Consider the following 55,982-nt stretch of genomic DNA (forward strand, 5'->3'; position numbering starts at 1 on the left):
TTCCAATTAAACGATGTAAAATAAGTAACTGATATGCATTACATAATAAAAGTGGTATCACCATTAAATACAACCAATCTGTGTCATTAATACGAAGCGCTGGTACCCACTCAAGAATTGTTACAACAACCATAAAGAACAAAGCGGGCACAAATGCCTTTCTATTCGTTTCTTTACTTTTTATGTAAGCAACAATCGCCCCAAACAAAAATAATACACCTGCAACAAGTATGTTATTCCCTAACGAAACTTCCCCATTTGCAATCAATACGGATCTTAAATACACGAAATCAAATAAAACGAATGCAATAAAGAAGAGCTGGACTGCATTCCATAAAGAAGGTGACCTGAACATCCCCAGTCCAAAACGATGGATTGTTAAATAGGCAAAGAACCCCATTTGACTTATAACACTAAAAATAAATCCTACACCCATCAACCAGAAGGAAACTGCTAAAATCTCCTTTCCGTCGAAATTTTGAAAAAATTTAGCGTACTTGTCCCACTCCAAAACAAACCCAATAATGACCGTGCTAATCCCACCTAGAAACAACGTCGTAAAAAACAGGCGTACCCACTTGCGGCTATTCACAACACATCCCCCATTATCCTTATATTTCTAATTAAATTGTATCAATGACAATTTCAAAAAGCTAGCCATGTTCATGTATAAATTCCTTAAAGATATTTATATTAAAAAGAGAGAACTGTGTTGAAAGGAGTTCCAACTTATGAAACGGATGCTGCTCGTTTTGACTTCTTCTTTTCTATTTCTTGTACTTGTAGCATGTGCACAAGGAAAAGAAGCAAAGTCCGAACTTGATTATGATCAAACGAAGAAAATGATTGTTGATATTTTAAAAACCGATCAAGGTAAGAAAGCCATTCAAGATGTGTTAACTGATGAAAAAATGAAACAAGCACTCATACTAGATGAAACAGTAGTAAAGAAAACGATTGAAGATGCAATGGTATCCGACAAAGGGCAACAATTCTGGGAAAAGCTCTTTAAAGACCCTGAGTTCTCATCGAAATTCGCTAAAAGTATGGGGAAAGAACAAACAACCTTAATGAAAACATTACTAAAAGACCCTGAATACCAAGCAGGCGTTATAGAAATTATGAAAAACCCTGAAGTAGAAAAAATAATGTTACAAACAATGAAGAGCAAAGAATACCGCCAATATTTACAACAAGTACTAACAGAAACTGCTGAAAGCCCACTCTTCCAAGCTAAGATGATTGATATTATTAGTAAAGGTGTACAAAAGGCCGAAAAAAGTGGATCTGATAAAAAAGAAGCAGGCGGTGAAGGTGGTTCCCAAGACGGTAAAAAGGAGCAACAGTAAAAATAATAATTATAATAATGAGTGGACAAGATATGTATCGTCCACTCATTATTATTTTATTTTTGCGCGACAGCTATTTTATCAATTACTGTCTCAGCTATCGTACGATAAATAAGACCCGTCGTATGTGTATCTTCATATACTGAAGGCGCAAAGTCATCTTTATTCCAATCAGGTTGTTGAAGCGGGATTCGGCCAAGTACTTCTGTTTGAAGTTCTGTAGCTAATTTATCTCCTCCACCTCTTCCAAACACATATTCTTTTTCACCAGTTGTTTTACTTTCAAAATACGCCATATTTTCAACAACACCAAGAATACTATGTTCTGTACGTAAAGCCATGGCTCCAGCACGCGCTGCCACAAATGCCGCTGTTGGATGTGGCGTTGTTACAATAATCTCTTTACAAGCTGGCAACATTGAGTGTAAGTCTAGCGCAACATCACCTGTACCCGGTGGTAAATCTAAAACTAAATAGTCTAAATCGCCCCACTCTACTTCTGTAAAGAAGTGATTTAACATTTTCCCAAGCATAGGGCCTCTCCAAATAACCGGTGCATTATCTTCTACAAAGAATCCCATTGAAATTACCTTTACACCTAGACGCTCCACCGGAATGATTCTATCTCCTCTTACAACAGGACGTTTTTCTATCCCCATCATATCCGGTACGCTAAAACCATAAATATCAGCATCAATGATACCAACCTTTTTACCTAGACGAGCTAAAGCAATAGCAAGGTTAACAGAAACTGTTGATTTTCCGACTCCACCTTTTCCACTCGCCACTGCTAAAAATGTTGTTTTTGAATTTGGTGACAATAAAGATTCAGTTTGCTCTTCTTCCTGTTCCGGTGCAAACTGAGCTAATTCCTCTTCTGTAAATTCTGCAAAGCGAAGCCCTACTGTTGCTGCTCCTAGTTCTTTTACTAATTTTACAATTCCAGATTGCAATTGCATTTGTTCCGCTGTACCGGTTTTTACAATTGCAATTTTAACACTTACATGTTCCTTCTCAGGCTTAACTGTTACCTCTTTAATTGCACCTGTTTCTTTTAACGTTTTATGTAAAAACGGATCTACAATCCCTTCTAACGCTTCCACTACTTGCTCTTTCGTTACCATAGTTAGCCCAGCCCCCTGTATGAAAAATAACGTAATGTTAATTAAATTTATCTCTCTTTATTTTTGAAATAAATGCGTTTACATTTCCAGTATAACATATTTTCGGAAAACTTCGTTAACGAGAGAAATTCAAAAAATCCTCCTTATTCTGGAGGATTCCCTTTTTCCGTGAAATAACGTAATATACCACGATATACTGCAGCCGCTACCTTTTGCTGATATTTCTCCGAATTTAACATATACCTTTCGTTTACATTCGATAAAAAGCCAGCTTCAATTAGAGCACCTGGTGTTTTCGCATACTTCAATAAATACACATGAGAAATTGTTTTAGCAGAACGATTCGTATTCTCTAAACTCGTTCTCAATTCAGCTTGTATAAATTTCGCAGCACGTTCATTTTCAACCGAAGAACGATAGTAGAACGTTTGTGCGCCTTTCGATCCACTACTAGTTAAAGCATTTAAATGAATACTCGCAAAAAAGTCTACATCAGGCTTATTAATAATCTCTACACGCTTTTTTAAATCCTCTGCTTTACGTCTACTATATGATTTTGTATCTTTCTGAGCTAAATCATAATCTCCCTCACGTGTTAAAATAACTAGTGCACCTTGTTCTTGTAAATAATCTTGTACCTTCTTTGTAATTTCAAGCGTAATATCTTTTTCTATAATATCTTTTCCACCAACAGCCCCTCCGTCTGGCCCACCATGCCCAGCATCTAATACAATCACTTTCCCTGATAAGGGTAAATTCCAAGCTCGCCACGATTTTGTAATTTGAAATTCTTGTTTGACTAAAAAAAACAAAACAACCGCAGCGAGTGCAAAAGAGATAATTCGAATTCTCTTCATACCTTTCCTCCTCCAGCTAGTCCCTCTAATTACTTATATGGGACAAGAGGAAAGTTTATGCTTGTCTTAATGAAGCTTTAATCGATATCTTCTTTCACCTTTTTCATATCCTTCCTGCCACCATAAGCCGATAAACTGCTGGCAAGATTCAAAAAGTAATTCCTCATCTTGTAACTTAATTTCCCGCATAGTCATGCTCGTTAAAAATTGGAATAGTGTTTCCGTTAATTGTTGCTCTTCTTCTAAGGCTCTATATTTCACATCAAAGAATGATTCACCATAATAACCAAACTTACTGTATCTCGCTCCTAATAAATACGATTCTATCCCTAATTCAATACAGTAATCTTCATACTGACGATGAAGTTCCTGCATCTGAAAGGCATCCCTAATATTTGAACGTAATGTTTTTAATGATAATTCTCGCAGCATCTTCCGTTCATATTTCAACTGCTTTTCTTTTTGTTTTTCTTGTAAGCTGACAATGACATTCATAGTACTTATAAACCTCCCTAATACGTATTAGTCTAAACTTCTAAAGAAGAAGCATACGCGAGAGAATAGCACTAAAATATTCCAAACTACAAAAATTACAAAAGAGGAATGAAACATAAAAAAACCCCAACCAAAATGGTTGGGGTTTGTAGTTCGCAAAAATTAACGTTTTGAGAACTGAGGTGCACGACGTGCGCCTTTAAGACCGTATTTTTTACGCTCTTTCATACGTGCGTCACGAGTTAATAGACCTGCACGTTTTAGTGTTAGACGGTATTCTGGATCAGCTTTTAATAAAGCGCGAGAAATACCGTGACGAATAGCACCAGCTTGACCAGTGTATCCACCACCATTTACGTTTACAAGTACATCGTAGTTACCTAAAGTTTCTGTTGCAACTAGAGGTTGTTTCACTACTTCACGTAATGCAGCAAATGGGATATAGTTTTCAAAATCACGACCGTTAATGATAACGCGTCCTTCGCCTGGAACTAGGCGTACGCGCGCTACTGAACTCTTACGACGTCCAGTGCCATAGTATTGAACCTGTGCCAAAGTAAGCCCTCCTTTAATTGATTATCCGCGAAGTTCGTAAACTTCTGGTTTTTGTGCTTGGTGTGGATGCTCTGCTCCAGCATACACGTTTAATTTCTTAGATACTTGACGTCCTAAACGTCCTTTTGGAAGCATCCCTTTAATTGCAAGCTCTAACATTTGTACAGGGTAGTTTGTACGCATTTCTAGAGCTGTTCTTTGTTTAAGTCCACCTGGGTGGTTAGTGTGACGGTAGTAAATTTTATCGTTTAATTTATTACCTGTTAAATGAATTTTTTCAGCGTTAATAATAATTACATGATCACCCGTGTCAACGTGTGGTGTAAATGTAGGTTTGTTTTTACCGCGTAAAATAGATGCTACTTCAGTAGATAGGCGACCTAAAGTTTGACCTTCAGCATCAACCACATACCATTTACGCTCAACTTCGTTAGCTTTTGCCATAAAAGTCGTACGCATGTGTTTCCCTCCTCGTTATCTTTTCCATAGAAAAAATCTATTGTTTATCTTAAACACGATTTCCTTCCGGGGCTAATCGTGGTTTTAGAAACAATACCATATGTTATGATATACTTTTGAGTTTCTAATGTCAAGCAAATGTTACACCAGGATTAGTTGTTATAGTTTACCTGCCATAAGTAAAGTCCATGACCTGGAGCCATCTTTCCAGCAAACTGACGATTTTGTTTCGCTAAAATCTCTGGAATGCTATCAGGATCAAGCTTTCCTTGCCCTACGCTAAGTAACGTACCAACAATAATTCTGACCATATTATATAAAAATCCATTACCTACAAAACGAAAAATTAATTCATCGCCTTGCTCAATTAACTCAATTTCATAAATCGTTCGCACCTTATCTTTTTTGTCAGTTTTTGCCGAACAAAAAGAAGTGAAATCATGCGTTCCAATAAAATAAGGAATCGCCTTTCTTATAGAGCTTATTTCGAGCGGATATGGATATTGATATACGTAATTTCTACGGAATACATCCGCAGTCTTTGATAATAATACACGATAACGATATTCTTTTCTCTCGACACCGTAACGCGCATGAAATTCTTCTGTTTTTTTCTCTACCTGTCTGATAACAATATCATCTGGCAACATTGTGTTTAATGCATTACTCCATTGCCACTCTTCAAGCGACAACGGTGTATCAAAGTGTATGACTTGTCCTTTAGCGTGAACGGTAGAATCCGTTCTGCCCGATGCCTGAACACGAACAAGCGCTCCTTTATGCAATTTCTGCAAAGCTTTCTCAATCTCTTGTTGAACAGTACGATGCTGCGGCTGAATTTGATAACCACAAAAATGCATGCCATCATATGCAACCGTACATTTTATTCTATCCATTTCTCTATTCTCCATTACGATCGCACCCATGCCAAAATACAAGCTAAACAAAGTAAGCTTATTATCGTTACTGTATCACTTGTTTTCCAGCGTAGTTGCCTAAATTTAGTACGTCCTTCACCATTTTGATACCCACGTGCTTCCATAGCAATTGCTAAGTCCTCAGCACGCTTAAAAGCACTGATAAATAGAGGAACGAGTAGTGAAATAATAGCTTTCATCCTATCTTTTATCGGTCCTCCTGCGAAATCAATACCGCGTGAAGATTGTGCCTTCATTATTTTACTCGTTTCATCCATTAATGTTGGAATAAAACGAAGAGAAATTGACATCATTAATGCGATTTCATGAACAGGAACTTTTATACGTTTCAACGGCTTTAATAACGTCTCCAAACCATCTGTAATCTCAATAGGTGTCGTCGTTAACGTTAATAATGTCGTCATTAAAATAATAACGAAGAATCGTATAGAAATGTATATCCCTTGCTCTAATCCTTTTTCATGTATCGAAAACCAACCAAGCTGGAATAGTACTTCCCCTTCTTTATTTGTAAAAATATGCAGGAAAAATGTAAAAAGAAAAATCCATAGAATTGGTTTTAAGCCCGAAAGTACATAACGAATCGGCACTTTTGCAAAAAATAAAGCAATGAGTGCATATAAAAATAAAAATCCATATGAAATCGCATTATTTGCTAAGAAAACAACAAATACATATAAAAAGACAATCAGCAGCTTCGTACGTGGATCAAGTTGATGAATAAGAGACTTCCCTGGAATATATCTTCCAATAATCAACTGCTGCATGATTCATGACCACCTTTTCGTAACACCTGCACAACTTCATGAGTAAGATCCTCTAAAGATAAGGTAGCCTTTGGGATTGAAATGCCAAACTTCTCTTCAATTGCACGTTTATACTTTAAAGACATAGGAAGATCCACGCCAATTTTCTCTAGTTCATCAGCATGTGAAAATACTTCCTCTGCACTTCCTTGCAAAAAGACCGTTCCTTTATGCATGACTACAATCTGCTCCGCATACTTAGCAGCATCCTCCATATTATGTGTTACTAGGATAACTGTAAGACCTTTTTCCTTATGCAGCTTATAAAACATCTCCATAAGTTCATTCTGCCCTTTTGGATCTAGTCCTGCTGTAGGTTCATCTAATACAAGCACTTCGGGTTCCATCGCCAATACACCCGCTATCGCAACACGCCTCATTTGCCCACCACTTAACTCAAACGGTGAACGTGTTAACAGTTCTGGCTCTAACCCTACAAGTTCAATTGCCTCTCTTGCCTTTTGCTTCGCTTCTTCTACAGATACCCCAAAATTAGTAGGGCCGAAACAAATATCCTTCTCCACAGTCTCTTCAAACAACTGATGTTCTGGGAATTGAAAGACAACCCCTACCTTTTTACGTAGTGGCTTTAGCTTTTTTTCTTTCTTTCCTGCCGAAATGAAATGTTCACCAATTTGAACTATGCCATTCGTCGGCTGCAATAAACCATTTAAATGTTGAATCATCGTCGACTTACCTGAACCAGTATGACCGATAATGGCATAATAGCCCCCACTTGGAAACGACACGTCTACATCATAAAGTGCGCGTCTTTCAAATGGAGTTTTATATTGATAACGATGTTCTACTTTTTGGAATGTAATCTCCAAAGTTCGTTCACCAAGCTTTCCATTGTAAGATGCGTATTTTGCAAGAGAATTTCATTTCTTTTTAATAATTCTGCTATTTTCACTGAAAATGGTACATCTAATCCAATTTCCTGGAGCATATGAGAGGACTTGAAGATTTGCTTTGGAGTCCCTTCCTCTAATATTTCTCCCTTGTTTAAAATAATGACACGATCTGATTGTGCCGCTTCTTCTAAATCGTGCGTAATTGATAACACGGTAATACCTTTTTGATTAACAAGTTGTCTAACCGTTTCTACTACTTCACGTCTCCCTTGAGGATCTAACATTGACGTTGCTTCATCTAATATCAAAATAGATGGCTGAAGTGCTAAAACGCCTGCTATTGCCACTCGCTGCTTTTGCCCACCAGATAACGAATGAGGTTCATCATTAAGAAAATCTTCCATACGGACAAGTTTGAGAGCCTGATTTAATCTTTCTACCATTTGCTCTCTTGGCATTCCGATATTCTCTAAGCCAAAAACAACGTCGTCTTGCACTGTCGTTCCAACAAATTGATTGTCTGGATTTTGAAATACCATCCCAATTTGTTTTCGAACATCCCATACCGTTTCCTCTGATAAAACCATTGTATCATTTACTGTAATAGTCCCTGTTTCCGGCAAAAACAAACCATTCAATAATTTTGCAAGTGTAGACTTCCCTGAACCGTTTTGTCCAATAACAGATACCCATTCTCCCTCATACAAGGCAAATGAAACATCTTTTAATGCATAAGTGGCTGCCCCAGGATATTGAAATGATATATTTTCTGTCCGAAGTTTCTCTTTTTTCAATACAAGGCACCCTTTCCTTCGCCAAGTTAGCCTATTTTTATATTTAAAAAAAAGGGCCATGACCAGTTTCTTGAAAAGAACTGTCCTGCCCTTTTAATTATCATTATACTAACTCGATAATTACCATTGGTGCTGCGTCTCCGCGACGTGGACCAATTTTTGCAATACGAGTGTATCCGCCTTGGCGCTCAGCATAGCGTGGAGCTACATCAGCGAATAATTTTTGAAGTGCATCTTGACCAGTCTCAGCGTTAGCTACTTCATTGCGAATGAAAGCTGCTGCTTGACGACGAGCGTGAAGATCTCCGCGTTTACCTAAAGTGATCATTTTTTCCACTACAGAACGAAGTTCTTTTGCACGAGTTTCTGTCGTTTGGATGCGCTCGTTGATAATTAAATCAGTAGCTAAATCACGTAACATAGCTTTACGTTGCGCACTTGTACGGCCTAATTTTCTGTATGCCATTCGTAGTTCCCTCCTTTGTTGATGGGTTTAAATCCTCAGTCGTCTTTACGTAAACCTAAACCTAATTCCTCAAGCTTATGTTTAACTTCTTCTAAGGATTTACGTCCTAAGTTACGAACTTTCATCATATCTTCTTCTGTTTTGTTCGCAAGCTCTTGTACAGTATTAATTCCTGCACGTTTTAGGCAATTATAAGAACGAACAGAAAGATCTAGTTCTTCGATAGTCATCTCAAGAACTTTCTCTTTTTGATCTTCTTCCTTCTCGACCATAATCTCAGCATTTTGTGCTTCATCAGTTAAACCAACAAAGATATTTAAATGCTCAGTTAAGATTTTGGCACCTAAAGAGATAGCTTCTTTTGGCCCGATGCTTCCATCCGTCCATACATCAAGCGTAAGCTTATCATAATTAGCCACTTGTCCGACACGTGTCTTTTCCACTTGGTAAGTCACACGTGATACTGGAGTATAAATAGAATCAATAGGAATTACTCCTATTGGTTGATCTTCGCTTTTATTTGCATCAGCTGGCGTATACCCACGGCCACGCTTTGCAGTTAAACGCATGCGGAAATGCGCATTTTTTGCTAACGTTGCAATGTGTAAATCTGGATTTAAGATTTCTACATCACTATCATGAGTAATATCAGCAGCTGTGACAATACCTTCGCCCTGCACATCAATTTCCAACGTCTTCTCTTCTTCAGAGTAGATTTTAAGAGCTAACTTTTTCAAGTTTAAGATGATCGTCGTAACGTCTTCTACTACGCCCTCAACTGTTGAAAATTCATGTAATACGCCATCGATTTGGATAGCAGTAACAGCGGCACCAGGGAGTGAGGATAAAAGAATACGACGTAAGGAGTTACCCAAAGTAGTACCATATCCACGCTCAAGCGGTTCAATTACGAATTTACCATATTTAGCATCTTCGTTAAGTTCAACCGTTTCGATTTTCGGCTTTTCGATTTCAATCATTAACTAAACCCTCCTTCAAAACGTCGAAACCCCGGTTAAACAAAGGGATACCCCCTGTCTAACCGAAAGTCCCCCTTAGGCAGTTCCCGATTGTGCACAACAAGCGATGTTTCTGTACGAAATTTCTCGATAATGCATCATATCCATTATAGACAAAAGGGAAAATTCTATACAGAAAAATTACACACGACGACGTTTTGGTGGACGACATCCATTATGAGGAACTGGAGTAACATCTCTAATTGCTGTTACTTCTAGACCTGCAGCTTGAAGAGCACGAATTGCAGCTTCACGACCAGCACCAGGACCTTTAACAGTAACCTCTAAAGTTTTTAAACCGTGCTCCATTGCAACTTTAGCAGCAGCTTCAGCAGCCATTTGCGCAGCGAATGGAGTAGACTTACGAGATCCACGGAAACCAAGTGCACCAGCACTAGACCAAGAAAGTGCGTTACCATGAGTATCTGTAAGTGTTACGATTGTGTTGTTGAAAGTAGAACGAATATGAGCTATACCAGCTTCAATATTCTTTTTCACACGTTTTTTACGAGTGTTTGTTTTACGTGCCATTGTTAGTTCAACCTCCTTTACTTATTATTTCTTTTTATTTGCTACTGTACGACGTGGACCTTTACGTGTACGAGCATTGTTTTTAGAGTTTTGACCACGAACTGGTAAACCACGACGGTGACGAAGACCACGGTAAGAACCGATCTCCATTAGACGTTTAATGTTAAGAGATACTTCACGACGAAGGTCTCCCTCAACTTTAATACGATCGATGATATCACGGATACGTCCTAGTTCGTCTTCCGTTAAATCACGAACTCGTGTTTCTGAAGAAATACCAGCTTCAGTTAGAATTTTTTCAGCAGTTGTGCGACCAATGCCGAATACGTAAGTTAAAGAAATAACAACGCGTTTGTCTCGAGGAATATCTACACCTGCGATACGTGCCATTCTGAATGCACCTCCTTCTGATTAACCTTGTTTTTGTTTATGTTTAGGGTTTTCACAAATAACCATTACTTTTCCACGTCTACGAATAACTTTACATTTTTCGCAGATTGGTTTAACTGACGGTCTTACTTTCATGTCTCGAACCTCCTTAAAGATTACGGAGTGCTATATTATTTAAAACGGTACGTAATACGACCACGATTTAAATCGTACGGAGATAATTCTACCGTAACTTTGTCTCCTGGTAAAATACGAATGAAGTTCATACGGATTTTACCAGAAACGTGAGCCAATACGACATGCCCATTCTCTAATTCTACTTTGAACATAGCATTTGGCAACGTTTCAAGAACGGTACCTTCGACTTCAATTACATCATCTTTAGCCATTCAATAGTTCTCCCTTCTTCAAATCAGTAACATTTTACACTGCTCTGAAATCCCGGAGAGCCAGCTACTTATAAAGTGGTAAGGATTTCGTATCCTGCTTCTGTAAGAGCAATCGTGTGCTCAAAGTGTGCACACCATTTACCATCTACCGTTACCACTGTCCAGTCATCAGATAGTGTTTTTACATATCGTCTTCCTTGATTCACCATCGGCTCGACACAGATGACCATTCCCGGCTTTAATCTAGGGCCTCTATTTGGTGGACCATAGTGCGGGATTTGAGGGTCCTCATGTAAGTCTTGCCCGATTCCGTGACCAACATACTCCCTAACGATCGAGAACCCATTCTCTTCAGCATGGGTTTGAACCGCATGTGAGATATTTGATAATCTTTCGCCTGGTTTTACTTGTTCTAGACCAAGATACAACGATTTTTCTGTGACATCAAGTAGCTTTTGAACAGATTCAGAAATGTTTCCAACTGGATACGTCCATGCAGAATCTCCATGGTACCCATTGTATTTCGCACCAATATCGATACTGATGATATCGCCCTCTTCGAGCTTGCGCTTCCCTGGAATTCCGTGTACAAGCTCTTCATTTACAGAAGCACATATGCTCCCCGGAAATCCGTTGTATCCTTTAAAAGATGGCGTAGCACCATATTTTTGAATCGTCTTTTCCGCTATTTGATCGAGCTCTTTCGTTGTAATTCCTGGAGTAATATGCTGTTTCAACTCTTGATGAGTTAAAGCAACGATCCTGCCAGCTTCTCGCATGATTTCTATCTCGCGAGGAGTTTTGCAGATGATCATTACGCTAAGCCTCCGATGAGAACATCGATATCAGCAAATACTTTATTGATATCTTGCTCACCATTAATGCTTTGTAAGTAACCAAGCTCCTCGTAGAAATCAAGCAAAGGTTTTGTTTGCTTAATATTTACATCTAAACGATTTGCCACAGTTTCTTCATTGTCATCAGAGCGTTGATATAATTCGCCACCACATTTATCGCACACATCAGCTTTTGCTGGTGGATTGAATTCTAAGTGGTAAGTCGCACCGCACTCTTTACAAATGCGACGGCCTGTAAGGCGTGTTAATAACAACCCTGAATCCACATTAATGTTTAAAACATAGTCGATTTTTTTACCAAGATCTTTCATAATCTCTTCAAGAGCTGATGCTTGTGCAACAGTTCGTGGGAAACCGTCTAGTAAGAAACCTCTTACGCAGTCTTCTTGACTTAAACGTTCACGAACGATTCCGATTGTAACTTCATCTGGAACAAGTGCACCTTTATCAATAAAAGATTTTGCTTGTAGACCCATTTCAGTTTCAGCCTTCATAGCTGCACGGAACATATCTCCTGTTGAAATGTGAGGGATGTTATACTTGGCAACAATCTGTTCGGCTTGTGTACCTTTACCAGCACCAGGAAGCCCCATTAAAATTAAGTTCATCCTTGTTCCCCCTCAGAGTACATGAGCATGTAGGGAAGACAATTCTTCCCACTTACTCATTGCTTGATAAACCCTTTGTAATGGCGTTTTACCAGTTGACTTTCTAGCTGCTTCATTGTTTCTAAAGCAACGCCGACAACGATTAACATACTCGTTCCACCAATCTGTGCAGATGGAGGAAGATTTCCCAATTTCGTAAAGATAACTGGTAAGATTGCAATCGCTGCTAGGAAAATTGATCCTACAAAGGTCAAACGATACAAGATTTTTGTTAGATATTGTTCCGTATTCTTACCCGGACGAATACCTGGAACATATCCACCTTGTTTGTTTAGATTCTCTGACATTTGCTCTGGATTAACCTGAACAAACGCATAGAAATATGTGAAGGCTACAATGAGCGCAACATATATGATCATTCCCACTGGGTGAGAATAGTTAAAGTTTGCAATGATCCACTGCGATACATCATGATTCGGGAAGAACTGTGCAATAGTTGGAGGCGTAATTAAGAATGAAACAGCAAAAATGACTGGAATAACACCCGCACTATTTACCTTAAGGGGTAAATGTGTGTTTTGTGCTCCAGCATGATTCCCATTCCCTCCTGTTACACGCTTCGCATATTGAATTGGGATCTTTCTAACAGCCTGTTGAATGAAAATAACACCAACAATAACCGCTAGCACAGCTAGTAAGATCAATGCAACTTTAACGATACTCATGAACAATTGATCTCCGATATTTTGAAACTGTTGTTGATACACTTGAGATATAACACTTGGGATCGCTGCGGCAATACCGCCAAAGATAAGGATGGAAATACCATTACCTACACCTTTAGCTGTAATCTGTTCACCTAACCACATTAAAAATGCAGTACCAGCAGTCAGTACCGTAGCAATGTATAAATAAGTGCTCCAACCAGGATTCAAAATTAATTGCCCACCTACCATACCGTTAAAACCAATTGACATACCAAACCCCTGAATAAACGCAAGAACAATTGTAAAGTAACGCGTGAATTGCGTTAGTTTACGACGGCCCATTTCACCTTGCTTCGACCATTCCGAAAATTTAGGAACAACATCCATCTGCAATAATTGCACGATGATGGATGCTGTAATATACGGCATGATTCCCATCGCGAAGATGGAGAAGTTTTTCAAGGCGCCACCGCCAAATGTATTTAGGATACCTAAGGCATTTAATTGATCTTGTGCTTTCAGTACGTCTCCATTTGTAAATGGCACTGGGATAAACGTGCCAATTCTGAATACGATTAACATCGCTAAAGTGAATAATATTTTACGTCTTATCTCAGCAACGCGCATAAAGTTGGAGATTGTACGAAACATTAGATCACCTCAACTGATCCGCCAGCTGCTTCAATTGCTTCTTTAGCACTTGAAGAGAACTTGTGCGCTTTAACAGTTAATTTTTTCTCTACTGCGCCGCTTGCAAGAATTTTAACACCGTCGTTTAACTTGCTGATAACGCCAGTTTCCAGCAATAATTCAGGTGTTACTTCTGTACCATCTTCAAAACGATTTAACGTTGATAAGTTTACAATAGTAAACTCTTTACGGTTAATGTTTGTGAAGCCGCGTTTTGGTAAACGACGGAATAATGGAGTTTGACCACCTTCGAAGCCAAGACGAACACCGCCACCAGAACGTGCGTTTTGTCCTTTATGACCTTTACCAGCAGTTTTACCGTTACCAGAACCGATACCACGACCGACACGGTTACGTACTTTACGAGAACCTTCTGCAGGTTTTAATTCATGAAGTTTCATTCCCAGGCACCTCCTTATATTAATGAGTTATCCTTAAGCTTCTGTTACAGTTATAAGGTGAGAAACTTTGTTGATCATACCAAGAATAGCAGGAGTTTCTTCCTTAACTACAGTTGAATTCAACTTTTTAAGACCTAAAGCTTCTACCGTCGCACGTTGATCTTGTGGACGACCAATTACACTACGAGTGAGGGTAATTTCTAACTTTTTCGCCATTTGTTTTCCCTCCTTAACCTAGTAGCTCTTCTACAGATTTACCGCGTAATTTTGCAACATCTTCAGCGCGCTTAAGTTCGCTTAATCCGTTCACAGTAGCGCGAATCATGTTGATTGGTGTGTTAGAACCAAGAGATTTCGAAAGAATATCTTGTACACCAGCTAATTCAAGTACCGCACGAACAGGTCCACCAGCAATAACACCAGTACCTTCAGCAGCAGGTTTTAAGAATACTTCACCAGCTCCAAAATGACCGTTGATTGTGTGTGGAATTGTTGTACCAACTAATGGTACAGCGATTAAGTTTTTCTTAGCGTCTTCGATAGCTTTGCGGATTGCGTCTGGTACCTCTTGTGCTTTACCAGTACCGAATCCAACATGACCGTTTTTATCGCCAACTACAACTAGTGCAGCAAAGCGGAAACGACGACCACCCTTAACAACTTTCGCGACACGATTTATCGTAACTACACGTTCTTCAAGTTCTAATTTACTTGGGTCAATGCGATGCATCAATTTTCCCTCCTTTGACCATTAAAATTGTAATCCAGCCTCACGAGCAGCCTCAGCTAGAGCTTTAACACGGCCATGGTATAAGTAACCACCGCGATCGAATACTACTTCTTTAACGCCTTTCTCTACAGCACGCTTAGCAACTGATTCTCCTACTTTCGTAGCAGCTTCAGTATTGCTAGTACCGTTAAGAGCAAGGTCTTTATCAAGAGTAGATGCACTTACTAACGTTACACCATTTACATCATCAATAACTTGAGCGTAAATATGTTGGTTAGAACGGAACACGTTTAAACGTGGACGTTCTGCAGTACCAGTAAGTTTAGCACGTACACGTGCATGTCTTTTCTTACGAGTCGCATTTTTATCAGCTTTAGTGATCATTCTTGTCACTCCTTTCTCTCACCTAACGGGTTTACTTAGCAGTTTTACCTTCTTTACGACGAACAACTTCGCCTTCGTAACGAATACCTTTACCTTTATAAGGCTCAGGAGCACGTACAGCACGGATGTTAGCAGCAAATTCGCCAACACGTTGCTTGTCGATACCTTTGATTACGATTTTAGTTGGTACAGGTACTTCAACTTCAAGACCTGCTTCCGGAGTCATTTCTACTGGATGAGAATAACCTACGCTTAATACAAGTTTATCTCCTTGTTTTTGAGCACGGTAACCAACACCGACTAATTCAAGTCCGCGTGCGAAACCTGTAGTTACACCTTCAACCATGTTTCCGATTAAAGCACGAGTTGTACCGTGTAATGCACGGTGTTCCTTCTGTTCAGATGGACGCTCAACTGTTAGTGTATTTTCTTCAATTTTGATAGACATATCAGCATTGAATTTACGAGTTAATTCACCTTTAGGGCCTTTTACTGCTACAGTATTGTCTTCTGCAATTGTAATAGTAACACCTGCAGGGATTTCAAGAATCTTTTTACCAATACGAGACATGTGGTCACACCTCCGTTCGTTTTAAATATATATTACCAAACGTATGCTACTACTTCTCCACCAGTTTGTAATTGACGAGCGTCTTTGTCTGTCATTACTCCCTTAGATGTAGAAACAAGAGCGATACCTAATCCGTTAAGTACACGTGGTACTTCATCAGCTTTAGCGTAAACGCGTAAGCCAGGTTTACTGATACGTTTTAATCCAGTGATTACACGTTCATTGTTTGCACCATATTTCAGGAAAATACGAAGGATACCTTGTTTGTTATCCTCGATGTATTCTACATCACGAATGAAACCTTCACGTTTTAAAAGTTCAGCGATCTCTTTTTTGATTTTAGAAGCAGGAACCTCTAATTTCTCATGACGTACCATGTTCGCATTACGGATGCGAGTAAGCATGTCTGCAATTGGATCTGTCATCACCATGTGTTTTACCTCCTTCCCATTTGTGGGTTTTACCAACTAGCTTTTTTAACACCAGGAATTTGACCTTTATATGCAAGTTCACGGAAACAAATACGGCAAAGCTTAAATTTGCGGTATACAGAATGCGGACGACCGCAGCGTTCGCAACGTGTATACTCTTGTACTTTAAACTTAGGAGTACGCTTTTGTTTCGCTATCATAGATTTTTTAGCCACGTTTTCGCCTCCTCTACTTAGCGTTGGTTTCCATTATTTTTGGAATGGCATACCGAATTGTGTTAAAAGTTCACGAGCTTCTTCATCAGTTTTCGCTGTAGTAACGATTACGATGTCCATACCGCGGACTTTGCTTACTTTATCATAATCGATCTCAGGGAAGATAAGTTGCTCTTTAACACCTAATGTGTAGTTCCCACGACCATCGAATGATTTCTTAGAAACACCACGGAAATCACGTACACGTGGTAAAGAAACTGATACTAATTTGTCGAAGAACTCATACATTTGCTCGCCGCGTAAAGTTACTTTCGCACCGATTGGCATACCTTCACGAAGACGGAAACCAGCGATTGATTTTTTAGCACGAGTTACAACAGGTTTTTGACCTGCGATTTGTGTTAATTCTTCTACTGCATTGTCTAAAGCTTTTGAGTTAGATACCGCGTCACCAACACCAGTGTTGATTACGATCTTTTCGATTTTCGGTACTTCCATCACAGATTTATAGTTAAACTTGCTCACTAGAGCAGGAGTAATTTCCTTTTGGAACTTCTCTTTAAGGCGATTCAATGAAGTGACCTCCTTTCTTAAGAAAATTATTTATCTAATAATTCACCAGATTTTTTTGCAATACGAACTTTTTTACCATCTTCTACTTTGAAGCCTACGCGAGTAGGTTCACCTGTTTTCGGATCTAAAACCATAACGTTAGAAACGTGAATAGGTGCTTCTTTAGTAATAATTCCACCTTGTGGATTTAATTGAGATGGCTTAGAGTGTTTTTTAACGATGTTAACACCCTCAACGATAACACGGTTTTGCTTTGGGAAAGCCACAAGGATAACGCCTTGTTTTCCTTTGTCTTTTCCAGTGATTACCTGTACTTTATCACCTTTTTTTACATGCATCTTAATTCTGCACCTCCTTAGCAAGGCAATACCTTAAATTATAGAACTTCTGGAGCTAAAGAAACGATCTTCATGAAGTTGCTATCACGTAATTCACGAGCTACTGGTCCGAAGATACGAGTACCACGTGGGCTCTTATCGTCTTTGATGATAACCGCTGCGTTTTCATCAAATTTGATATAAGAACCGTCCGGACGACGAGCTCCGCTCTTCGTACGTACCACTACTGCTTTAACAACGTCACCTTTTTTAACAACGCCACCTGGTGTTGCTTGTTTTACCGTAGCAACGATAATGTCACCAATGTTAGCATATTTACGACCAGAGCCGCCTAATACTTTAATTGTTAAAAGTTCACGTGCACCAGAGTTGTCAGCAACTTTCAAACGAGATTCTTGTTGGATCATGTTATGAAACCTCCCTTCGGACTAAAAATTCCGATTCGTCTATTTAGATAATAACCGCTTCTTCAACGATTTCAACTAAACGGAAACGCTTAGTAGCAGAAAGCGGGCGAGTTTCCATGATTTTAACGATATCGCCAAGTTTCGCTTGGTTTTGCTCATCATGGGCTTTGTACTTCTTAGAATACTTAACACGTTTTCCGTACAAGGAATGAGTTTTGTAAGTTTCAACTAAAACTGTAATCGTTTTGTCCATTTTGTCAGACACAACACGACCAGTATAAACTTTGCGTTGGTTACGTTCGCTCACTATGCAAACCTCCCCTCAATTTATCGATTAATTCCGATCTCTCTTTCACGAACTACAGTTTTCATACGAGCAATTGCTTTACGCACTTCACGAATGCGAGTTGGATTCTCTAATTGTCCTGTAGCAAGTTGGAAGCGAAGATTGAACAATTCTTCCTTTAAAGCTTTAACTTTTGTTTCGATTTCGGCAGTGGTTAATTCACGAATATCATTAGTTTTCATTAGATTCACCACCATTTTCTTCACGTTTTACGAATTTACATTTCACAGGTAACTTGTGAGCTGCAAGACGTAATGCTTCGCGTGCTACCTCTTCAGATACACCCGCGATTTCGAACATAATTTTCCCAGGTTTTACTACTGCTACCCAGCCTTCTGGTGCCCCTTTACCGGAACCCATACGTACTTCTAGAGGTTTTGCAGTGTAAGGTTTAGAAGGGAAAATTTTAATCCATACTTTACCGCCACGTTTCATGTAACGAGTCATTGCACGACGAGCAGCTTCGATTTGACGGTTTGTAATCCATGAAGCAGCTTGTGCTTGTAAACCGAATTCACCGAAAGCAATTTCAGTTCCACCTTTTGCACGACCACGCATTTTACCACGATGCTCTCTACGATATTTTACGCGTTTTGGCATTAACATATTATTTTCCTCCTTCCTCAGAAGCTTTCTTTTTTGTAGGAAGGACTTCTCCACGGTAGATCCATACTTTTACGCCTAATTTACCGTATGTTGTATCAGCTTCAACTGCTGCATAGTCAATATCAGCGCGAAGTGTATGAAGTGGAACAGTTCCTTCACTGTAAGATTCTGCACGAGCGATATCAGCTCCGCCAAGACGACCAGAAACCTGTGTTTTAATACCTTTAGCACCTGCACGCATAGCACGTTGAATAACTTGCTTTTGTGCACGACGGAATGATACACGGTTTTCTAATTGACGAGCGATGTTTTCGCCTACTAATTTAGCGTTAAGATCAGCTCTCTTAACTTCTAAAATGTTGATGTGTACACGCTTGCCTGTTAATTGGTTAAGAGCTTTACGAAGTGCTTCAACTTCAGTACCACCTTTACCAATTACCATACCAGGTTTTGCAGTGTGAATTGTAACATTTACACGATTTGCTGCACGTTCGATTTCTACTTTAGCAACAGCAGAATCTTTTAAGCGTACAGTAATGTACTCACGGATTTTGATGTCTTCATGTAGTAATGTAGCATAATCTTTCTCTGCGAACCAACGAGATTCCCAGTCACGGATAACGCCGACACGAAGACCAATTGGATTAACCTTTTGACCCATCGATTATCCCTCCTTCTTTTCTGATACCACAACTGTAATGTGGCTTGTGCGTTTGTTAATTTGGCTTGCACGACCCATTGCACGTGGACGGAAACGTTTCAACGTTGGACCTTCGTCAACGAAAACTTTTTCAACAACTAGGTTGTTAATATCCATCTCATAATTGTGCTCTGCATTTGCGATTGCAGATTTTAAAACTTTCTCTACAACTGGAGAAGCAGTTTTTGGTGTGTGGTTAAGGATAGCAATCGCTTCACCCACTTGCTTACCTCGGATTAAGTCTACTACTAAACGAACTTTACGAGGAGCAATACGAACTGTTCTCGCTACTGCTTTAGCTTGCATTGAAGTGCCTCCTCTCATTATCTTCTAGTTTTCTTATCGTCAGCAAGGTGACCTTTATACGTACGAGTTGGTGCGAATTCACCTAACTTATGGCCAACCATATCCTCAGTGATGTACACAGGTACGTGTTTACGACCATCATATACAGCGATTGTGTGTCCGATGAACTGAGGGAAGATTGTTGAACGGCGAGACCAAGTTTTAACAACTTGTTTTTGCTCAGATGCAACTAATTTTTCCATTTTGTTCATTAAGTGATCATCGACAAATGGTCCTTTTTTTAAGCTACGAGCCATTTTGGTGCCTCCCTTCGTGATTGGCGTACGGTTCTAGAAATGAACCGTACTACAATCCCATTATTTTTTACGACGACGAACGATGAATTTGTCAGACGCTTTGTTTTTCTTACGAGTCTTGAATCCAAGAGTTGGTTTACCCCATGGAGACATTGGAGACTTACGTCCGATTGGAGAACGTCCTTCACCACCACCGTGTGGGTGATCAACCGGGTTCATTACAGAACCACGAACTGTTGGGCGTTTACCTAACCAGCGAGAGCGACCTGCTTTACCGATTTTGATAAGTTCATGCTGTTCGTTACCTACTTGACCGATTGAAGCGCGACAAGCAGATAATACAAGACGTACTTCACCAGAAGTTAAACGTACAAGTACGTATTTACCTTCTTTACCAAGTACTTGAGCAGAAGTACCAGCAGAACGAACTAATTGTCCGCCACGACCAGGCTTAAGCTCGATATTATGAACAACAGTACCTACTGGAATGTTGATTAATGGTAATGCGTTACCGATTTTGATGTCAGCTTCTGGGCCAGACATAACTTCCATACCTACTTCTAAAGATTTAGGAGCAAGAATGTAACGTTTTTCACCGTCAACGTAGTTAATTAATGCGATATTCGCAGAGCGGTTTGGATCGTATTCGATCGTAGCAACGCGTCCTGGAATTCCATCTTTGTTACGCTTAAAGTCGATGATACGGTATTGACGCTTATGTCCGCCACCTTGATGACGTACAGTAATTTTACCTTGGTTATTACGACCAGCCTTCTTGCTTAAAGGAGCAAGTAATGACTTTTCTGGTCTGTCAGTCGTGATTTCAGCGAAATCATTCGTAGTCATATTACGACGACCGTTAGTAGTTGGATTATACTTTTTAATTCCCATCTCAATTTCCCTCCTTCTTTAGTAAGAATTAAACACCTTGGAAGATTTCGATTTCTTTGCTGTCAGCAGTTAGCTTAACGATTGCTTTACGACGACGGCTAGTAAAACCAGCGTGACGACCAACGCGTTTTGCTTTCGGCTTGTAGTTCATGATGTTCACTTTTTCTACTTTAACACCAAAGATCGCTTCAAGAGCATCTTTAACTTCTGTTTTATTAGATTTAACGTCCACATCGAACGTGTATTTTTTTTCAGCCATCATTTCCATAGAACGTTCAGTGATAACTGGGCGCTTAATGATATCACGAGGATCTCTCATTATGCAAGCACCTCCTCTACTTTTTCCACTGCCGCTTTTGTCATGATTAGCTTATCATGATGAAGCACGTCTAAAACGTTTACGCCATCAGCAGTGATTACTGTTACTCCAGGGATATTGCGAGCAGATAACTCTACAGATTCGTTTGCATCAGCAGTTACGATAAGAGCTTTCTTCTCAACAGTTAATCCTTTAAGTACTGCTAGCATGTCTTTTGTTTTTGGTGCATTTAACACTAGGTCTTCAAGAACTACAATGTTGTTCTCAACTACTTTAGTAGCTAATGCAGATTTGATTGCTAAACGACGAACCTTCTTAGGAAGTTTGTACGCATAGCTTCTTGGTGTAGGTCCGAATACCGTACCACCACCACGCCATTGAGGAGAGCGGATAGACCCTTGACGAGCACGTCCAGTTCCTTTTTGACGCCATGGTTTACGACCACCACCACGAACTTCAGAACGAGTTTTTACTTTGTGTGTACCTTGACGTAAAGATGCACGTTGCATCATTACAGCTTCGAAAAGTACAGCTTCATTTGGTTCGATACCGAAAATAGCTTCAGCTAATTCGATTTCACCAACCTGTGAACCAGTTTGGTTATATACAGTAACTTTTGGCATTGGAATTCCTCCTTCCTATTGTGAATTATTTGCTAACCTTCACAGCGCCTTGAACAACTACAAGAGATTTCTTAGCACCTGGAACGTTACCTTTTACTAGTAATAAGTTGCGCTCAGTGTCAACTTGAACGATTTCTAAGTTTTGGATAGTAACTTGGTCTCCACCCATACGTCCAGCAAGTTTTTTGCCTTTGAATACACGGTTCGGAGCAACTGGGCCCATTGAACCTGGACGGCGGTGATAGCGAGAACCATGAGACATAGGTCCGCGAGATTGTCCGTGGCGTTTGATAACACCTTGGAAACCTTTACCTTTAGAAATTCCTGTTACGTCAACGATTTCACCTGCAGCGAAAACTTCAACTTTTACCTCTTGACCAACCTCTAATCCGTCCACGTCTGCATCGCGGATTTCGCGAATGAAGCGCTTAGGAGTTGTAGATGCTTTAGCAGTGTGGCCTTGTTCAGGTTTGTTAGTTAACTTTTCACGTTTATCTTCAAATCCTAACTGGATTGCATTGTAGCCATCAGTTTCAGTTGTTTTCTTTTGAAGAACAACGTTTGGATTAGCAGCGATAACTGTTACTGGGATTAACTCACCGTTCTCAGCAAATACTTGAGTCATACCGATCTTTCTTCCTAAGATTCCTTTGGTCATGAGTTACACCTCCTACATTTTTAAGTTATATGAATTATAGTTTGATTTCGATATCTACACCAGACGGTAAGTCTAAACGCATTAATGAATCTACTGTTTGTGGAGTAGGACTCACGATATCGATTAAACGTTTGTGTGTGCGCATTTCGAATTGCTCACGAGAATCTTTGTACTTATGAACAGCACGAAGAATTGTGTAAATAGTCTTCTCAGTTGGTAATGGGATCGGACCAGAAACTGTTGCCCCAGAACGCTTAGCTGTTTCTACAATTTTCTCAGCTGATTGATCAAGAATACGGTGATCATAAGCTTTTAAACGGATACGAATTTTTTCTTTTGCCATTATTTTCCCTCCTTCGTTCGCCTATTTCTAAAATAGACCTTCTCCATGGAAATTTCCCCACACCATGCCATGGCAAAGCGGCCGGGTGTGTCAGCAACCTTCCACTTCATCGCAGTCAAAGACCAACATTGTCTATTATACAATGTTATTCGTCTAGATGCAAGCATCTTTTTGTTTGCATCTGCTTTTCTCTACTTTTGCTATTATACATGGCACTTTAAAGAATTTCAAGTTTTCATCTCACAGAATACATTTTACAGTTTCTGGATTTTAGTTTTATTGATTTTGTATTACTATAGAAGAAACTCGTCAAAACATAAAAAAATCATTTCATTCATTATATAAATACAAACAAAAAAACCAAGGGAAAATCCCTTGGTTTTTTTATATCAGTTAAGATTACTCAACGATAGTAGCAACTACACCGTAACCTACTGTACGTCCACCTTCACGAATAGAGAATTTAGTTCCCTCTTCGATAGCGATTGGAGCGATAAGTTCGATAGTCATTTCGATGTTGTCACCAGGCATTACCATTTCAGTACCTTCTGGTAATTGGATGATACCAGTTACGTCAGTTGTACGGAAGTAGAACTGAGGACGGTAGTTAGCGAAGAATGGAGTGTGACGTCCACCTTCTTCTTTAGATAATACGAAAACTTCAGCTTTGAATTTAGCGTGAGCTTTTACAGAGCCAGTTTTAGCAAGAACTTGTCCACGTTGGATGTCTTCACGAGCAACCCCACGAAGTAAAGCACCGATGTTGTCTCCAGCTTGAGCTTGGTCAAGAAGTTTACGGAACATCTCTACACCAGTTACAGTTGTAGAAGCATTTTCTTCAGCAAGACCGATGATTTCTACTACGTCACCAACTTTAACGATTCCGCGCTCTACACGACCAGTTGCAACTGTACCACGACCTGTGATAGAGAATACATCCTCGATAGGCATTAAGAATGGTTTGTCAGTTTCACGTTCTGGAGTTGGGATGTAAGCATCAACTTCAGTCATTAATTCAATGATTTTTGCTTCCCAATCAGCTTCTCCTTGAAGAGCTTTAAGAGCAGAACCTTTGATTACAGGAATATCGTCGCCTGGGAATCCGTATTCAGATAATAGGTCGCGAACTTCCATTTCTACTAATTCTAATAATTCTTCGTCGTCTACCATGTCGCATTTGTTTAAGAATACAACGATGTAAGGAACACCTACTTGACGAGAAAGAAGGATGTGCTCACGTGTTTGAGGCATTGGGCCATCAGCAGCAGATACTACTAAGATACCGCCGTCCATTTGAGCAGCACCAGTGATCATGTTTTTAACATAGTCAGCGTGACCTGGGCAGTCAACGTGTGCATAGTGACGAGTTTCAGTTTCGTACTCAACGTGTGCAGTTGAGATTGTGATTCCGCGCTCTCTTTCTTCTGGAGCAGCGTCGATTTGATCGTATCCGCGTGCTTCAGCACCACCAGCTTTTGCAAGAACTGTAGTGATCGCAGCAGTTAATGTAGTTTTACCATGGTCAACGTGGCCGATTGTACCGATGTTAACATGGGGTTTAGAACGTTCGAATTTAGCTTTAGCCATTCTAAATTCCTCCTTAGTTTATATAGGTTATTTTATATTTAGACTAGAAAGTGAAACTTACGTCCCACTTTCTAAGCTTACATAAGTAGTTATACTTGAACAATCGATAAAAATCAATTATTCACCTTTATTTTTTTTAATAATTTCTTCAGAAACAGACTTCGGTACTTCTTCATAATGATCAAATGTCATTGAGAATGTTCCGCGTCCTTGAGTGTTAGAACGTAATGCCGTTGCATAACCGAACATTTCAGAAAGTGGAACCATAGCGCGAACAACTTGTGCGTTACCGCGAGCTTCCATACCTTCTACACGTCCACGGCGAGATGTTACGTCGCCCATAATGTCACCCATGTACTCTTCAGGAATTACAACTTCAACTTTCATCATTGGCTCAAGAATTACTGGGCTACATTTAGAAACCGCAGCTTTAAGTGCCATAGATGCAGCGATTTTGAACGCCATCTCAGATGAATCGACATCATGGTAAGATCCGTCAACTAACGCAGCTTTGATGTCAACTAGTGGATAACCAGCTAGTACACCATTTTTAAGTGAGTCTTCAAGACCCGCACCAACAGCTGGGATGTATTCACGTGGAACTACACCGCCGACGATTTTGTTTTGGAATTCAAAACCTTTACCTTCTTCATTAGGTTCAAACTCAATCCAAACGTGACCGAATTGTCCACGACCACCAGATTGACGAGCGAACTTACCTTCAACTTTCGCAGCAGCGCGGAAAGTCTCACGGTATGCTACCTGAGGAGCACCAACGTTTGCTTCCACTTTGAATTCACGGCGCATACGGTCAACGATGATATCAAGGTGAAGTTCACCCATACCAGCGATGATTGTTTGGCCAGTTTCTTGGTCAGTGTGAGCACGGAATGTTGGATCTTCTTCAGAAAGCTTAGATAATGCTGTACCCATTTTATCTTGGTCAGCTTTAGATTTTGGTTCGATAGCTACAGAGATAACTGGCTCTGGGAATTCCATAGACTCAAGGATAACAAGACTCTTCTCATCACAAAGAGTATCACCAGTAGTAGTATCTTTTAAACCTACAGCAGCAGCGATATCACCAGCGTAAACTGTTGAAATCTCTTCACGGCTGTTAGCGTGCATTTGTAGGATACGACCTACACGCTCACGCTTACCTTTAGTTGAGTTTTTCACGTATGATCCAGAGTTTAACACACCAGAATACACACGGAAGAACGTTAACTTACCAACATAAGGGTCAGTCATGATTTTGAATGCTAAAGCTGCGAATGGTTCTTCATCGCTAGACTTACGTTCGATTTCTTCATCTGTATCCGGAAGAGTACCTTTAATAGCTGGTACGTCTAATGGAGATGGTAGGTAGTCGATAACTGCGTCTAACAGAATTTGAACACCTTTATTTTTGAATGCAGAACCACAGATTACTGGGAAGAATTCTACAGAAGTTGTAGCCTTACGGATACCAGCTTTAAGCTCTTCTACAGTGATTTCTTCACCTTCTAGGTACTTCATCATCATTTCTTCATCAAGCTCAGCTACCGCTTCAATAAGTTTTCCACGGTATTCTGCAGCTAATTCTTTATGCTCTTCAGGAATTTCAACACGCTCGATGTCTGTTCCTAAATCGTTACCGTACATGTAAGCACATTCTTCAACAAGGTCAATGATACCATTGAACTCATCTTCAGCACCGATTGGTAACTGAATTGGGTGTGCGTTTGCTTGTAAACGATCGTGGATTGTTCCTACAGAGTATAAGAAATCCGCACCAATCTTATCCATTTTGTTAACGAATACGATACGAGGTACACCGTAAGTAGTAGCCTGACGCCAAACAGTTTCTGTTTGTGGTTCTACACCAGATTGTGCATCAAGTACTGCTACCGCACCATCAAGTACGCGTAAAGAACGTTCTACTTCTACTGTAAAGTCTACGTGTCCTGGAGTGTCAATGATGTTTACACGGTGACCTTTCCATTGAGCTGTAGTTGCAGCAGAAGTAATTGTGATACCACGCTCTTGCTCTTGCTCCATCCAGTCCATCTGAGATGCACCTTCATGAGTTTCACCGATTTTATGAATACGTCCTGTATAATACAGAATACGCTCAGTTGCTGTTGTTTTACCAGCATCGATGTGAGCCATGATACCAATATTACGAGTGTTTTCTAAAGAGAACTCTCTTGTCATTTGGTGTCTTGCTCCTTCCATATATGGATTGGATTTTTTTATTTTAAGTAGCAAAAAAGCCACTTTATATTGTTACACATGTCAGTATGTCCAGTACCCTCATTATGTAAAACGAGCGCCCAACGAAAGGGAGAGGCATTCTCCCTCTCCACACTTCCATAAGCGACAAATAAAGCGGTTTATGCTTACATTTATTTTACGTTGAATCCTACCAACGGTAATGAGCAAATGCTTTGTTAGCTTCTGCCATTTTATGAGTGTCTTCACGTTTCTTAACAGATGCACCAGCATTGTTAGCTGCATCTAAGATTTCGTAAGCTAGACGCTCTTCCATAGTTTTTTCACCACGAAGACGAGCATAGTTTACTAACCAGCGAAGACCTAAAGTTGTACGGCGTTCTGGACGAACCTCAACTGGAACTTGGTAGTTAGCACCACCAACACGACGAGCGCGTACTTCAAGAACAGGCATGATGTTCTTTAGAGCTTGCTCGAATACTTCCATAGGGTCTTTATCTGAACGTTCACGAACGATATCGAAAGCGTTATAAAGAATTGTTTGAGATTTACCTTTTTTACCGTCAACCATCATTTTGTTGATAAGGCGTGTTACTAGCTTAGACTTATACATTGGATCTGGTAACACGTCACGTTTCGCAACAGGTCCTTTACGAGGCATATTGAGTTCCTCCTTTCATTATAAGTTTATTATTTTTTAGCAGGTTTTGGTCGCTTAGTACCATATTTAGAACGTCCTTGCATACGTTTGTCAACACCAGCTGTATCAAGCGCACCACGAACGATGTGGTAACGTACCCCTGGTAAATCCTTTACTCGACCACCGCGAATTAATACTACGCTATGCTCTTGTAGGTTATGACCGATACCTGGGATGTAAGCTGTAACCTCGATACCGTTTGTTAAACGTACACGAGCGTATTTACGTAACGCTGAGTTAGGTTTCTTTGGAGTCATTGTACCAACACGAGTACATACACCACGTTTTTGAGGTGCAGAGATATCAGTTGATTTTTTCTTTAAAGAGTTGAACCCTTTGTTTAACGCAGGTGATTTAGATTTCCATACTTTATCAGTACGACCATTTCTCACTAATTGGTTAATAGTAGGCATTTGATTATCCTCCCTTCGCATGTTTGTATGACCACATATCCAGGTGGTTCATTATTAGTTGAAAACAAAGTTTTTGCAAGGAAGAGCAAATGCTCTCTCCTCACAAAAACAGTTTTAACTTATTATTCCTATTGCTGAAGCTCCCACTTGAATCCCCGAAACTTTTCCAAGCTTACGAACTGATTCAACTTTGGTTATGGGTATGTTATGTTGCAAGGCGGTACGAATGATCATATGGGTTAACCGCATATCAGCATCTTCCGCAATAACAACTTCTTTAACTATACCATTTTTGATTGCCTCCAATGTGCGTTTATGACCAACGACTACATTTTCAGCATTTGACACTTTTTGATAAGACATATAAATATCCTCCAAAGCATCGTTCAGGAGCAACCTTGATTATAGTAACATTTTGACTCATACAATGTCAACTAGGATTAACTGTTTTTATACAAAATTTACGACGGAAAATTTTACTGTTCCACATAAACTTCATCGTTTTCTACATTCATGTCACCTTGTGTTGTTTTTACAAGATCCACTTTGCGATAACGATTCATACCTGTTCCAGCAGGAACAAGTTTACCGATAATAACATTTTCTTTCAATCCTAGAAGCTCATCGCGTTTACCCTTAATCGCTGCATCAGTTAAGACACGTGTCGTTTCTTGGAACGATGCTGCAGATAAGAATGAATCAGTTTCAAGTGAAGCTTTTGTAATACCAAGTAGAACAGGTCTAGCTGTTGCTGGTTGTTTACCTTTCAGTAGCACCTTCGCATTCGCATCAGTAAACTGATGGATATCTAGTAGTGTTCCTGGTAATACATCTGTTTCACCCGCATCACTTACACGAACTTTACGTAACATTTGACGTACCATTACTTCTACGTGTTTGTCACCAATTTCTACCCCTTGCATACGGTATACTTTTTGAACTTCACGTAGTAAGTATTCTTGAACCGCCGTAATGTCCGTTACTTTTAGTAATTCTTTCGGATCAATAGAACCTTCTGTTAACTCTTTACCGTGGCTAATTGGCTGTCCTAGAGTTACTTTCAGACGTGCACCGTAAGGAATAGCATACGTACGAGCTTCAACTTCACCCTGTACAACTACTTCTTGGCGATCTTTAACATCGTTAATCGCTGCGATAACACCATCGATTTCACTGATAACTGCCTGACCTTTCGGGTTACGAGCTTCGAAGATCTCTTGGATACGAGGTAAACCTTGAGTGATATCATCTCCGGCAACCCCACCTGTATGGAACGTACGCATCGTTAACTGTGTACCTGGCTCACCGATAGATTGAGCTGCGATAATACCTACCGCTTCTCCTACTTCTACGTCTGTACCAGTTGCTAAGTTTCGACCGTAACACTTCTTACATACACCGTGGCGAGTGTTACACGTGAACGCTGAACGAATGTTTACAGTTTCAACACCCGAATTTTCAACGATATGCGCGATATCTTCAGTAATTAGTTGGTTTTCACTAACTAATACTTCACCTGTTTCAGGATGTTTTACAGTTTTTCTTGCAAAACGTCCAACAAGACGATCATATAATGACTCAATTACTTCATTACCCTCTTTAATCGCACCAATTAATAGACCACGATCTGTTCCACAATCATCTTCACGGACAATTACATCTTGTGCAACGTCTACAAGACGACGTGTTAAGTAACCAGAATCGGCAGTTTTAAGTGCTGTATCGGCAAGACCTTTACGCGCACCATGCGTAGAAATGAAGTACTCAAGTACTGTTAAACCTTCACGGAAACTTGATTTAATTGGAAGTTCGATAATACGACCAGATGGATTGGCCATCAGACCACGCATACCAGCAAGCTGAGTAAAGTTCGATGCGTTACCACGGGCACCTGAATCACTCATCATGAAGATTGGGTTGCGTTTATTCAAGGATTTCATCAGTTTTCCTTGGATAACATCTTTTGCATTACTCCAAATAGAGATAACGCGATCGTAACGTTCTTCTTCCGTGATTAAACCGCGACGGAATTGTTTAATTACATTATCTACTTTTGCTTGTGCTTCATGGAGAATTTCATCTTTTTCGCCTAATACAAGAATGTCAGATACCCCAACTGTAATACCAGCTTTTGTAGAGTACTTAAATCCTAAGTTTTTCATGCGGTCAAGCATGCGAGATGTTTCCGTAATTTGGAAACGCTTGAATACTTCCGCAATGATGTTACCAAGGATCTTCTTGCTAAATGGCGCCACTTCTTCGCGACTAGCAATAATTTCTTTAATGTTCGCACCTTTTTCAACGAAATATTCCGCTGGTGTTTCTTTTTCAAGGTTTGAGTTTGTTGGTTCATTAATATAAGGGAACGACTCTGGTAAGATTTCGTTAAATATTAATTTACCAACTGTTGTTAATAGAAGCTTACTCTTTTGCTCTTCAGTAAACGTTACATTATTTACCGAACTTGCAGCAACTGCAACACGTGTGTGCAGATGTACATATCCATTTTGGTATGCAAGTATTGCTTCGTTTGCATCTTTGAAGACCATACCTTCACCGATTGCGCCTTCACGCTCAAGTGTTAAGTAGTAGTTACCTAATACCATATCCTGAGATGGAGTAACAACTGGTTTTCCGTCTTTTGGATTCAAGATGTTTTGTGCCGCTAACATAAGAATACGAGCTTCTGCTTGTGCCTCTGATGATAACGGTACGTGAACTGCCATTTGGTCACCGTCAAAGTCCGCGTTGTATGCAGTACATACAAGTGGGTGAAGACGAATTGCGCGACCTTCTACTAATGTAGGTTCAAACGCCTGGATACCAAGACGGTGAAGTGTTGGTGCGCGGTTTAGAAGTACTGGATGCTCTTTGATCACAGATTCTAAAACGTCCCAAACTTCAGGTTGTACACGCTCAATTTTACGTTTAGCACTCTTAATGTTGTGTGCTAAACCTTTTCCAACTAACTCTTTCATAACGAAAGGCTTAAACAATTCAAGCGCCATTTCTTTCGGTAATCCACATTGGTACATCTTTAAGTTCGGTCCTACAACGATTACAGAACGGCCAGAGTAGTCAACACGTTTACCTAATAAGTTTTGACGGAAACGTCCTTGTTTACCTTTAAGCATGTGAGATAGTGATTTTAATGGACGGTTACCTGGTCCAGTAACTGGACGGCCGCGGCGACCATTATCGATTAATGCGTCTACAGCTTCTTGTAACATACGTTTTTCGTTTTGAACGATGATGCTTGGTGCACCTAAGTCCAATAGACGTTTTAAACGATTATTACGGTTAATTACACGACGGTATAAGTCGTTTAAGTCAGAAGTAGCAAAACGTCCACCATCCAACTGTACCATTGGGCGTAGTTCTGGCGGGATAACTGGAAGAACATCTAGGATCATCCAAGATGGGTGATTTCCAGAGTTACGGAATGCTTCTAATACTTCTAGACGTTTAATAGCACGAGTACGGCGTTGTCCTTGCGCTGTTTTTAATTCTTCTTTTAAGAAGTCTACTTCTTTATCTAAATCGATGTCTTGTAGTAGCTTTTTAATCGCTTCCGCACCCATAGCAGCTTGGAATGTGCTACCATATCGATCACGATATGCACGGTATTCTTTTTCAGAAAGTAATTGCTTCTTATCAAGTGGTGTATCTCCACTTTCTGTTACAACATAAGAAGCGAAATAAATTACTTCTTCAAGCGCGCGAGGGGACATGTCTAAGACAAGTCCCATGCGGCTCGGGATACCTTTGAAATACCAAATATGAGATACAGGAGCAGCTAATTCGATATGACCCATACGTTCACGACGAACTTTTGCACGCGTTACTTCAACGCCACATCGATCACAAACTACACCTTTATAACGTACACGTTTGTATTTTCCGCAATGACATTCCCAGTCCTTTTGTGGTCCGAAAATACGCTCACAGAACAAGCCATCTTTTTCAGGCTTTAACGTACGATAGTTAATTGTTTCTGGTTTCTTAACTTCACCGTATGACCAAGAACGAATCTTGTCAGGTGAAGCAAGTCCAATCTTCATATATTCAAAGTTATTTACATCTATCAAGGGGCCTACCTCCCTTTTAGTCTACAGGTTATCCCAATTATTCTTTAGTTGTCTCAACTTCGACATTCAATTTATCTGCTGATTGATGATCATCGTCATCTTCTGTATCACGCATTTCAATTTCTTTATCGTCGCTAGACATCATTTTAACGTCCATACCTAAACTTTGCAGCTCTTTAATCAATACTTTGAATGATTCAGGAACGCCTGGTTCTGGAACATTTTCGCCTTTAACAATTGCTTCATACGTCTTAACACGTCCAACAACATCATCAGACTTCACTGTTAAGATTTCTTGAAGAGTATAAGCAGCACCGTAAGCTTCAAGTGCCCAAACCTCCATCTCACCGAAACGCTGTCCACCGAACTGAGCTTTACCTCCAAGAGGCTGCTGCGTTACAAGTGAGTATGGTCCAGTAGAACGAGCATGAAGTTTATCGTCAACCATGTGCGCAAGTTTGATCATATACATGACACCAACAGATACGCGGTTATCGAATGGTTCACCAGTACGTCCGTCATACAGGATTGTTTTCGCGTCATTTGCCATACCAGCTTCTTCAATCGTGCCCCAAACATCTTCCTCACGAGCACCATCGAATACTGGTGTTGCAATGTGAATACCAAGGTATCTTGCTGCCATACCAAGATGAAGCTCTAATACCTGACCGATATTCATACGAGATGGTACCCCTAATGGGTTTAACATGATATCGATTGGCGTACCGTCTGGTAAGTAAGGCATATCTTCTTCTGGTAAAATACGAGAGATAACACCTTTGTTACCGTGACGTCCGGCCATCTTGTCACCTTCAGAGATTTTACGTTTTTGAACGATATATGCACGTACAAGTTGATTCACGCCTGGTGGCAATTCATCGCCATCTTCACGGTTGAATACTTTTACGTCTAAGATAATACCGCCACCACCGTGTGGTACACGTAGTGATGTATCACGTACTTCACGTGCTTTTTCTCCAAAGATAGCATGTAATAGACGTTCTTCAGCTGTTAATTCTGTTACACCTTTAGGTGTTACTTTACCAACAAGTAAATCTCCATCTTTTACTTCCGCACCAACGCGAATGATACCGCGCTCGTCAAGGTTGCGTAATGCATCTTCCCCAACGTTTGGAATGTCACGTGTAATTTCTTCTGGTCCAAGCTTCGTATCACGAGCTTCTGACTCATATTCTTCAATATGAATAGAAGTGTACACATCATCTTTTACAAGGCGCTCACTCATAATGATCGCATCCTCGTAGTTATAACCGTCCCAAGTCATGAAGCCAACAAGCACGTTACGTCCAAGTGCTAGTTCACCTAATTCCATAGAAGGACCATCCGCAAGAATCTCACCTTTTACAACTTCATTTCCAACACTTACGATTGGACGTTGGTTGTAGCAAGTTCCTTGGTTAGAACGAATGAATTTTTGCATTTTGTAGCGATCTAAGTCGCCTTTTACTGTTTGACCGTCAACTTCTACATAGCGACGTACCCAAACTTCACGTGCTTCTACGCGTTCAACAACACCAGGATGTTTACAGATTACTGCAGCACCTGAGTCTTTTGCTGATACGTACTCCATACCTGTACCTACAATCGGAGATTCCGGATTCATTAACGGAACCGCCTGACGTTGCATGTTCGCTCCCATAAGTGCGCGGTTAGAGTCATCGTTTTCTAAGAACGGAATACAAGCTGTCGCTGCCGACACTACTTGTTTTGGAGATACATCCATGTAGTCGATGCGTTCTTTATTTGTGACAATGTTTTCACCACGGAAACGAGCTACGATATCTTCGCTAAGGAATTCTCCTTCTTCAGATAATTTCATATTCGCTTGGGCTACAACATAATTATCTTCTTCATCTGCTGTTAAGTAATCAACCTGCCCTGTTACAAGACCAGATTCTGGATCAACACGACGGTATGGTGTTTCAATGAAACCAAACTCATTTACTTTCGCGAACGATGATAATGAGTTAATCAAACCGATGTTTGGTCCCTCTGGTGTTTCAATCGGACACATACGACCATAGTGAGAGTAGTGAACGTCACGTACTTCAAAGCCTGCGCGCTCACGCGTTAAACCACCGGGTCCTAATGCAGATAGTCTTCGTTTGTGAGTTAACTCTGCTAATGGATTTGTTTGATCCATGAACTGAGATAACTGAGAACTTCCGAAGAACTCTTTAATAGATGCAATAACCGGGCGAATGTTAATTAACGCTTGTGGTGTAATTGCATTTGTATCTTGAATCGACATTCTCTCACGAACAACACGTTCCATACGAGAAAGACCGATACGGAATTGATTTTGTAATAGTTCTCCAACAGAACGCAGACGACGGTTTCCTAAATGGTCGATATCATCTGTATCCCCCACTTTGTATAGTAGGTTGAAGAAGTAACTGATAGAAGCAAGGATATCACCTGGTGTGATGTGTTTTACATCACGAGTAATATTTGCATTACCAATTACATTAATTACGCGTTCGCCTTCTGACTCAGGAGCATAAATCTTAATAGATTGCAGCTCAACATCGCCTTCTACCACTCCACCCATTGGTTTCGCTGTTTTGAATCCAATGTTTTTCTCTAAGTAAGGTAAAATGCGATCAAGTGTACGACGATCTAAGATTGTTCCTTCCGCCGCTAAAATTTCACCAGTTTCTGGATCCACTAATGTTTCAGCTAAACGTTGATTAAACAATCTGTTTTTAATGTGTAACTTCTTGTTGATCTTATAGCGACCTACATTTGCTAAATCGTAGCGCTTTGGATCGAAGAAACGAGACACAAGTAAGCTCTTAGCATTTTCTACTGTTGGTGGTTCACCAGGACGTAGACGCTCATAAATTTCAAGCAATGCTTTTTCTGTGCTATCTGTGTTGTCTTTTTCTAATGTGTTGCTTAAGTATTCGTTATCACCTAAAAGCTCGGTGATTTCTTGATCAGAGCCAAACCCTAATGCGCGTAACAAAACAGTTACAGGAAGTTTACGCGTACGGTCAATACGCACATATACAACATCCTTAGCATCTGTCTCATACTCTAACCAAGCTCCGCGGTTTGGAATTACAGTAGCAGTAAAACCACGTTTTCCGTTTTTATCCACTTTGCCACTATAGTATACGCTTGGAGAGCGAACTAACTGGGAAACGATAACACGTTCTGCACCGTTAATTACGAATGTTCCAGTCTCTGTCATGAGTGGGAAATCTCCCATGAACACATCTTGTTCTTTTACTTCACCAGTTTCCTTGTTGATTAGACGCACTTTTACACGAAGTGGTGCTGCATACGTCACATCACGCTCTTTGCATTCGTCTACAGAGTATTTAGGTTCACCTAAGCTGTAGTCGATAAATTCAAGCGATAGATTTCCCGTAAAGTCTTCGATCGGAGAAATGTCCTGGAACATTTCTCGCAAACCCTCATCAAGAAACCACTGATAAGAAGAGGTTTGAATTTCGATAAGATTTGGTAACTCTAATACTTCACTAATACGGGCATAACTTCTTCGTTGGCGGTGGCGTCCGTATTGAACTAGTTGACCTGTCAACTGCTTCACCCCTCAAATCATGAGTATTATAAATGCACAAAAAAATTTGTGCAAAATCACAAATAAATACAACTACTGCTATTAGCGTAGTTTTTTCTCTTAAAGATAAATACGTTGAGTCTTTCTACCTGCTCAAAAAAGAAAAATGGCTTCTATAAGAAAACCATCATTCTGTTTCATAATCTGCTGATTTTACTATCTTTTCCAAGAGAAACAAAAATATACATCTTTCTCAACGCAGAAAATCATATATTGGCATTGTATAATGTTAACATAGCCAAAAATAACCGTCAACGTTTTTTTGATTTTATGATATAATATCCTTTTTTCTTTTCTACAACTTCGACTTCAGAAAATACTTCCTCTAGTTTCTTCAGTGCAGATGGTGCACCTTGCTTCTTTTGAATAACAATCCACAACTCTCCACCTGGAACTAAATACTCTACAGCCTTTTCTAAAATCTCATGCACGATATCTTTACCTGCACGAATTGGAGGATTAGATAAAATAGCAGCATACATACCATCTACATTTTCATAGACGCTACTTTGAAAAATGCGTACATTTCCAATTCTATTGTTAGCGGCATTTTCTTTCGCAAGCTCAAGCGCCCTTTCATTCACATCCACCATGTGAACTTTACGGTCTTGAAACTCTTTCGCCAACGATAAACCAATTGGTCCATATCCACAACCTACGTCTAATATATCACCTTTAATATCTGGCACTTGAAACGCTTCAATTAAAAGACGAGAACCAAAGTCCACTTCGTTTTTCGAGAACACCCCACGGTCAGATAAGAAAGTAAATTGAGATCCACGAAGTGTAAATTCCCATCGTTTACGATCACTTTTACTAGAAGGGTCGTTAGAAAAATAATGGTCTGCCATATGGCCACCTCTTTTCTTTACAGTTAAAAAAAAAGCTCGCATGAGAGCGAGCTTTTTTTAAAGCATCAAAAGTTAATTACTTAACTTCTACAGCAGCGCCAACTTCTTCAAGTTTAGCTTTCATTTCTTCAGCTTCCTCTTTAGAAACGCCTTCTTTGATTGCTTTTGGAGTGTTGTCAACTAATTCTTTAGCTTCTTTTAAGCCAAGACCAGTGATTTCACGTACAGCTTTGATAACTTTGATTTTTTGAGCGCCAGCACTTGCAAGTACTACGTCAAATTCAGTTTTCTCAGCAGCAGCTTCACCAGCGCCACCAGCTACAGCTACAGGAGCAGCAGCAGTTACGCCGAATTCTTCCTCGATAGCTTTTACTAAGTCGTTAAGTTCTAATACAGTCATAGATTTAACTGCTTCAATGATTTGTTCTTTAGTCATTGTAAATATCCTCCCTTAAATAGGTTTGTATTGTTTTATAGATAACAAGTAATTATCTTTTAAAAAATTAAGCGCCTTGCTCTTCCTTTTGTTCTGCAACTGCTTTAGTAGCAAGTGCAAGGTTACGGATTGGAGCTTGAAGAACGCTAAGAAGCATAGAAAGTAAGCCTTCACGTGATGGAAGAGTAGCGATAGCTTTAACCTCATCAAGTGTTACAAGTTTACCTTCGATTACACCAGCTTTAATTTCTAAAGCTTCATGTTTTGTAGCGAAGTCGTTTAATACTTTCGCAGGAGCAACTACATCCTCGTTACTGAACGCGATTGCGTTTGGTCCTGTTAAGAATTCGTTTAACTCAGCCATTTCAGCAGACTCTGCAGCACGACGAGTTAAAGAGTTTTTGTAAACTTTGAACTCAACGCCAGCTTCACGTAAGTTTTTACGTAATTCTGTTACTTCAGAAACTGTTAAACCACGGTAGTCAACAACGATTGTAGATTTACTTTCGCGAAGTTTGTCCGCGATTTCAGTTACAACTTGTTGTTTAGTTTCGATTACTTTGCTCATGTTATTACACCTCCTGTAGATTATATAGAAGATGTACCGAAAGTGCACTAAAAACCTCCATGCCCAACTTGTAGACATGGAGGCATATAGTCACAGAAAAAAATTCCGTTTCGTATATTAACACCTAGGTAGGAAATTAAGTCTATTGACACCTACTGTCTACGGTACACTAATTAAATTCACAACATAAATGATTATATAAAAACTTCTTTATGAAGTCAACTTCCAAATTTTACGCTAATGTAGAAACGTCTACACGTACGCCAGGTCCCATTGTAGAAGCAACTGTTACGTTCTTCATGTAAGTACCTTTTGCAGCAGCTGGCTTAACTTTTTGTAAAGTGTCAGCAATTGTTCCGAAGTTTTCTACTAATTTAGCATCTTCGAAAGATACTTTACCGATTGGAACGTGGATGTTACCAGCTTTATCAACGCGGTATTCAACTTTACCAGCTTTGATTTCGTTAACAGCTTTAGTTACATCGAAAGTAACTGTTCCAGTTTTAGGGTTTGGCATTAAACCTTTAGGTCCTAATACGCGACCAAGTTTACCAACTTCACCCATCATGTCAGGAGTTGCTACTACTACATCGAAATCGAACCAACCTTGTTGGATTTTACCGATGTAATCAGCATCGCCTACGAAGTCAGCTCCAGCAGCTTCAGCTTCTTTAGCCTTTTCACCTTTAGCGAAAACTAATACACGTTGTACTTTACCAGTACCGTGCGGAAGAACAACTGCACCACGGATTTGTTGGTCAGCTTTCTTAGGGTCAACACCTAAACGGAATGCAACTTCTACAGTCGCATCAAATTTAGCTGTGTTTGTTTTCTTTACTAATTCTACTGCTTCTGTTGCAGAGTAAGCAGTTGCACGATCAACAAGCTTTGCAGCTTCTACGTACTTTTTACCTCTTTTAGCCATTTTTATTTCCTCCTCGAATGTGGTTTTAGCGGAATAACCTCCCACGTTTACGCTTATTTTCAGGTATAACCTGAGGATGCGCGCCATCCATTTATTTAAAAACGATAATCATTTACGATAATAAAGGTTGCGAATTGGAATTCCAGACCCGCAACCTTTTAAAAAAAACAAATCGAATTAGTCTTCGATAACGATGCCCATACTGCGTGCAGTACCTTCAACCATACGCATTGCAGCTTCTACACTAGCAGCGTTTAGGTCAGGCATTTTAGTTTCAGCGATTTCGCGTACTTTATCACGCTTAACAGTTGCCACTTTATTACGGTTTGGTTCACCAGAACCAGACTCAATACCAGCTACTTTCTTAAGAAGAACAGCAGCAGGAGGAGTTTTAGTAATGAAAGTGAATGAACGGTCCTCAAATACCGTAATTTCAACAGGGATGATAAGACCAGCTTGATCAGCTGTACGAGCGTTAAACTCTTTACAGAAGCCCATGATGTTAACACCTGCTTGTCCTAATGCTGGACCAACTGGTGGAGCTGGGTTAGCTTTACCTGCAGGAATTTGAAGCTTTACCATTTTAATTACCTTTTTAGCCACGAGACACACCTCCTTAAGTCCGTGATGTGGTCAATTGGACAGTGATTTGCCCTCCCACGTCATATTTTATCTGTAAGGATAAAATCTTTCAAAAAACGTCTCCGATAACGAAGACGTACTGACTTAAAAGATATTATCACTTTTTACAATTCATTTCAAGTTTCATTTTATAATTTTTCAATTTGATGGAAGTCAAGCTCAACTGGAGTCTCGCGACCAAACATGTCTACAAGCACGCTAACCTTTTTCTTCTCCACATCAATTTCTTCAATAGCACCTGTATAATCTGCGAATGGCCCCTCATTTACACGCACTGTCTCATGAAGTTCAAAGTCGAAATCAACCACTTCGTTGTCCATTCCCATATGCTTCATAATGGTAACCACTTCCTCTTCTAATAGAGGTGATGGTTTAGATCCAGAACCAGAAGAACCAACGAACCCAGTTACACCTGGCGTGTTACGTACAACATACCAAGAGTCATCAGTCATGATTAATTCTACTAATACATAACCTGGGAACACTTTTCTTTTCATTAATTTTTCTTTACCGTTTTTCATTTCTACTTCTACTTCTTCCGGGACAACAACACGGAAAATTTTATCTTGCATACCCATTGATTCTACACGTTTCTCTAGGTTTGCTTTTACTTTATTTTCATATCCAGAATAAGTATGGACAACATACCAACTTTTTTCCATTCATTTAGGACGAGCGTCCTTCCCTCCCTGACGTACATTTTTTTGCGCAAATGAAAAAACCCGTTCACCGGGCCTTTACACAGTTCTTATAAATAACATTATATCATGGATAAGTGCTTCTTATTCAAGAATTAACCAAGAATTAACCGAATTAAAGAAGAAATGCCCATATCAACCACTGCGAAGAAAATCGCAAAGAAGACAACTGTAGCGATAACAGTCGCTGTTGAACGGAGTAATTCATCTTTTTTAGGCCAACTTACTTTTTTCATTTCGCGACCTACATCGCCGAAAAAGTTCGTTAAACGCATCTACGGGACCTCCAGTGTATTATTTCAATTATTTATTTTGTTTCCTTGTGAACTGTATGCTGATTGCATGTTTTACAAAACTTCTTTATTTCAAGTCGCTCTACTGAGCTCGTATCTTTCATCGTAGAGTAGTTTCGATTTTTACACTCTTCACATGAGAGTACAACTTTTTTCCTCATTAGTTACACCAACCTTGTAACATTATGTCCCTAAAAATGTATCATACAACAAAAGACAATGTCAATGACATGCCTTTTGCACTCTCTACAAAAAGAAAACAGGTGATTTTTTACACCTGTAGCATTTCTTATGAATTTAAAGTGGTACTCTCTCTCATTTCCATATATCGTTCCAATTTCCGCTTCACCCTCTGTAAAGCGTTATCAATAGATTTTACATGTCTATTTAACTGTTCCGAAATCTCTTGATAAGAACGACCATCTAGATATAAAGAAAGCACTTTCCTTTCTAAATCGCTTAATAATTCAGATATTTTAGATTCTATGTCTGTATATTCTTCCTGACTTATAATCATTTCTTCAGGATCCGTTACCTTCGCTTCCGAAATAACATCTAATAATGTCCGATCAGATTCCTCATCATAAATCGGCTTATCTAAAGACACATATGAATTTAACGGAATATGTTTTTGCCTTGTTGCTGTTTTAATAGCGGTAATAATTTGCCGAGTGATACACAGTTCAGCAAATGCTTTGAATGAAGACAGCTTGTCCTCTTTATAATCACGAATCGCTTTAAACAATCCAATCATACCTTCTTGAACAATATCTTCTCGATCGGCACCCACTAAGAAATAAGATCTCGATTTCGCGCGAACAAAGTTCTTATATTTGTGAATCAAATATTCTAGAGCGTCAGTATTACCTTTTCGAACTAACTCAACGATTGCCTCATCCTCTAAATCACGAAATGTAACGTCGCCTACACTTACGAAGCCTGCTTCCACCTTGATCCCTCCGACCGCTATTTATTTAGCAATATTATACAGTAAAAAGATAAAGAGCGTCAATGCTTCAACGCTCTCCTCTTCTTAATTTTTCTAATTTTTCTGTAATATCTTTACTAAATATCTTTCGCATGGCGGGTTGCTTTTCTTTTGTGTCTTGTGTACGCCTTCTTACTTGTTGCTCCATCGCTTGTACTTCCAACTCCAATTCACGTGCAGATTTCCGAAGAGCACCTTGCGCAAATATAACCCATTGTTCCGTATAATCAGAAGTCGCAACATATATTTGCGTATTTATATTTCTAAGCTCAATCGCAAGCTGCTCTATCTTTTCATCTGCAGTTTGATTCTTCCTCGTGAATATGACTTCCACACGCGATTGTTTCATCTTTTTTTCAATACCTTGGACCGTATAAGCATCAAAAACTATCATTACCTTTGTACCTGTGTATCCTTGGTAATCCGCCATCTTATCAATCAGTGCATCTCTTGATGATTGCAAATCTACATCCCGTAGTTTCTTCAAGTCTCCCCAAGCTCCGATAATGTTGTAACCGTCAACGATTAAAATATCGTTCATTTTTTATTTACCAATTTCGTGACGCTTACGATATACCTCATACATTAACAAACTTGCGGCTACTGAAGCATTTAAGGATGTAACTTTACCGACCATCGGTAAAGTAATTAAGAAATCACATTTTTCACCAATAATACGACTCATACCTTTTCCTTCACTTCCAATTACTAATCCAATTGGCATTTTACCATCTAAATTACGGTAATCCGTTTTCCCTTTTGCATCTGTACCAGCAATCCAAAGTCCACGTTCTTTTAATTCATCGATTGTACGAGATAAATTCGTTACACGTGCAACAGGAATATATTCAATTGCTCCAGTCGATGCTTTCGCAACTGATGCAGTAAGTCCCACAGCTCTTCTTTTCGGAATAATAATTCCATGAGCTCCTGTTGCATCCGCAGTACGCATAATAGAACCTAGGTTATGCGGGTCTTCGATTTCATCTAAAATTAAGAAGAACGGATCTTCGTTACGCTTCTCTGCCACTTTAAATAGATCTTCTAGCTCAGCATATTGATATGCAGCCACTTGAGCAATTACACCTTGATGGTTCCCCTCAACTAATTGATCTAACTTCTTCTTTGGTGCATGTTGTAAAATAATCTTATTTTCTTTCGCTAGTGCTAGTACAATTTGTATTTGTCCTTTGGCAGCACCTTCCGCGATCCAAATTTTATTAATATCTCTTCCTGAGCGTAACGCTTCAATTACAGGGTTACGTCCGATAATATATTCACTACTCATGATGATGTGCCCCCTTCCTTTTCTTCTAAAACAGCAATTGCCTTATATACAATTTCGTCTAATCTTTCACGATTATTTAATAAGTGATGATAGCCAATTAGCGCTTCAAAGGCTGTACTATATCGATATGTTTGTACATCAGTATTTTTCGGGACAGTACCTGAATTTGCATTACGCCCTCTTCTTAGTACCGCCTCTTCTTCCTCTGTTAAAAATGCTGTCTCTAATAAATGATAAACAACTTTCGCCTGTGCTTTTGCCGAAACAAAGCTTGTCCCTAATCGATGCAATTGATTAGGACGAACTTTCCCTTTTTGAAGTAGGTGATAGCGGATATATTGTTCATATACCGCATCACCCATATATGCTAACGCTAAGCTGTTTAATTGCTTTGCATCAATCATTCTTATCCTCTTTTCCATCTTGTACCTTGAGCGGTATCTTCTAAAATAATATTACGGTCTTTTAAATCATCGCGAATTTGATCCGATAACGCAAAATCACGATTTTTACGAGCTTCAATGCGCTTTTGAATAAGTACCTCAATTTCTTCATCAAGCAACTCTTCTTGCGCTAATTCTAACCCTAAAATATCAAATAATGTTTCAAGTTGTTTTACGTATGCTTCAATTACAACTGTAGACGTATGTTCTTCCAGTAAATATTGATTTGCATGATTTGCTACATTATATAACTCAGTGATTGCATTAGCAGTGTTGAAGTCATCATTCATTGCTTCTTCAAATGCAGTCTGGAATTTTTCCAGTTCCGCTAACCATTTCTCATTATGATCTGTTAAATCAGTACTACTTTCCATACGGTGTTTTAAATTACCGTAAGCCGTTTTAATTCTTTCCAGTCCGTTATTTGTACTTTGTAGTAAATCTTCACTGAAATTAATTGGGTGACGGTAATGTACCGATAGCATAAAGAATCTAATTAGCTGTGGATCATATTGCTTAATGATATCGTGAACTAAAATGAAGTTCCCCAGTGACTTAGACATCTTCTCATTATTAATATTAATATATCCATTGTGCATCCAATAACGTGCAAATGTTTTTCCTGTTAATGCCTCAGACTGCGCAATTTCATTCTCATGATGAGGAAATGCCAAGTCTTGACCACCAGCATGAATATCGATTGTATCTCCTAAGTATTTACGCGCCATTGCCGAGCATTCAATATGCCAGCCTGGACGACCTTTCCCCCAAGGGCTTTCCCAGAAGATTTCTCCTTCTTTCGCAGCTTTCCATAAAGCAAAATCAAGAGGATCTTGTTTCTTTTCTCCTACTTCAATGCGTGCACCGTGACGTAAGTCGGCGATTGGTTGATGCGATAATTTACCGTATCCTTCAAATTCCTTCGTTCTAAAGTACACATCACCTTCTGATTCATATGCATATCCTTTATTCACAAGTTCTTGAATAAATTCAATAATGATATCCATATTTTCCGTTACACGCGGATGAACTGTTGCATGTTTGCAACCTAGTGCCGTTACATCTTCAAAATACGCTTCAACGAAACGGTCAGCAATTGTCGGCACATCTTCACCTAATTCATTTGCTGCTTTAATTAATTTATCATCTACGTCAGTAAAGTTAGATACATACTGCACATCATACCCTTTATATTCTAAATAACGGCGTACCGTATCAAATACCATAGGTGGTCTTGCATTCCCAATGTGAATATAGTTATAAACTGTAGGTCCACACACATACATCTTTACCTTATTTTCTTCTAATGGAGTAAACTCTTCCTTTTGACGCGTTAACGTATTATAAATGTGAATAGTCATTTTTATCCTTCCTTTCTACCTTTACTTCAAGTTGTTTTTTCAATTTATCAAGTTCTACTTCCATGACCTTTAACTTATCAAAAATTGGGTCTGGAAGGTCAGAATGATTTAATTCTTGACCGATCTTTACTCCATTTTGAATAACGACTCGGCCAGGTATACCTACAACTGTAGAATGTGCAGGTACTTCTTTTAATACGACAGACCCTGCTCCAATTTTAGAATTCTCTCCAACTGTAATAGAACCTAGTACTTTAGCACCTGTTGCAATTAATACATTATCCTGAATTGTAGGGTGCCTCTTCCCCTTTTCTTTACCCGTACCACCTAATGTAACACCTTGATAGATCGTTACATTATCACCAATCTCGCACGTTTCTCCAATTACAACCCCCATTCCATGGTCTATGAAAAAACGACGACCAATTGTTGCTCCTGGATGAATCTCAATACCGGTAAAAAAACGACTAACTTGTGAGATCCAACGTGCAATAAAGAAGAAATTCTTTTTATAAAAAGCATGTGCAATTCGATGGGCCCAAACTGCATGTAATCCAGAGTAAGTCAAAATGACTTCGAAATAACTTCTTGCCGCTGGATCCTGTTCAAAAACGACTTCAATATCTTCCCGAAGCCTCTTAAACATCGACGCTCCCTCCCCTTTATGGGCTGCTTTTTCGAGTGAACTAACTCCCTTAACTCCCTACTTATCCCCCTAAATCTTTATACACGGGGATAAAACTTATGCTCATACCCATTTTTACGGTATAAAAAAGACGCCTCTGTCATATTGACAGAGACGCCTTATAAGCGCGGTTCCACTCTGTTTAGGCTAAAGAAAGCCTCAAACTCATCTATGATAACGGTGTACACCGCTTCTGCTTACTTTACGCCCTAAGACGTTTCACAAAACAATTCGCTGTTCAGCAGAAGACTCGAAGGGGCATTTCAAAAATCCGCTTATAAACCACTTCCAGCCTAAAGGTGGTTCTCTCTGTAAAAAGCCTGATTTTCTACTTCTCCTTCTCGTCGCTTTTCCTTATTAGGTTTTAAGTATACTTATTATATTTCTAAATCTAGAAAATGTTAACCAATTACTTTTTGAAGACGATTTAAAACTTTTTCTTTTCCAAGAAGTGCAATAGCATTAGGAAGCTCTGGGCCATGTGTTTGACCAGTAGTTGCAACACGGATTGGCATAAATAAGTTTTTACCTTTATGACCTGTTTCCTTTTGCACTGCTTTAATAGCCGCCTTAATCGCTGCTGGTTCCATCGCTTCTAGTGCTTCTACTTGACCCGCAAATGCACGAAGTACTTCTGGTACTTGTTCACCTTTTAATACTTCTTGTCCTTCTTCTTCATAATCAACATGATCTTTGAAGAACATTTCAGAAAGTTCTACAATTTCAGCTCCAAAACTCATTTGTTCATGATATAACGCAATTACATCACGAATCCAAGCTTGTTCTTGTTTGCTTAAAGTTTCACCTATACGTCCAGCTTTCACTAGATGCGGTAAGCTTAATTCTACCACCGTATCTAAATCTTGCTTTTTCATATATTGGTTGTTCATCCATTTTAGTTTTTGAGAATCAAATAATGCAGGTGATTTTGATAAACGAGCTGCATCGAACATTTTGATAAATTCTTCTTGAGAGAAGATTTCTTCTTCTCCTACTGGCGACCAACCTAGTAGTGCAATAAAGTTAAAGATCGCTTCTGGAAGATATCCAAGCTCTTTATATTGCTCAATAAATTGAATAATAGATTCATCACGCTTACTTAACTTTTTACGGCTTTCGTTTACAATTAAAGTCATATGACCAAATTGCGGAATATCCCAACCGAAAGCTTCGTAAATCATCATTTGTTTTGGCGTATTTGAAATATGATCATCACCACGAAGTACATGTGTAATCTCCATTAAGTGATCATCTACTGCTACCGCAAAGTTATAAGTTGGAATTCCATCTTTTTTCACGATAACGAAATCACCGAAATCATTTGAATGGAATGCAACTTCATCTTTTACGATATCTTTAAACGTGTAGTCGCGATCAACCGGTACACGGAAACGAATACTCGGAATGCGGCCTTCAGCCTCAAATCCCTTCATTTGCTCCTCAGTTAAATCACGGTGGTTTCCAGCATAACGCGGTGTTTCACCACGAGAGATTTGTCCTTCACGCTCTGCTTCTAGCTCTTCTTCTGTCATATAACATTTGTAAGCTAAACCGCGTTCTAATAAATCTTCATATAATTTTTTATAAATATCTAAACGCTCTGTTTGACGATATGGTCCAAATTCACCACCAACATCAACACCTTCATCCCAGTCCATACCGAGCCATTTCAAGTATTTTAATTGGCTTTCTTCTCCACCAGCAACATTACGTTTCACATCAGTATCTTCAATACGAATAATAAACTTACCATCTTGATGACGAGCAAATAAATAATTAAATAATGCCGTACGCGCATTTCCGATATGTAAGTGTCCTGTTGGACTTGGCGCATAGCGCACTCTCACTTGCTTTTCCATAATTGGTACACCTTCCATTCTTAATGTCAACACATTCTATAATTGTACACCAAAAAAATGTGATTATCCATCTTACGAATTAAAAACCATTATTTTTTCTGTAATAAAACAACTGCTTGAGAAGCAATTCCTTCTTCTCTACCTGTAAATCCTAATTTTTCTGTTGTTGTTGCTTTTACATTGATATTGTCAATAGACGTTTCTAATAGTTCACTAATACGTTTACGCATACTTTCAATATGTGGTGCCATCTTTGGCTTTTGAGCAATAATTGTACAATCTAGATTCCCTAACTCGTAACCTTGTTCACGTACAAATTCCCAAACCTTTTGCAGCAATACAGCTGAATCAGCATCTTTAAAAGCAGGATCTGTATCAGGGAAATGCTTTCCAATATCCCCAGCTGCAATTGCACCTAAACATGCATCCGCAATCGTATGTAACAATACGTCTGCATCTGAATGACCAATTAATCCTTTCTCATGAGGAATTGTAATTCCACCAATAATTAACGGTCTACCTTCCGCAAACTCATGCACATCAAAACCTTGTCCAATTCGAAACATTTTTTACATCCTCCTCAAGCTAAACTACAGAGCTTTATGATTCTATATTATATCGCTATCCTTATAAAGAAAAGCCCGGCTGTTGCCGAGCTTTTTTTCGCTATAATCATCACTTTCATTTCTTTTGAACATGAAGGAAACTTTCAGCAATTAATAAATCCTCTGGAGTCGTCACTTTAATATTATAGTAACTCCCCTCTACTACACCTACTTGCTTCCCGATACGTTCTACGAGGCTTGCATCATCTGTACCAAGGAAACAACCCTGTTTTGCACTTCTATGAGCTTCTAACAAAAGAGAAACAGCGAACCCTTGTGGTGTTTGTACAGCTTTAAGCTGAGATCTTTCTACCGTTTCGACAACGATACCCTGCTCTACTTTCTTAACTGTATCTTTCACTGGTACCGCACAAATGGACGCTCCATATTTTTCCGCTGCAGTTAATACATCTTGAATCACTTTGTTCGTTACAAATGGACGCGCGCCGTCATGTACAAGAACATACTCAACATCACTAGTATGCTGAATGGCGTTATATACACTATCTTGTCTTTCGGCTCCGCCCTGAATAAATTGTACTGGCTTTTCAATTGGATACTTCTGCATTAATTCTTCAAAATACGGACGTTCTTCTTCGTTAATTGCCATAATAATACTTTTGCACGCTTTATCTTTTTCAAAAGCACGTAACGTATGCACAATAATCGGTACTTCATTAATAAGTAAGAACAACTTATTTTTACCAGCACCCATCCGCTTACCTTGACCAGCTGCTGGAATAATTAATGTATACATATTAATAATCCTCTACTTATAATGCTTTTTCTAATAATTTACGTTTGGCGAAAATCATACGCCCAGCCGATGTTTGTAACACACTAGTAACAAGCACATTGAGTTGTGAACCTACATATTCTCTACCATCTTCTACTACAATCATCGTGCCATCATCTAAATATGCAACACCTTGATTTTGTTCTTTTCCATCTTTGACAACATAAACACTCAGTTCTTCACCTGGGAGTACAACAGGTTTAATTGCATTAGCTAAATCGTTAATATTTAACACCGTTACCCCTTGTAATTCAGAAACTTTGTTTAAATTGAAATCATTCGTTACTACTGTTCCACCAGTGATTTTCGCCAACTTTACAAGTTTGCTATCCACTTCTTGAATATCATCGAAATCGCCTTCATAAATTTCTACCGGAATCGGCATCTCTTTTTGAATACGATTTAAAATATCTAATCCTCTGCGACCACGATTACGCTTTAAAGCATCAGAAGAATCGGCAATGTGCTGAAGTTCTTCTAACACGAATTGTGGAATCACAATTGTTCCTTCTAAAAACTTTGTTTGGCAAATATCAGCAATACGCCCATCGATAATTACACTCGTATCGAGAATTTTCCAATGAGTTGTAGATTCTTCTACCTCAGTTTCTTCATTCTCACTATTATTATTTTTCTTCTTCCCACGTTGTGGTAATGTAAATAATCCTAGCAATTCATTCCTCTTTTTAAACCCTACTTGGAATCCTAAATATCCAAGTAAAAGAGTAAAGAACACTTGCAACACTGTGCTAATAACTGGAATTGTAAATTCACGAATTGGTATTAAAATTAAATATGCAACAATAAGACCAGAGATTAACCCTAATGTACCAAATAAAACATCCGCTACAGGCGCCTTTACAAGAGCCTCTTCAATATGCTTAATAAGTTGAACAATATAATCTACAAGCCAAAATGTTGTTAAAAATAAAATAATTGCACCAATAATTGCACGAACATACGATCCTTCCAATAAAGGAACGGCACCGATGTCTAATACATTAATAACTTTTGGGATTAAGTAAATCCCTAACGCTCCGCCAATTACTAGAAAGAAGAGCTGTACAATCCGTTTTAACATCCAACCACCTCCTACTCATTATTAACCATTGTTTCGCTAATCAAAACGCCGAATGCAAAAGCGGACGTGTTTTTTTTTATAAATAGTTTTATTTACCAATATACCATATCATATACCAAAAATGTTCTAGTGTCGTTATATTATGGAATCAATGTAATATTCTTAATTGTGTCTACTCATATAGAGATGCTCTTGGATTCTTTTTAAGCCTTCTCGTATTTTCTTCGCCCTTACTTCTCCAATTCCTTCCACATCATCCAATTCATTAATAGTTGCTCGACAAACACCTTGCAAAGTCTTAAATCGATTAATTAAATTTTCAATGATAAGTGGCGGAACGCGCGAAATTTTGCTTGTGATTCGGTATCCTCTCGGCGTCACACTTTCTTCTAAACTCATTTGTCCTGGATAGCCAAGCAATTTAACTAAATCGCTATCCTCTAGAAGTTGTGTATTCGCAAGATCTTGTAACTTTTTCAAAATTTGATGATGGTCTTGTGTTTTTTCTTGATAATAATCTTTAATTAATAACGCTGCCTCTGCCTCTAAATCAGCTAGTAGTTCTGTAAGTTGTAAACGAATTAACCTACCTTCCGTTCCTAACTCATGAATATAGCTCAATATTTCATTTTTAATCCGCAGTACCATTTCAACACTATGTAACACATGAACCACCTCGGACATTGTAACGACTTCTTCAAATTCTAGAATGCCCAAATTCGTAATACCATCATTCCATACAGCCTTATATTTTTCTAACGTTTGAATAGCTTGGTTTGCCTTTGTTAAAATAACACCTATATCCTTTAGTGTATAACGTAAATTCCCTTGATATAGTGTAATTACGTTACGTCTTTGTGAAATAGCCACAACGAGACTACCTGTCTGCTTTGCTACACGCTCTGCCGTCCGATGGCGCATACCTGTTTCAATAGAATCAATAGATGCCTCTGGAACTAACTGTGCATTTGCAATTAAAATTTTACTTCCAGTTTCATTTAAAATAAGCGCCCCATCCATTTTTGCTAATTCGTATAAACTAGCAGGAGAGAATGCACAATTAATGTGAAATCCCCCATCAACAATACTTTTAATTTGTTCATTATATCCAAGAACAATTAGTCCCCCTGTTTGTGCGCGAAGCACATTATCTATCCCTTCGCGCAGTGGTGTTCCTGGGGCCACGAGCTGTAAAATATTAATCATACTTTTGACACGTTGCTTGTTTTCTTCCATAGCCTAGCCTCCTAATGTCAAACGAAGCGCTTCCCCTAAATTAGATACACCTACTACCTCAATCCCATCCGGAATTGTCCATCCTCCCAAATTTTTTCTAGGAATAATAGCACGTTGAAATCCTAATTTAGCTGCTTCTTGTACACGTTGTTCAATTCTTGATACTCTTCTTATTTCTCCAGTTAATCCTACTTCTCCTATTACTGCATCAGTTGGTGTCGTAGATTTATCTCTAAAACTTGAAGCAATACTTAAAGCCACAGCTAAATCAATTGCTGGTTCATCTAATTTCAAACCACCTGCTACTTTTAAATATGCGTCTTGGTTTTGCAATAATAAACCTGTTCTTTTTTCTAGCACTGCCATAATAAGCGATACACGGTTATGATCAATTCCCGTCGCCATTCTTCGAGGGTTTCCAAAACTAGTAGGGGAGATTAATGCTTGTATTTCTACTAAAACTGGTCTTGTTCCTTCCATTGAGGCAACTACTGTTGATCCTGCGACTCCAACGGGCCTTTCCTCAAGAAAAATTTCAGAAGGGTTTAAGACTTCCGCAAGACCGAGCTCTTTCATTTCAAAAATACCCATTTCATTCGTGGAGCCAAAACGATTCTTCACAGCTCGCAAAATACGATATGTATGATGACGATCTCCTTCAAAGTAAAGAACTGCATCGACCATATGTTCTAACATACGAGGTCCTGCAATTGCCCCCTCTTTTGTTACATGTCCGACGATAAAAATAGGAATTCCTTTCGTTTTTGCAAGTTTCATTAATTCCGCTGTACATTCACGTACTTGCGCTACACTTCCTGGGGCTGACGTCACTTCAGGTAAATGTATCGTTTGAATAGAGTCAATAACAACAAAAGCTGGATTCATTTCTTCAATGTGCGCTGCAATTCGCTGTAGATCAGTTTCTGCTACAACAAATAGATTACTACCCTTTACATGCAAACGATCTGCACGAAGTTTAATCTGCTTTGCTGACTCCTCACCTGATATGTATAGTACATCATATGAAGAATCTGCTAATTGCGATGAAATTTGTAATAACAATGTTGATTTCCCAATCCCAGGGTCTCCACCAATAAGTACTAAGGATCCATCTACAATCCCACCACCAAGTACACGGTTAAACTCTTGGAATTTCGTTTCAATACGTGCCTCAGATTTTGTTTCTACTTCTGTTAGGCGTCTTGGTTTTGTTACTTCCGATTGAATTGCATTGGCATAATTAAGGCGTCTTGATGATACAACCGGTTCCATCTCTTCAACAAGCGTATTCCATTGACCACAACCAGGGCATTTCCCCATATATTTTGGTGACTGATAACCACACTCTTGACATGTGAATTTTGTTTTCTTTTTAGCCATATCGTTTTATATTTCACTTCACTTTCATCTATAAACAGTTTATCCTTCTCGTACAAGAAAGAGGGCTATCTCGTAGCCCTCTTAGTTTGTCTATACTTATTTTACCTTTTCAGCACTATGAATGACAAATGATTCCCCTTCAACATCAAAGATAACTTTTTGTCCTTTCTCAATAGCACCTTTTAAAAGTTCTTCCGATAGTCTATCTTCTACATGTTTCTGAATTGCTCTACGAAGCGGACGAGCACCGTATTCTCGGTCAAATCCTTTATCAGCAATGGCTGAAATCGCTCCTTCTGTTAAATGCAATTCAATCTCTTGCTCTTTTAAGCGCTTCACTAACTGATTCACCATAAGTGTTACAATCTCTTGAATATGTTTTTTCTCAAGCATATGGAACACGATAATTTCATCAATACGGTTTAAGAATTCTGGACGAAATGCCTTTTTCAGTTCATCCATTACTTTACCTTTCATATCTGAATAATCGCGGCTCTCATCTTGTACGTTAAATCCAAGATGTTTATTACGTTTTAACGCATCTGCACCAACGTTAGATGTCATAATAACAATTGTATTACGGAAATCAACTGTACGCCCTTTAGAATCCGTTAAGCGACCATCTTCTAATACTTGTAGTAAAATGTTAAACACATCAGGATGAGCTTTCTCTACTTCATCTAATAGGACAACTGAATATGGCTTACGGCGAACCTTTTCTGTTAATTGTCCACCTTCTTCATATCCAACATATCCTGGAGGAGATCCAACTAAACGAGAAGTCGAATGCTTCTCCATGTACTCAGACATATCGATGCGAATCATTGCATCCTCATCACCGAACATAGATTCTGCTAATGCTCTTGCTAGTTCTGTTTTACCTACACCTGTTGGTCCTAAGAAAATAAATGAACCAATCGGACGTTTCGGATCTTTCAATCCTGCTCTAGCACGACGAACAGCTTTCGCTACAGCTACTACCGCTTCATCTTGACCAATAACACGGTTGTGAAGAATGGATTCTAAGTTTAATAATTTATCAGTCTCTGTTTGTGCAAGTTTAGAAACCGGTATACGAGTCCACGTAGAAACGACATTTGCAATATCTTCTACTGTCACTTCTGAGTTTTCTTTTCCTTGTTGTTCTTTCCATTGACGCTTCGTATCTTCTAACTTTTCACGTAAGCGTTGTTCCATATCACGTAAGGAAGCAGCTTTTTCAAATTCTTGACTTTGCACAGCTGCATCTTTTTCTTTTCTAATTTCCTCAAGTTTTACTTCAAGCTCTTTTAGATTTGGTGGTGTTGTATAAGAGCGTAAGCGAACCTTTGAAGCAGCTTCATCAATTAAATCAATTGCTTTATCTGGTAAGAAACGATCTGTAATATAGCGGTCTGAAAGCTTTACAGCTGCATCAATTGCATCATCTGTAATAGATACACGGTGATGCGCTTCGTAACGATCACGTAAACCTTTCAATATTTGAGTTGATTCGTCTAAACTTGGCTCATCAACGTGAATTGGTTGGAAACGTCTTTCTAAAGCCGCGTCTTTTTCAATATATTTACGATATTCATCTAAGGTTGTCGCCCCAATACATTGTAACTCTCCGCGTGCTAAAGATGGTTTTAAAATGTTAGATGCATCAATTGCACCTTCTGCTCCACCTGCACCAATTAATGTATGAAGTTCATCAATAAATAGAATAATGTTTCCAGCTTGACGGATTTCATCCATAACTTTCTTTAAACGATCTTCAAATTCACCACGATATTTCGTTCCAGCTACAACTGTACCCATATCTAGTGTCATAACACGCTTATCTCTTAATGTTTCAGGAACTTCATTATTTACAATTTGTTGTGCTAATCCTTCTGCAATTGCCGTTTTACCTACACCAGGTTCTCCAATTAATACAGGATTGTTTTTTGTTCTACGGCTTAAAACTTCAATTACACGTTGAATTTCTTTACCACGACCGATAACAGGATCTAGACGATTTTCACGTGCAACAACTGTTAAATCACGTGCTAAGCTATCCAGTGTCGGTGTATTTGCATTCGTTGAAGAACCACCTTGGTGACCTGAACTTGCTTCATTACTTCCAAGAAGTTGCAATACTTGTTGTCTTGCCTTATTTAGGCTAACACCTAAGTTATTTAAAACACGTGCTGCTACACCTTCACCTTCACGGATTAAACCAAGTAAGATATGTTCTGTTCCAACGTAAGAATGACCTAATTTACGAGCTTCATCCATAGACAACTCAATAACCTTTTTAGCACGCGGTGTATAATGTACAGTTTGAGAAGCTTCTGTTCCGCGTCCAATTAACGCTTCTACCTCTTTTTGAACCTTCTCTGGACTTAATCCAAGAGCAATTAACGCTTTTGCTGCAATTCCTTCCCCTTCGCGTACAAGCCCAAGTAAAATGTGTTCTGTTCCAATATTATTATGCCCAATACGAATTGCTTCCTCTTGAGATAAAGCTAATACTTTCTGTGCTCTTTCTGTAAATCTTCCAAACATCATAGAAATCGCCTCCTACTTGCGCTTAGTTTTTTTCAATACGTAATCGCTCACGGATTAAGGTTGCTCTTCGATAATCTCTTTCTTCTGGTCCTAAAGGTCCGCCTGCATATTGTTGTAAAATGCCTGGTTGTGTAAGAACCATTAGCTCAGTCAAAATATTTCTCGATACACCTTTTATATATCCTAAATCAATACCAAGTCGTACATCTGATAAGCAAGTGGCCGCTTCTGCAGATTGAATTAACCGACTGTTTGCTAGTATGCCATAAGAGCGATAAACCTTATCTTCAAGCTCAATACTTGAATTTTGTACAATTAATTCTCTAGCCATTTTTTCTTGCTGTATGATTTGTTGAATGACACTTTTTAAATCTGCAATAATATCTTCTTCAGATTTTCCTAGCGTCATTTGATTTGACACTTGAAATATATTACCTAACGCTTCGCTACCTTCACCGTATATTCCTCTTACTACTAACCCCAATTTTTGAATTACTTGTATAATGCGGCTAATTCTTTTCGTTAAAACGAGTCCCGGTAAGTGAATCATTACGGAAGCCCTCAATCCTGTACCAACGTTAGTAGGGCAGCTCGTTATATATCCAAGTGATTCATCAAAAGCATATTCAACCTCTTCCTCTATCCAATTATCTATTTGATTGGCACTTTGAATGGCCTCTGATAACTGTAACCCTGAAAATAAGCACTGTATCCTAATGTGGTCTTCTTCATTAAGCATAACACTAATATGTTCGCTTTCTGATAATAGACATGCTCCATATTCTGTTCCTGCAAGGTTAGGACTAATTAAATGCTTTTCAACTAATACTCTCCTTTGAAGAGGCGTTAATTCATTCATTTTTAATAGTTCAAACTCTCCAAAAGGTTCTACCGTTTTATTTATAAATTCCTTTTTAAATAATTCATGAATCTGTCTAGCTTCTTCTTCGTTTTGCATAGTAGAGAATTGATATTTTTTAAAATTACGAGCCAAACGAATTCGACTACTTAAAACAATATCAGAATCAGGGCCATCCCCCTTCATCCATGGACTAATCGCTTCATTCATAATTTTGTCCAGTGACATAGAACTATTCCCCCTCTCTATGCTCACTAAGCTGATTTTCAAGACCTCGAATATTATCCCTTACTTCAGCAGCTTTCTCAAACTCCTCTTTCTGTACGTATTGTTTCAGAATGAGTTTTAGTTCATCTAATTCTTTCTTTAAGTGAAGATTTCCTTCTATACGTTCCGGAATTTTTCCACAATGATCTGTATGTCCGCCGTGCAGACGTTTTAATAATGGCTTTAAATGTTCCTTAAATGTATCGTAACAAGAAGCACATCCAAACCGTCCCACCTTTGTAAATTGCTCATATGTCATCTTACAATCTGGACACCTTAATATACTTGTATTCGAAAGCCCGTTTTGTCCTTCTTCAAACATTGTTGATTCACCGTGTAATAACCCAGCAAATAAATCATGGAATGAAAAGTTAGACTGCGGTGATTGAAAGAAAGACGTATAGCCACTTTGTTCTGCACATTGCTCACAAAGATGAACTTCCGTCTTCTTTTCGTTGATTACTTTTGTATAATGTAAAGTTGCTGGTCTTATATTACAGTTTTGACAAGTCATCACTATCCCCACCTTTACAATAGGAACGATCTATCTG

General features: G+C 39.1%; 71 protein-coding genes and 2 other annotated features (1 of these 73 only partly in view). Of the genes, 1 reads left to right on the forward strand and 70 read right to left on the reverse strand.

Features of this window, described 5'->3' with window-relative positions:
* On the reverse strand, positions 1-592 hold the 5' portion of the coding sequence (gene kbaA, locus QCI46_RS26595; RefSeq protein WP_353841795.1) for a KinB signaling pathway activation protein KbaA. 20 nt of this gene lie to the left of the window's left edge; 592 of the gene's 612 nt are visible here — the first part of the coding sequence; its start codon is at positions 590-592; the stop codon falls past the left edge of the window.
* Between the two features lie 139 nt (positions 593-731).
* Between kbaA and gerD the strand changes: the two genes are divergently transcribed.
* Positions 732-1,349 (forward strand): spore germination protein GerD, encoded by a 618-nt coding sequence (gerD, locus tag QCI46_RS26600; RefSeq protein ID WP_087983920.1) that lies wholly within the window; start codon positions 732-734, stop codon positions 1,347-1,349.
* A 56-nt stretch (positions 1,350-1,405) separates the two neighbouring features.
* Here gerD and QCI46_RS26605 read toward each other — a convergent pair whose 3' ends face one another.
* The 69 genes from QCI46_RS26605 to mcsA all read right to left on the reverse strand — a co-directional run bounded on the left by QCI46_RS26605 (position 1,406) and on the right by mcsA (position 55,945).
* Positions 1,406-2,473 carry an Mrp/NBP35 family ATP-binding protein gene (locus tag QCI46_RS26605; protein WP_000256609.1) on the reverse strand — a complete coding sequence of 356 codons (1,068 nt, stop codon included), beginning with the start codon at positions 2,471-2,473 and terminating at the stop codon, positions 1,406-1,408.
* A gap of 143 nt (positions 2,474-2,616) precedes the next feature.
* Positions 2,617-3,330, reverse strand: a complete 714-nt coding sequence (gene cwlD / locus QCI46_RS26610) for an N-acetylmuramoyl-L-alanine amidase CwlD (RefSeq protein WP_000822446.1) — start codon at positions 3,328-3,330, stop codon at positions 2,617-2,619.
* Positions 3,331-3,396: 66 nt separating this feature from the next.
* A complete protein-coding gene (locus QCI46_RS26615; RefSeq protein WP_001101006.1) occupies positions 3,397-3,825 on the reverse strand; it encodes a YbaK family protein in 429 nt (142 codons plus the stop codon).
* A gap of 162 nt (positions 3,826-3,987) precedes the next feature.
* Positions 3,988-4,380 carry a 30S ribosomal protein S9 gene (gene rpsI, locus QCI46_RS26620; protein ID WP_000079986.1) on the reverse strand — a complete coding sequence of 131 codons (393 nt, stop codon included), beginning with the start codon at positions 4,378-4,380 and terminating at the stop codon, positions 3,988-3,990.
* 21 nt (positions 4,381-4,401) lie between these two features.
* Positions 4,402-4,839, reverse strand: a complete 438-nt coding sequence (rplM, locus tag QCI46_RS26625; protein ID WP_001260795.1) for a 50S ribosomal protein L13 — start codon at positions 4,837-4,839, stop codon at positions 4,402-4,404.
* A gap of 152 nt (positions 4,840-4,991) precedes the next feature.
* The gene (truA, locus tag QCI46_RS26630; RefSeq protein ID WP_088061486.1) at positions 4,992-5,735 is read right to left on the reverse strand and encodes a tRNA pseudouridine(38-40) synthase TruA; all 744 of its coding nucleotides are present in this window, start codon (positions 5,733-5,735) and stop codon (positions 4,992-4,994) included.
* Positions 5,736-5,749: 14 nt separating this feature from the next.
* Positions 5,750-6,544, reverse strand: a complete 795-nt coding sequence (locus QCI46_RS26635; RefSeq protein WP_087983922.1) for an energy-coupling factor transporter transmembrane component T family protein — start codon at positions 6,542-6,544, stop codon at positions 5,750-5,752.
* The gene (locus QCI46_RS26640; RefSeq protein WP_353841796.1) at positions 6,532-7,413 is read right to left on the reverse strand and encodes an energy-coupling factor ABC transporter ATP-binding protein; all 882 of its coding nucleotides are present in this window, start codon (positions 7,411-7,413) and stop codon (positions 6,532-6,534) included. The genes QCI46_RS26635 and QCI46_RS26640 overlap by 13 nt, the downstream gene beginning before the upstream one ends.
* Entirely contained in the window at positions 7,389-8,231 is an 843-nt protein-coding gene (locus tag QCI46_RS26645; protein WP_353841797.1) for an energy-coupling factor ABC transporter ATP-binding protein, read from the reverse strand. The genes QCI46_RS26640 and QCI46_RS26645 overlap by 25 nt, the downstream gene beginning before the upstream one ends.
* Positions 8,232-8,334: 103 nt before the next feature.
* Positions 8,335-8,697, reverse strand: a complete 363-nt coding sequence (gene rplQ / locus QCI46_RS26650; RefSeq protein WP_000331490.1) for a 50S ribosomal protein L17 — start codon at positions 8,695-8,697, stop codon at positions 8,335-8,337.
* Positions 8,698-8,732: 35 nt separating this feature from the next.
* Positions 8,733-9,677, reverse strand: coding sequence for a DNA-directed RNA polymerase subunit alpha (locus QCI46_RS26655; protein ID WP_000569644.1), 945 nt, complete (start codon positions 9,675-9,677; stop codon positions 8,733-8,735).
* A gap of 180 nt (positions 9,678-9,857) precedes the next feature.
* Entirely contained in the window at positions 9,858-10,247 is a 390-nt protein-coding gene (gene rpsK / locus QCI46_RS26660; protein ID WP_000101797.1) for a 30S ribosomal protein S11, read from the reverse strand.
* 24 nt (positions 10,248-10,271) lie between these two features.
* Positions 10,272-10,637 carry a 30S ribosomal protein S13 gene (rpsM, locus tag QCI46_RS26665; RefSeq protein ID WP_000090790.1) on the reverse strand — a complete coding sequence of 122 codons (366 nt, stop codon included), beginning with the start codon at positions 10,635-10,637 and terminating at the stop codon, positions 10,272-10,274.
* Positions 10,638-10,658: 21 nt separating this feature from the next.
* On the reverse strand, positions 10,659-10,772 hold the full coding sequence (gene rpmJ / locus QCI46_RS26670; protein WP_000868344.1) for a 50S ribosomal protein L36: 114 nt from the start codon (positions 10,770-10,772) through the stop codon (positions 10,659-10,661).
* A 35-nt stretch (positions 10,773-10,807) separates the two neighbouring features.
* A complete protein-coding gene (infA, locus tag QCI46_RS26675) occupies positions 10,808-11,026 on the reverse strand; it encodes a translation initiation factor IF-1 (protein ID WP_001029884.1) in 219 nt (72 codons plus the stop codon).
* Positions 11,027-11,094: 68 nt separating this feature from the next.
* Positions 11,095-11,841: a type I methionyl aminopeptidase gene (gene map / locus QCI46_RS26680; RefSeq protein WP_000582534.1), complete on the reverse strand. Its 747-nt coding sequence runs from the start codon at positions 11,839-11,841 to the stop codon at positions 11,095-11,097.
* Positions 11,841-12,491 carry an adenylate kinase gene (locus QCI46_RS26685; RefSeq protein ID WP_001048998.1) on the reverse strand — a complete coding sequence of 217 codons (651 nt, stop codon included), beginning with the start codon at positions 12,489-12,491 and terminating at the stop codon, positions 11,841-11,843. The genes map and QCI46_RS26685 overlap by 1 nt, the downstream gene beginning before the upstream one ends.
* Positions 12,492-12,547: 56 nt before the next feature.
* Positions 12,548-13,849, reverse strand: coding sequence for a preprotein translocase subunit SecY (gene secY, locus QCI46_RS26690; RefSeq protein ID WP_000490119.1), 1,302 nt, complete (start codon positions 13,847-13,849; stop codon positions 12,548-12,550).
* Entirely contained in the window at positions 13,849-14,289 is a 441-nt protein-coding gene (rplO, locus tag QCI46_RS26695) for a 50S ribosomal protein L15 (RefSeq protein WP_000766083.1), read from the reverse strand. Before rplO ends, secY begins: the two co-directional genes overlap by 1 nt.
* Positions 14,290-14,322: 33 nt before the next feature.
* The gene (gene rpmD / locus QCI46_RS26700; RefSeq protein ID WP_001085232.1) at positions 14,323-14,505 is read right to left on the reverse strand and encodes a 50S ribosomal protein L30; all 183 of its coding nucleotides are present in this window, start codon (positions 14,503-14,505) and stop codon (positions 14,323-14,325) included.
* A 13-nt stretch (positions 14,506-14,518) separates the two neighbouring features.
* Positions 14,519-15,019 carry a 30S ribosomal protein S5 gene (gene rpsE / locus QCI46_RS26705; RefSeq protein WP_000554646.1) on the reverse strand — a complete coding sequence of 167 codons (501 nt, stop codon included), beginning with the start codon at positions 15,017-15,019 and terminating at the stop codon, positions 14,519-14,521.
* A gap of 21 nt (positions 15,020-15,040) precedes the next feature.
* Positions 15,041-15,403, reverse strand: coding sequence for a 50S ribosomal protein L18 (rplR, locus tag QCI46_RS26710; protein WP_000628818.1), 363 nt, complete (start codon positions 15,401-15,403; stop codon positions 15,041-15,043).
* 31 nt (positions 15,404-15,434) lie between these two features.
* On the reverse strand, positions 15,435-15,974 hold the full coding sequence (gene rplF, locus QCI46_RS26715) for a 50S ribosomal protein L6 (protein WP_000086550.1): 540 nt from the start codon (positions 15,972-15,974) through the stop codon (positions 15,435-15,437).
* Between the two features lie 32 nt (positions 15,975-16,006).
* The gene (rpsH, locus tag QCI46_RS26720; RefSeq protein ID WP_000245511.1) at positions 16,007-16,405 is read right to left on the reverse strand and encodes a 30S ribosomal protein S8; all 399 of its coding nucleotides are present in this window, start codon (positions 16,403-16,405) and stop codon (positions 16,007-16,009) included.
* Between the two features lie 29 nt (positions 16,406-16,434).
* Positions 16,435-16,620 (reverse strand): 30S ribosomal protein S14, encoded by a 186-nt coding sequence (gene rpsN / locus QCI46_RS26725; protein WP_001085700.1) that lies wholly within the window; start codon positions 16,618-16,620, stop codon positions 16,435-16,437.
* 33 nt (positions 16,621-16,653) lie between these two features.
* A complete protein-coding gene (gene rplE, locus QCI46_RS26730) occupies positions 16,654-17,193 on the reverse strand; it encodes a 50S ribosomal protein L5 (RefSeq protein ID WP_001080829.1) in 540 nt (179 codons plus the stop codon).
* A gap of 26 nt (positions 17,194-17,219) precedes the next feature.
* Positions 17,220-17,531 (reverse strand): 50S ribosomal protein L24, encoded by a 312-nt coding sequence (gene rplX / locus QCI46_RS26735; RefSeq protein ID WP_000558201.1) that lies wholly within the window; start codon positions 17,529-17,531, stop codon positions 17,220-17,222.
* Between the two features lie 38 nt (positions 17,532-17,569).
* Positions 17,570-17,938, reverse strand: coding sequence for a 50S ribosomal protein L14 (gene rplN / locus QCI46_RS26740; protein WP_000615912.1), 369 nt, complete (start codon positions 17,936-17,938; stop codon positions 17,570-17,572).
* Between the two features lie 43 nt (positions 17,939-17,981).
* Positions 17,982-18,245: a 30S ribosomal protein S17 gene (gene rpsQ / locus QCI46_RS26745; protein ID WP_000004106.1), complete on the reverse strand. Its 264-nt coding sequence runs from the start codon at positions 18,243-18,245 to the stop codon at positions 17,982-17,984.
* Positions 18,246-18,265: 20 nt separating this feature from the next.
* On the reverse strand, positions 18,266-18,466 hold the full coding sequence (rpmC, locus tag QCI46_RS26750; protein WP_000855718.1) for a 50S ribosomal protein L29: 201 nt from the start codon (positions 18,464-18,466) through the stop codon (positions 18,266-18,268).
* A complete protein-coding gene (rplP, locus tag QCI46_RS26755; RefSeq protein ID WP_000928969.1) occupies positions 18,456-18,890 on the reverse strand; it encodes a 50S ribosomal protein L16 in 435 nt (144 codons plus the stop codon). The genes rpmC and rplP overlap by 11 nt, the downstream gene beginning before the upstream one ends.
* 1 nt (position 18,891) lies before the next feature.
* Positions 18,892-19,551 carry a 30S ribosomal protein S3 gene (gene rpsC, locus QCI46_RS26760; RefSeq protein WP_000529958.1) on the reverse strand — a complete coding sequence of 220 codons (660 nt, stop codon included), beginning with the start codon at positions 19,549-19,551 and terminating at the stop codon, positions 18,892-18,894.
* Between the two features lie 3 nt (positions 19,552-19,554).
* On the reverse strand, positions 19,555-19,896 hold the full coding sequence (gene rplV / locus QCI46_RS26765; RefSeq protein ID WP_001148024.1) for a 50S ribosomal protein L22: 342 nt from the start codon (positions 19,894-19,896) through the stop codon (positions 19,555-19,557).
* 17 nt (positions 19,897-19,913) lie between these two features.
* Positions 19,914-20,192 (reverse strand): 30S ribosomal protein S19, encoded by a 279-nt coding sequence (gene rpsS / locus QCI46_RS26770; protein WP_000124452.1) that lies wholly within the window; start codon positions 20,190-20,192, stop codon positions 19,914-19,916.
* A gap of 60 nt (positions 20,193-20,252) precedes the next feature.
* On the reverse strand, positions 20,253-21,083 hold the full coding sequence (gene rplB / locus QCI46_RS26775) for a 50S ribosomal protein L2 (protein ID WP_000511583.1): 831 nt from the start codon (positions 21,081-21,083) through the stop codon (positions 20,253-20,255).
* A 28-nt stretch (positions 21,084-21,111) separates the two neighbouring features.
* Positions 21,112-21,402, reverse strand: coding sequence for a 50S ribosomal protein L23 (gene rplW, locus QCI46_RS26780; RefSeq protein ID WP_001205558.1), 291 nt, complete (start codon positions 21,400-21,402; stop codon positions 21,112-21,114).
* Positions 21,402-22,025, reverse strand: a complete 624-nt coding sequence (gene rplD, locus QCI46_RS26785; protein WP_001127258.1) for a 50S ribosomal protein L4 — start codon at positions 22,023-22,025, stop codon at positions 21,402-21,404. Before rplD ends, rplW begins: the two co-directional genes overlap by 1 nt.
* A 25-nt stretch (positions 22,026-22,050) precedes the next feature.
* Entirely contained in the window at positions 22,051-22,683 is a 633-nt protein-coding gene (rplC, locus tag QCI46_RS26790) for a 50S ribosomal protein L3 (protein ID WP_000160209.1), read from the reverse strand.
* Between the two features lie 34 nt (positions 22,684-22,717).
* Entirely contained in the window at positions 22,718-23,026 is a 309-nt protein-coding gene (gene rpsJ, locus QCI46_RS26795; RefSeq protein ID WP_001040595.1) for a 30S ribosomal protein S10, read from the reverse strand.
* A 399-nt stretch (positions 23,027-23,425) separates the two neighbouring features.
* On the reverse strand, positions 23,426-24,613 hold the full coding sequence (tuf, locus tag QCI46_RS26800; RefSeq protein ID WP_001029617.1) for an elongation factor Tu: 1,188 nt from the start codon (positions 24,611-24,613) through the stop codon (positions 23,426-23,428).
* A 117-nt stretch (positions 24,614-24,730) separates the two neighbouring features.
* Entirely contained in the window at positions 24,731-26,809 is a 2,079-nt protein-coding gene (gene fusA / locus QCI46_RS26805; protein ID WP_000196381.1) for an elongation factor G, read from the reverse strand.
* 208 nt (positions 26,810-27,017) lie between these two features.
* Positions 27,018-27,488 (reverse strand): 30S ribosomal protein S7, encoded by a 471-nt coding sequence (gene rpsG / locus QCI46_RS26810; protein WP_001137489.1) that lies wholly within the window; start codon positions 27,486-27,488, stop codon positions 27,018-27,020.
* A 29-nt stretch (positions 27,489-27,517) separates the two neighbouring features.
* Positions 27,518-27,940, reverse strand: coding sequence for a 30S ribosomal protein S12 (gene rpsL / locus QCI46_RS26815; protein WP_001142341.1), 423 nt, complete (start codon positions 27,938-27,940; stop codon positions 27,518-27,520).
* A 114-nt stretch (positions 27,941-28,054) separates the two neighbouring features.
* A complete protein-coding gene (locus QCI46_RS26820; RefSeq protein ID WP_000121828.1) occupies positions 28,055-28,303 on the reverse strand; it encodes a 50S ribosomal protein L7ae-like protein in 249 nt (82 codons plus the stop codon).
* Between the two features lie 113 nt (positions 28,304-28,416).
* Positions 28,417-32,028, reverse strand: a complete 3,612-nt coding sequence (gene rpoC, locus QCI46_RS26825) for a DNA-directed RNA polymerase subunit beta' (protein WP_000567950.1) — start codon at positions 32,026-32,028, stop codon at positions 28,417-28,419.
* Between the two features lie 37 nt (positions 32,029-32,065).
* A complete protein-coding gene (gene rpoB, locus QCI46_RS26830) occupies positions 32,066-35,599 on the reverse strand; it encodes a DNA-directed RNA polymerase subunit beta (protein WP_000147550.1) in 3,534 nt (1,177 codons plus the stop codon).
* 290 nt (positions 35,600-35,889) lie between these two features.
* Positions 35,890-36,489 carry a class I SAM-dependent methyltransferase gene (locus QCI46_RS26835; RefSeq protein WP_048543031.1) on the reverse strand — a complete coding sequence of 200 codons (600 nt, stop codon included), beginning with the start codon at positions 36,487-36,489 and terminating at the stop codon, positions 35,890-35,892.
* Between the two features lie 76 nt (positions 36,490-36,565).
* Entirely contained in the window at positions 36,566-36,925 is a 360-nt protein-coding gene (gene rplL, locus QCI46_RS26840; RefSeq protein WP_000159737.1) for a 50S ribosomal protein L7/L12, read from the reverse strand.
* A gap of 67 nt (positions 36,926-36,992) precedes the next feature.
* Positions 36,993-37,493 carry a 50S ribosomal protein L10 gene (gene rplJ, locus QCI46_RS26845; RefSeq protein ID WP_000048721.1) on the reverse strand — a complete coding sequence of 167 codons (501 nt, stop codon included), beginning with the start codon at positions 37,491-37,493 and terminating at the stop codon, positions 36,993-36,995.
* A gap of 39 nt (positions 37,494-37,532) precedes the next feature.
* Positions 37,533-37,676: a sequence feature (ribosomal protein L10 leader region), on the reverse strand.
* A 49-nt stretch (positions 37,677-37,725) separates the two neighbouring features.
* On the reverse strand, positions 37,726-38,418 hold the full coding sequence (gene rplA, locus QCI46_RS26850; protein ID WP_002096939.1) for a 50S ribosomal protein L1: 693 nt from the start codon (positions 38,416-38,418) through the stop codon (positions 37,726-37,728).
* A 177-nt stretch (positions 38,419-38,595) separates the two neighbouring features.
* Positions 38,596-39,021: a 50S ribosomal protein L11 gene (gene rplK / locus QCI46_RS26855; protein WP_001085872.1), complete on the reverse strand. Its 426-nt coding sequence runs from the start codon at positions 39,019-39,021 to the stop codon at positions 38,596-38,598.
* A 167-nt stretch (positions 39,022-39,188) separates the two neighbouring features.
* Entirely contained in the window at positions 39,189-39,722 is a 534-nt protein-coding gene (nusG, locus tag QCI46_RS26860) for a transcription termination/antitermination protein NusG (protein ID WP_000415794.1), read from the reverse strand.
* Positions 39,723-39,853: 131 nt separating this feature from the next.
* On the reverse strand, positions 39,854-40,033 hold the full coding sequence (gene secE, locus QCI46_RS26865) for a preprotein translocase subunit SecE (protein WP_001241321.1): 180 nt from the start codon (positions 40,031-40,033) through the stop codon (positions 39,854-39,856).
* A 32-nt stretch (positions 40,034-40,065) separates the two neighbouring features.
* The gene (gene rpmG / locus QCI46_RS26870; protein ID WP_002070160.1) at positions 40,066-40,212 is read right to left on the reverse strand and encodes a 50S ribosomal protein L33; all 147 of its coding nucleotides are present in this window, start codon (positions 40,210-40,212) and stop codon (positions 40,066-40,068) included.
* A gap of 128 nt (positions 40,213-40,340) precedes the next feature.
* Positions 40,341-41,000: an RNA polymerase factor sigma-70 gene (locus QCI46_RS26875; protein WP_000387198.1), complete on the reverse strand. Its 660-nt coding sequence runs from the start codon at positions 40,998-41,000 to the stop codon at positions 40,341-40,343.
* A gap of 67 nt (positions 41,001-41,067) precedes the next feature.
* Positions 41,068-41,580 carry an NYN domain-containing protein gene (locus QCI46_RS26880; RefSeq protein ID WP_000997888.1) on the reverse strand — a complete coding sequence of 171 codons (513 nt, stop codon included), beginning with the start codon at positions 41,578-41,580 and terminating at the stop codon, positions 41,068-41,070.
* Between the two features lie 3 nt (positions 41,581-41,583).
* Positions 41,584-42,327, reverse strand: a complete 744-nt coding sequence (gene rlmB / locus QCI46_RS26885) for a 23S rRNA (guanosine(2251)-2'-O)-methyltransferase RlmB (protein WP_000093757.1) — start codon at positions 42,325-42,327, stop codon at positions 41,584-41,586.
* The gene (locus QCI46_RS26890) at positions 42,324-42,731 is read right to left on the reverse strand and encodes a Mini-ribonuclease 3 (protein WP_000564263.1); all 408 of its coding nucleotides are present in this window, start codon (positions 42,729-42,731) and stop codon (positions 42,324-42,326) included. Before QCI46_RS26890 ends, rlmB begins: the two co-directional genes overlap by 4 nt.
* Before the next feature lie 2 nt (positions 42,732-42,733).
* Positions 42,734-44,131 (reverse strand): cysteine--tRNA ligase, encoded by a 1,398-nt coding sequence (gene cysS / locus QCI46_RS26895; protein ID WP_000152265.1) that lies wholly within the window; start codon positions 44,129-44,131, stop codon positions 42,734-42,736.
* Positions 44,112-44,777: a serine O-acetyltransferase gene (gene cysE, locus QCI46_RS26900; RefSeq protein ID WP_000476500.1), complete on the reverse strand. Its 666-nt coding sequence runs from the start codon at positions 44,775-44,777 to the stop codon at positions 44,112-44,114. The genes cysS and cysE overlap by 20 nt, the downstream gene beginning before the upstream one ends.
* 146 nt (positions 44,778-44,923) lie before the next feature.
* Positions 44,924-45,170, reverse strand: a binding site (T-box leader).
* Positions 45,171-45,217: 47 nt separating this feature from the next.
* On the reverse strand, positions 45,218-46,675 hold the full coding sequence (gltX, locus tag QCI46_RS26905; RefSeq protein WP_353841798.1) for a glutamate--tRNA ligase: 1,458 nt from the start codon (positions 46,673-46,675) through the stop codon (positions 45,218-45,220).
* A gap of 89 nt (positions 46,676-46,764) precedes the next feature.
* Complete coding sequence (gene ispF / locus QCI46_RS26910) at positions 46,765-47,241, reverse strand: 2-C-methyl-D-erythritol 2,4-cyclodiphosphate synthase (RefSeq protein WP_000488386.1); 477 nt, start codon at positions 47,239-47,241, stop codon at positions 46,765-46,767.
* Positions 47,242-47,356: 115 nt separating this feature from the next.
* Positions 47,357-48,037, reverse strand: a complete 681-nt coding sequence (gene ispD / locus QCI46_RS26915; RefSeq protein WP_048562648.1) for a 2-C-methyl-D-erythritol 4-phosphate cytidylyltransferase — start codon at positions 48,035-48,037, stop codon at positions 47,357-47,359.
* A 16-nt stretch (positions 48,038-48,053) separates the two neighbouring features.
* Positions 48,054-49,157, reverse strand: a complete 1,104-nt coding sequence (locus tag QCI46_RS26920) for a PIN/TRAM domain-containing protein (protein ID WP_000919686.1) — start codon at positions 49,155-49,157, stop codon at positions 48,054-48,056.
* Between the two features lie 162 nt (positions 49,158-49,319).
* Positions 49,320-50,393 (reverse strand): DNA integrity scanning diadenylate cyclase DisA, encoded by a 1,074-nt coding sequence (gene disA, locus QCI46_RS26925; protein WP_000392165.1) that lies wholly within the window; start codon positions 50,391-50,393, stop codon positions 49,320-49,322.
* A 3-nt stretch (positions 50,394-50,396) separates the two neighbouring features.
* A complete protein-coding gene (radA, locus tag QCI46_RS26930; RefSeq protein WP_001085205.1) occupies positions 50,397-51,773 on the reverse strand; it encodes a DNA repair protein RadA in 1,377 nt (458 codons plus the stop codon).
* Between the two features lie 96 nt (positions 51,774-51,869).
* Positions 51,870-54,305, reverse strand: coding sequence for an ATP-dependent protease ATP-binding subunit ClpC (clpC, locus tag QCI46_RS26935; protein ID WP_000971181.1), 2,436 nt, complete (start codon positions 54,303-54,305; stop codon positions 51,870-51,872).
* 22 nt (positions 54,306-54,327) lie between these two features.
* The gene (gene mcsB, locus QCI46_RS26940; protein WP_087983928.1) at positions 54,328-55,392 is read right to left on the reverse strand and encodes a protein-arginine kinase McsB; all 1,065 of its coding nucleotides are present in this window, start codon (positions 55,390-55,392) and stop codon (positions 54,328-54,330) included.
* 4 nt (positions 55,393-55,396) lie between these two features.
* Positions 55,397-55,945, reverse strand: coding sequence for a protein-arginine kinase activator protein McsA (gene mcsA / locus QCI46_RS26945; RefSeq protein ID WP_000128404.1), 549 nt, complete (start codon positions 55,943-55,945; stop codon positions 55,397-55,399).
* Between the last annotated feature and the right edge of the window lie 37 nt (positions 55,946-55,982).

This window comes from Bacillus cereus group sp. RP32 (assembly GCF_040459735.1).
Classification (GTDB): domain Bacteria; phylum Bacillota; class Bacilli; order Bacillales; family Bacillaceae_G; genus Bacillus_A; species Bacillus_A wiedmannii.

Excerpts from the sequence above, each read along its gene's own strand:
- infA (WP_001029884.1), bottom strand. The coding sequence starts at position 11,026 with ATGGCTAAAGATGATGTAATTGAAGTCGAAGGTACCGTTCTTGAAACG.
- gltX (WP_353841798.1), bottom strand. The coding sequence starts at position 46,675 with ATGGAAAAGCAAGTGAGAGTGCGCTATGCGCCAAGTCCAACAGGACAC.
- rpsM (WP_000090790.1), bottom strand. The coding sequence starts at position 10,637 with ATGGCACGTATCGCAGGTGTAGATATTCCTCGAGACAAACGCGTTGTT.
- QCI46_RS26685 (WP_001048998.1), bottom strand. The coding sequence starts at position 12,491 with ATGAACTTAATTTTAATGGGGCTTCCTGGTGCTGGTAAAGGTACACAA.
- cysS (WP_000152265.1), bottom strand. The coding sequence starts at position 44,131 with ATGACTATTCACATTTATAATACGTTAACGCGTCAAAAGGAAGAGTTT.
- secY (WP_000490119.1), bottom strand. The coding sequence starts at position 13,849 with ATGTTTCGTACAATCTCCAACTTTATGCGCGTTGCTGAGATAAGACGT.
- gerD (WP_087983920.1), top strand. The coding sequence starts at position 732 with ATGAAACGGATGCTGCTCGTTTTGACTTCTTCTTTTCTATTTCTTGTA.
- nusG (WP_000415794.1), bottom strand. The coding sequence starts at position 39,722 with ATGGAAAAAAGTTGGTATGTTGTCCATACTTATTCTGGATATGAAAAT.
- cwlD (WP_000822446.1), bottom strand. The coding sequence starts at position 3,330 with ATGAAGAGAATTCGAATTATCTCTTTTGCACTCGCTGCGGTTGTTTTG.
- QCI46_RS26920 (WP_000919686.1), bottom strand. The coding sequence starts at position 49,157 with ATGTTAAAACGGATTGTACAGCTCTTCTTTCTAGTAATTGGCGGAGCG.
- rpsG (WP_001137489.1), bottom strand. The coding sequence starts at position 27,488 with ATGCCTCGTAAAGGACCTGTTGCGAAACGTGACGTGTTACCAGATCCA.
- QCI46_RS26835 (WP_048543031.1), bottom strand. The coding sequence starts at position 36,489 with ATGGCAGACCATTATTTTTCTAACGACCCTTCTAGTAAAAGTGATCGT.
- rpmG (WP_002070160.1), bottom strand. The coding sequence starts at position 40,212 with ATGAGGAAAAAAGTTGTACTCTCATGTGAAGAGTGTAAAAATCGAAAC.
- disA (WP_000392165.1), bottom strand. The coding sequence starts at position 50,393 with ATGGAAGAAAACAAGCAACGTGTCAAAAGTATGATTAATATTTTACAG.
- QCI46_RS26605 (WP_000256609.1), bottom strand. The coding sequence starts at position 2,473 with ATGGTAACGAAAGAGCAAGTAGTGGAAGCGTTAGAAGGGATTGTAGAT.
- fusA (WP_000196381.1), bottom strand. The coding sequence starts at position 26,809 with ATGACAAGAGAGTTCTCTTTAGAAAACACTCGTAATATTGGTATCATG.
- mcsB (WP_087983928.1), bottom strand. The coding sequence starts at position 55,392 with ATGTCACTGGACAAAATTATGAATGAAGCGATTAGTCCATGGATGAAG.
- rplO (WP_000766083.1), bottom strand. The coding sequence starts at position 14,289 with ATGAAACTTCATGAATTAAAACCTGCAGAAGGTTCTCGTAAAGTACGT.
- rplP (WP_000928969.1), bottom strand. The coding sequence starts at position 18,890 with ATGTTAATGCCAAAACGCGTAAAATATCGTAGAGAGCATCGTGGTAAA.
- rpmD (WP_001085232.1), bottom strand. The coding sequence starts at position 14,505 with ATGGCGAAAAAGTTAGAAATTACCCTCACTCGTAGTGTAATTGGTCGT.
- rplN (WP_000615912.1), bottom strand. The coding sequence starts at position 17,938 with ATGATCCAACAAGAATCTCGTTTGAAAGTTGCTGACAACTCTGGTGCA.
- mcsA (WP_000128404.1), bottom strand. The coding sequence starts at position 55,945 with ATGACTTGTCAAAACTGTAATATAAGACCAGCAACTTTACATTATACA.
- tuf (WP_001029617.1), bottom strand. The coding sequence starts at position 24,613 with ATGGCTAAAGCTAAATTCGAACGTTCTAAACCCCATGTTAACATCGGT.
- rpmJ (WP_000868344.1), bottom strand. The coding sequence starts at position 10,772 with ATGAAAGTAAGACCGTCAGTTAAACCAATCTGCGAAAAATGTAAAGTT.
- map (WP_000582534.1), bottom strand. The coding sequence starts at position 11,841 with ATGATCATCTGCAAAACTCCTCGCGAGATAGAAATCATGCGAGAAGCT.
- secE (WP_001241321.1), bottom strand. The coding sequence starts at position 40,033 with ATGCGTTTAACGAACTTTTTCGGCGATGTAGGTCGCGAAATGAAAAAA.
- rplF (WP_000086550.1), bottom strand. The coding sequence starts at position 15,974 with ATGTCTCGTATTGGTAAAAAGATTCTTGAAATCCCTGCAGGTGTTACT.
- QCI46_RS26635 (WP_087983922.1), bottom strand. The coding sequence starts at position 6,544 with ATGCAGCAGTTGATTATTGGAAGATATATTCCAGGGAAGTCTCTTATT.
- rplB (WP_000511583.1), bottom strand. The coding sequence starts at position 21,083 with ATGGGAATTAAAAAGTATAATCCAACTACTAACGGTCGTCGTAATATG.
- rplV (WP_001148024.1), bottom strand. The coding sequence starts at position 19,896 with ATGCAAGCTAAAGCAGTAGCGAGAACAGTTCGTATTGCTCCTCGTAAA.
- rplD (WP_001127258.1), bottom strand. The coding sequence starts at position 22,025 with ATGCCAAAAGTTACTGTATATAACCAAACTGGTTCACAGGTTGGTGAA.
- rplA (WP_002096939.1), bottom strand. The coding sequence starts at position 38,418 with ATGGCTAAAAGAGGTAAAAAGTACGTAGAAGCTGCAAAGCTTGTTGAT.
- ispF (WP_000488386.1), bottom strand. The coding sequence starts at position 47,241 with ATGTTTCGAATTGGACAAGGTTTTGATGTGCATGAGTTTGCGGAAGGT.
- truA (WP_088061486.1), bottom strand. The coding sequence starts at position 5,735 with ATGGATAGAATAAAATGTACGGTTGCATATGATGGCATGCATTTTTGT.
- rplQ (WP_000331490.1), bottom strand. The coding sequence starts at position 8,697 with ATGGCATACAGAAAATTAGGCCGTACAAGTGCGCAACGTAAAGCTATG.
- QCI46_RS26615 (WP_001101006.1), bottom strand. The coding sequence starts at position 3,825 with ATGAATGTCATTGTCAGCTTACAAGAAAAACAAAAAGAAAAGCAGTTG.
- rplC (WP_000160209.1), bottom strand. The coding sequence starts at position 22,683 with ATGACCAAAGGAATCTTAGGAAGAAAGATCGGTATGACTCAAGTATTT.
- rplW (WP_001205558.1), bottom strand. The coding sequence starts at position 21,402 with ATGAGAGATCCTCGTGATATCATTAAGCGCCCAGTTATCACTGAACGT.
- rpsH (WP_000245511.1), bottom strand. The coding sequence starts at position 16,405 with ATGGTGATGACAGATCCAATTGCAGACATGCTTACTCGCATCCGTAAT.
- rplJ (WP_000048721.1), bottom strand. The coding sequence starts at position 37,493 with ATGAGCAAAGTAATCGAAACTAAACAACAAGTTGTAACTGAAATCGCG.
- cysE (WP_000476500.1), bottom strand. The coding sequence starts at position 44,777 with ATGTTTAAGAGGCTTCGGGAAGATATTGAAGTCGTTTTTGAACAGGAT.
- QCI46_RS26820 (WP_000121828.1), bottom strand. The coding sequence starts at position 28,303 with ATGTCTTATCAAAAAGTGTCAAATGCTGAAAATGTAGTCGTTGGTCAT.
- rpmC (WP_000855718.1), bottom strand. The coding sequence starts at position 18,466 with ATGAAAACTAATGATATTCGTGAATTAACCACTGCCGAAATCGAAACA.
- QCI46_RS26655 (WP_000569644.1), bottom strand. The coding sequence starts at position 9,677 with ATGATTGAAATCGAAAAGCCGAAAATCGAAACGGTTGAACTTAACGAA.
- QCI46_RS26890 (WP_000564263.1), bottom strand. The coding sequence starts at position 42,731 with ATGATTGATGCAAAGCAATTAAACAGCTTAGCGTTAGCATATATGGGT.
- rplL (WP_000159737.1), bottom strand. The coding sequence starts at position 36,925 with ATGACTAAAGAACAAATCATTGAAGCAGTTAAATCTATGACTGTATTA.
- ispD (WP_048562648.1), bottom strand. The coding sequence starts at position 48,037 with ATGTATACATTAATTATTCCAGCAGCTGGTCAAGGTAAGCGGATGGGT.
- rpsC (WP_000529958.1), bottom strand. The coding sequence starts at position 19,551 with ATGGGTCAAAAGGTTAATCCAATTGGTCTTCGTGTCGGCGTTATCCGT.
- rpsE (WP_000554646.1), bottom strand. The coding sequence starts at position 15,019 with ATGCATCGCATTGACCCAAGTAAATTAGAACTTGAAGAACGTGTAGTT.
- rplM (WP_001260795.1), bottom strand. The coding sequence starts at position 4,839 with ATGCGTACGACTTTTATGGCAAAAGCTAACGAAGTTGAGCGTAAATGG.
- clpC (WP_000971181.1), bottom strand. The coding sequence starts at position 54,305 with ATGATGTTTGGAAGATTTACAGAAAGAGCACAGAAAGTATTAGCTTTA.
- QCI46_RS26880 (WP_000997888.1), bottom strand. The coding sequence starts at position 41,580 with ATGAACGATATTTTAATCGTTGACGGTTACAACATTATCGGAGCTTGG.
- radA (WP_001085205.1), bottom strand. The coding sequence starts at position 51,773 with ATGGCTAAAAAGAAAACAAAATTCACATGTCAAGAGTGTGGTTATCAG.
- rpsK (WP_000101797.1), bottom strand. The coding sequence starts at position 10,247 with ATGGCACGTAAAACAAACACTCGTAAAAAACGTGTGAAAAAGAATATT.
- rpsJ (WP_001040595.1), bottom strand. The coding sequence starts at position 23,026 with ATGGCAAAAGAAAAAATTCGTATCCGTTTAAAAGCTTATGATCACCGT.
- rpsL (WP_001142341.1), bottom strand. The coding sequence starts at position 27,940 with ATGCCTACTATTAACCAATTAGTGAGAAATGGTCGTACTGATAAAGTA.
- rlmB (WP_000093757.1), bottom strand. The coding sequence starts at position 42,327 with ATGAGTAGTGAATATATTATCGGACGTAACCCTGTAATTGAAGCGTTA.
- rplR (WP_000628818.1), bottom strand. The coding sequence starts at position 15,403 with ATGATCACTAAAGCTGATAAAAATGCGACTCGTAAGAAAAGACATGCA.
- rpsS (WP_000124452.1), bottom strand. The coding sequence starts at position 20,192 with ATGGCTCGTAGCTTAAAAAAAGGACCATTTGTCGATGATCACTTAATG.
- rplX (WP_000558201.1), bottom strand. The coding sequence starts at position 17,531 with ATGCATGTAAAAAAAGGTGATAAAGTACAGGTAATCACTGGAAAAGAC.